Source organism: Clostridium pacaense (assembly GCF_020709765.2).
Lineage (GTDB): Bacteria > Bacillota > Clostridia > Lachnospirales > Lachnospiraceae > Enterocloster > Enterocloster hominis.
Genome location: NZ_JAJFEB020000003.1, coordinates 173,014 through 230,684, shown reverse-complemented (window position 1 = coordinate 230,684; position 57,671 = coordinate 173,014). Strand labels below are relative to the sequence as shown.

At 47.2% G+C, this 57,671-nt stretch carries 51 protein-coding genes and 2 pseudogenes (2 of these 53 only partly in view); 11 read left to right on the top strand and 42 right to left on the bottom strand.

The window, feature by feature from the left end; genetic code table 11:
- Nucleotides 1-464 carry the 5' portion of a hypothetical protein gene (locus LK536_RS37145; protein WP_331472109.1) on the bottom strand. The gene continues 211 nt to the left of window position 1, outside the view, so only the first 464 of its 675 coding nucleotides appear in the window; the start codon lies at nucleotides 462-464; the stop codon falls past the left edge of the window.
- A 199-nt stretch (nucleotides 465-663) separates the two neighbouring features.
- Between LK536_RS37145 and LK536_RS37140 the strand changes: the two genes are divergently transcribed.
- Nucleotides 664-2,514, top strand: coding sequence for an ABC-ATPase domain-containing protein (locus LK536_RS37140; protein WP_227795278.1), 1,851 nt, complete (start codon nucleotides 664-666; stop codon nucleotides 2,512-2,514).
- 197 nt (nucleotides 2,515-2,711) lie between these two features.
- Here LK536_RS37140 and LK536_RS37135 read toward each other — a convergent pair whose 3' ends face one another.
- A complete protein-coding gene (locus tag LK536_RS37135) occupies nucleotides 2,712-3,734 on the bottom strand; it encodes an aldo/keto reductase (protein ID WP_008721586.1) in 1,023 nt (340 codons plus the stop codon).
- Nucleotides 3,735-3,799: 65 nt separating this feature from the next.
- Nucleotides 3,800-4,045 carry a calponin homology domain-containing protein gene (locus LK536_RS37130; protein ID WP_008721585.1) on the bottom strand — a complete coding sequence of 82 codons (246 nt, stop codon included), beginning with the start codon at nucleotides 4,043-4,045 and terminating at the stop codon, nucleotides 3,800-3,802.
- A gap of 236 nt (nucleotides 4,046-4,281) precedes the next feature.
- Between LK536_RS37130 and LK536_RS37125 the strand changes: the two genes are divergently transcribed.
- The 5 genes from LK536_RS37125 to LK536_RS37105 all read left to right on the top strand — a co-directional run bounded on the left by LK536_RS37125 (nucleotide 4,282) and on the right by LK536_RS37105 (nucleotide 7,846).
- Nucleotides 4,282-4,704, top strand: coding sequence for an acyl-CoA thioesterase (locus LK536_RS37125; RefSeq protein WP_130789413.1), 423 nt, complete (start codon nucleotides 4,282-4,284; stop codon nucleotides 4,702-4,704).
- A gap of 64 nt (nucleotides 4,705-4,768) precedes the next feature.
- Nucleotides 4,769-5,806 carry a ComEC/Rec2 family competence protein gene (locus LK536_RS37120; protein WP_331472108.1) on the top strand — a complete coding sequence of 346 codons (1,038 nt, stop codon included), beginning with the start codon at nucleotides 4,769-4,771 and terminating at the stop codon, nucleotides 5,804-5,806.
- Nucleotides 5,807-5,834: 28 nt separating this feature from the next.
- On the top strand, nucleotides 5,835-6,047 hold the full coding sequence (locus LK536_RS37115; RefSeq protein WP_040381283.1) for a DUF3006 domain-containing protein: 213 nt from the start codon (nucleotides 5,835-5,837) through the stop codon (nucleotides 6,045-6,047).
- A gap of 85 nt (nucleotides 6,048-6,132) precedes the next feature.
- Nucleotides 6,133-7,140 carry an aspartate--ammonia ligase gene (gene asnA / locus LK536_RS37110; RefSeq protein ID WP_227795276.1) on the top strand — a complete coding sequence of 336 codons (1,008 nt, stop codon included), beginning with the start codon at nucleotides 6,133-6,135 and terminating at the stop codon, nucleotides 7,138-7,140.
- 49 nt (nucleotides 7,141-7,189) lie between these two features.
- Complete coding sequence (locus LK536_RS37105) at nucleotides 7,190-7,846, top strand: trimeric intracellular cation channel family protein (protein ID WP_008721576.1); 657 nt, start codon at nucleotides 7,190-7,192, stop codon at nucleotides 7,844-7,846.
- Nucleotides 7,847-7,961: 115 nt separating this feature from the next.
- On the opposite strand, the gene LK536_RS37100 is transcribed toward LK536_RS37105, so the two are convergent.
- The 8 genes from LK536_RS37100 to LK536_RS37065 form a co-directional block, all read right to left on the bottom strand.
- Nucleotides 7,962-9,629 (bottom strand): Na/Pi cotransporter family protein, encoded by a 1,668-nt coding sequence (locus tag LK536_RS37100; RefSeq protein ID WP_008721574.1) that lies wholly within the window; start codon nucleotides 9,627-9,629, stop codon nucleotides 7,962-7,964.
- A gap of 387 nt (nucleotides 9,630-10,016) precedes the next feature.
- Entirely contained in the window at nucleotides 10,017-11,216 is a 1,200-nt protein-coding gene (locus LK536_RS37095) for an MFS transporter (protein ID WP_227795275.1), read from the bottom strand.
- Nucleotides 11,217-11,518: 302 nt separating this feature from the next.
- On the bottom strand, nucleotides 11,519-12,493 hold the full coding sequence (locus LK536_RS37090) for an ABC transporter permease (protein ID WP_008721570.1): 975 nt from the start codon (nucleotides 12,491-12,493) through the stop codon (nucleotides 11,519-11,521).
- A gap of 16 nt (nucleotides 12,494-12,509) precedes the next feature.
- Nucleotides 12,510-14,018, bottom strand: a complete 1,509-nt coding sequence (locus LK536_RS37085) for a sugar ABC transporter ATP-binding protein (protein ID WP_008721568.1) — start codon at nucleotides 14,016-14,018, stop codon at nucleotides 12,510-12,512.
- Nucleotides 14,019-14,091: 73 nt separating this feature from the next.
- Nucleotides 14,092-15,228 carry a substrate-binding domain-containing protein gene (locus tag LK536_RS37080; protein ID WP_025483391.1) on the bottom strand — a complete coding sequence of 379 codons (1,137 nt, stop codon included), beginning with the start codon at nucleotides 15,226-15,228 and terminating at the stop codon, nucleotides 14,092-14,094.
- Nucleotides 15,229-15,283: 55 nt separating this feature from the next.
- Complete coding sequence (locus LK536_RS37075) at nucleotides 15,284-15,727, bottom strand: RbsD/FucU family protein (RefSeq protein ID WP_008721565.1); 444 nt, start codon at nucleotides 15,725-15,727, stop codon at nucleotides 15,284-15,286.
- Nucleotides 15,728-15,774: 47 nt separating this feature from the next.
- Complete coding sequence (gene rbsK / locus LK536_RS37070; protein WP_227795274.1) at nucleotides 15,775-16,695, bottom strand: ribokinase; 921 nt, start codon at nucleotides 16,693-16,695, stop codon at nucleotides 15,775-15,777.
- On the bottom strand, nucleotides 16,688-17,740 hold the full coding sequence (locus LK536_RS37065; protein ID WP_008721562.1) for a LacI family DNA-binding transcriptional regulator: 1,053 nt from the start codon (nucleotides 17,738-17,740) through the stop codon (nucleotides 16,688-16,690). Before LK536_RS37065 ends, rbsK begins: the two co-directional genes overlap by 8 nt.
- A 281-nt stretch (nucleotides 17,741-18,021) precedes the next feature.
- Here LK536_RS37065 and deoC point away from each other — a divergent pair, with 281 nt between their 5' ends.
- Together deoC and LK536_RS37055 are read left to right on the top strand one after the other, a co-directional pair.
- A complete protein-coding gene (gene deoC, locus LK536_RS37060) occupies nucleotides 18,022-18,657 on the top strand; it encodes a deoxyribose-phosphate aldolase (protein WP_008721559.1) in 636 nt (211 codons plus the stop codon).
- A gap of 202 nt (nucleotides 18,658-18,859) precedes the next feature.
- Nucleotides 18,860-19,963: a KamA family radical SAM protein gene (locus LK536_RS37055; RefSeq protein ID WP_227795273.1), complete on the top strand. Its 1,104-nt coding sequence runs from the start codon at nucleotides 18,860-18,862 to the stop codon at nucleotides 19,961-19,963.
- 661 nt (nucleotides 19,964-20,624) lie between these two features.
- Here the strand turns inward: LK536_RS37055 and LK536_RS37050 are convergent.
- From LK536_RS37050 to LK536_RS37025, 6 genes are all read right to left on the bottom strand, one after another.
- Nucleotides 20,625-21,419 carry a carbohydrate-binding protein gene (locus LK536_RS37050; RefSeq protein WP_227795272.1) on the bottom strand — a complete coding sequence of 265 codons (795 nt, stop codon included), beginning with the start codon at nucleotides 21,417-21,419 and terminating at the stop codon, nucleotides 20,625-20,627.
- 235 nt (nucleotides 21,420-21,654) lie between these two features.
- Nucleotides 21,655-22,803 (bottom strand): lactaldehyde reductase, encoded by a 1,149-nt coding sequence (gene fucO, locus LK536_RS37045; RefSeq protein ID WP_008721552.1) that lies wholly within the window; start codon nucleotides 22,801-22,803, stop codon nucleotides 21,655-21,657.
- A 229-nt stretch (nucleotides 22,804-23,032) separates the two neighbouring features.
- Nucleotides 23,033-23,590: a TetR/AcrR family transcriptional regulator C-terminal domain-containing protein gene (locus tag LK536_RS37040; RefSeq protein ID WP_235712099.1), complete on the bottom strand. Its 558-nt coding sequence runs from the start codon at nucleotides 23,588-23,590 to the stop codon at nucleotides 23,033-23,035.
- Between the two features lie 61 nt (nucleotides 23,591-23,651).
- Nucleotides 23,652-26,459, bottom strand: coding sequence for a methyl-accepting chemotaxis protein (locus tag LK536_RS37035; RefSeq protein WP_506092099.1), 2,808 nt, complete (start codon nucleotides 26,457-26,459; stop codon nucleotides 23,652-23,654).
- Nucleotides 26,449-28,719, bottom strand: coding sequence for an efflux RND transporter permease subunit (locus LK536_RS37030; RefSeq protein WP_227795270.1), 2,271 nt, complete (start codon nucleotides 28,717-28,719; stop codon nucleotides 26,449-26,451). Before LK536_RS37030 ends, LK536_RS37035 begins: the two co-directional genes overlap by 11 nt.
- Before the next feature lie 17 nt (nucleotides 28,720-28,736).
- Entirely contained in the window at nucleotides 28,737-29,639 is a 903-nt protein-coding gene (locus LK536_RS37025; protein WP_227795269.1) for a hypothetical protein, read from the bottom strand.
- 310 nt (nucleotides 29,640-29,949) lie between these two features.
- On the opposite strand from LK536_RS37025, the gene LK536_RS37020 reads away from it, so the two are divergent.
- Together LK536_RS37020 and LK536_RS37015 are read left to right on the top strand one after the other, a co-directional pair.
- A complete protein-coding gene (locus LK536_RS37020) occupies nucleotides 29,950-30,540 on the top strand; it encodes a TetR/AcrR family transcriptional regulator (protein ID WP_025483404.1) in 591 nt (196 codons plus the stop codon).
- A gap of 237 nt (nucleotides 30,541-30,777) precedes the next feature.
- Nucleotides 30,778-32,010 carry a class I SAM-dependent rRNA methyltransferase gene (locus LK536_RS37015; RefSeq protein ID WP_227795268.1) on the top strand — a complete coding sequence of 411 codons (1,233 nt, stop codon included), beginning with the start codon at nucleotides 30,778-30,780 and terminating at the stop codon, nucleotides 32,008-32,010.
- 906 nt (nucleotides 32,011-32,916) lie between these two features.
- On the opposite strand, the gene LK536_RS37010 is transcribed toward LK536_RS37015, so the two are convergent.
- The 3 genes from LK536_RS37010 to LK536_RS37000 all read right to left on the bottom strand — a co-directional run bounded on the left by LK536_RS37010 (nucleotide 32,917) and on the right by LK536_RS37000 (nucleotide 35,466).
- Nucleotides 32,917-34,281, bottom strand: a complete 1,365-nt coding sequence (locus tag LK536_RS37010; protein WP_227795267.1) for an MATE family efflux transporter — start codon at nucleotides 34,279-34,281, stop codon at nucleotides 32,917-32,919.
- Between the two features lie 254 nt (nucleotides 34,282-34,535).
- The gene (locus LK536_RS37005; protein ID WP_227795266.1) at nucleotides 34,536-34,955 is read right to left on the bottom strand and encodes a MarR family winged helix-turn-helix transcriptional regulator; all 420 of its coding nucleotides are present in this window, start codon (nucleotides 34,953-34,955) and stop codon (nucleotides 34,536-34,538) included.
- Nucleotides 34,956-35,064: 109 nt separating this feature from the next.
- The gene (locus LK536_RS37000) at nucleotides 35,065-35,466 is read right to left on the bottom strand and encodes a VanZ family protein (protein WP_227795265.1); all 402 of its coding nucleotides are present in this window, start codon (nucleotides 35,464-35,466) and stop codon (nucleotides 35,065-35,067) included.
- A 390-nt stretch (nucleotides 35,467-35,856) separates the two neighbouring features.
- Here LK536_RS37000 and LK536_RS36995 point away from each other — a divergent pair, with 390 nt between their 5' ends.
- Complete coding sequence (locus tag LK536_RS36995) at nucleotides 35,857-37,212, top strand: polysaccharide biosynthesis tyrosine autokinase (protein ID WP_227795264.1); 1,356 nt, start codon at nucleotides 35,857-35,859, stop codon at nucleotides 37,210-37,212.
- Nucleotides 37,213-37,809: 597 nt separating this feature from the next.
- Here LK536_RS36995 and LK536_RS36990 read toward each other — a convergent pair.
- The 22 genes and pseudogenes from LK536_RS36990 to LK536_RS36885 form a co-directional block, all read right to left on the bottom strand.
- Nucleotides 37,810-38,004 (bottom strand): transposase, encoded by a 195-nt coding sequence (locus LK536_RS36990; protein ID WP_506092107.1) that lies wholly within the window; start codon nucleotides 38,002-38,004, stop codon nucleotides 37,810-37,812.
- Nucleotides 38,005-38,553: 549 nt separating this feature from the next.
- Entirely contained in the window at nucleotides 38,554-38,847 is a 294-nt protein-coding gene (locus LK536_RS36985) for an IS110 family transposase (RefSeq protein WP_331472107.1), read from the bottom strand.
- A gap of 274 nt (nucleotides 38,848-39,121) precedes the next feature.
- Entirely contained in the window at nucleotides 39,122-39,391 is a 270-nt protein-coding gene (locus LK536_RS36980; protein ID WP_227795263.1) for a transposase domain-containing protein, read from the bottom strand.
- Nucleotides 39,336-40,382: an IS66 family transposase gene (gene tnpC / locus LK536_RS36975; RefSeq protein WP_506092098.1), complete on the bottom strand. Its 1,047-nt coding sequence runs from the start codon at nucleotides 40,380-40,382 to the stop codon at nucleotides 39,336-39,338. The genes LK536_RS36980 and tnpC overlap by 56 nt, the downstream gene beginning before the upstream one ends.
- Before the next feature lies 1 nt (nucleotide 40,383).
- Nucleotides 40,384-40,725 (bottom strand): IS66 family insertion sequence element accessory protein TnpA, encoded by a 342-nt coding sequence (tnpA, locus tag LK536_RS36970; protein WP_227795261.1) that lies wholly within the window; start codon nucleotides 40,723-40,725, stop codon nucleotides 40,384-40,386.
- A 1,368-nt stretch (nucleotides 40,726-42,093) separates the two neighbouring features.
- Nucleotides 42,094-43,299, bottom strand: a complete 1,206-nt coding sequence (locus LK536_RS36965) for an IS256 family transposase (protein WP_227795373.1) — start codon at nucleotides 43,297-43,299, stop codon at nucleotides 42,094-42,096.
- Nucleotides 43,300-43,457: 158 nt separating this feature from the next.
- Nucleotides 43,458-43,664 (bottom strand): annotated as a pseudogene (locus tag LK536_RS36960) (nucleotidyltransferase); the annotation flags it as partial.
- A gap of 207 nt (nucleotides 43,665-43,871) precedes the next feature.
- Nucleotides 43,872-45,095 (bottom strand): O-antigen ligase family protein, encoded by a 1,224-nt coding sequence (locus LK536_RS36955; protein WP_227795260.1) that lies wholly within the window; start codon nucleotides 45,093-45,095, stop codon nucleotides 43,872-43,874.
- Nucleotides 45,096-45,137: 42 nt separating this feature from the next.
- Nucleotides 45,138-46,242, bottom strand: a pseudogene (gene glf, locus LK536_RS36950) (UDP-galactopyranose mutase).
- Between the two features lie 29 nt (nucleotides 46,243-46,271).
- A complete protein-coding gene (locus LK536_RS36945; RefSeq protein ID WP_268886854.1) occupies nucleotides 46,272-46,985 on the bottom strand; it encodes an acyltransferase family protein in 714 nt (237 codons plus the stop codon).
- Nucleotides 46,982-47,329 (bottom strand): acyltransferase family protein, encoded by a 348-nt coding sequence (locus LK536_RS36940; RefSeq protein WP_329602199.1) that lies wholly within the window; start codon nucleotides 47,327-47,329, stop codon nucleotides 46,982-46,984. Before LK536_RS36940 ends, LK536_RS36945 begins: the two co-directional genes overlap by 4 nt.
- Complete coding sequence (locus LK536_RS36935; RefSeq protein ID WP_227795259.1) at nucleotides 47,326-48,783, bottom strand: flippase; 1,458 nt, start codon at nucleotides 48,781-48,783, stop codon at nucleotides 47,326-47,328. The genes LK536_RS36940 and LK536_RS36935 overlap by 4 nt, the downstream gene beginning before the upstream one ends.
- Nucleotides 48,784-49,959: 1,176 nt before the next feature.
- Nucleotides 49,960-50,955 carry a glycosyltransferase family 2 protein gene (locus tag LK536_RS36930; RefSeq protein ID WP_227795258.1) on the bottom strand — a complete coding sequence of 332 codons (996 nt, stop codon included), beginning with the start codon at nucleotides 50,953-50,955 and terminating at the stop codon, nucleotides 49,960-49,962.
- Nucleotides 50,956-51,176: 221 nt separating this feature from the next.
- Complete coding sequence (locus LK536_RS36925) at nucleotides 51,177-51,476, bottom strand: hypothetical protein (RefSeq protein WP_227795257.1); 300 nt, start codon at nucleotides 51,474-51,476, stop codon at nucleotides 51,177-51,179.
- Between the two features lie 3 nt (nucleotides 51,477-51,479).
- On the bottom strand, nucleotides 51,480-52,529 hold the full coding sequence (locus LK536_RS36920; RefSeq protein ID WP_227795256.1) for an NAD-dependent epimerase/dehydratase family protein: 1,050 nt from the start codon (nucleotides 52,527-52,529) through the stop codon (nucleotides 51,480-51,482).
- Nucleotides 52,530-52,547: 18 nt separating this feature from the next.
- On the bottom strand, nucleotides 52,548-53,003 hold the full coding sequence (locus LK536_RS36915; protein ID WP_227795255.1) for a LicD family protein: 456 nt from the start codon (nucleotides 53,001-53,003) through the stop codon (nucleotides 52,548-52,550).
- A gap of 206 nt (nucleotides 53,004-53,209) precedes the next feature.
- Nucleotides 53,210-53,386 carry a LicD family protein gene (locus tag LK536_RS36910; RefSeq protein ID WP_227795254.1) on the bottom strand — a complete coding sequence of 59 codons (177 nt, stop codon included), beginning with the start codon at nucleotides 53,384-53,386 and terminating at the stop codon, nucleotides 53,210-53,212.
- An 83-nt stretch (nucleotides 53,387-53,469) separates the two neighbouring features.
- Nucleotides 53,470-54,318 (bottom strand): LicD family protein, encoded by an 849-nt coding sequence (locus tag LK536_RS36905; protein ID WP_506092097.1) that lies wholly within the window; start codon nucleotides 54,316-54,318, stop codon nucleotides 53,470-53,472.
- A 12-nt stretch (nucleotides 54,319-54,330) separates the two neighbouring features.
- Entirely contained in the window at nucleotides 54,331-56,064 is a 1,734-nt protein-coding gene (locus LK536_RS36900) for a thiamine pyrophosphate-binding protein (RefSeq protein ID WP_227795252.1), read from the bottom strand.
- A 2-nt stretch (nucleotides 56,065-56,066) separates the two neighbouring features.
- Nucleotides 56,067-56,564, bottom strand: coding sequence for an RpiB/LacA/LacB family sugar-phosphate isomerase (locus LK536_RS36895; RefSeq protein WP_227795251.1), 498 nt, complete (start codon nucleotides 56,562-56,564; stop codon nucleotides 56,067-56,069).
- A gap of 5 nt (nucleotides 56,565-56,569) precedes the next feature.
- Entirely contained in the window at nucleotides 56,570-57,289 is a 720-nt protein-coding gene (locus LK536_RS36890; protein WP_227795250.1) for an IspD/TarI family cytidylyltransferase, read from the bottom strand.
- 38 nt (nucleotides 57,290-57,327) lie between these two features.
- Nucleotides 57,328-57,671, bottom strand: partial view of a LicD family protein gene (locus tag LK536_RS36885; protein WP_227795249.1) — the 3' portion only. 547 nt of this gene lie beyond the right edge of the window; the window shows 344 of its 891 coding nt (coding positions 548-891); its start codon lies beyond the right edge, outside the window; its stop codon occupies nucleotides 57,328-57,330.

Below are 57,671 nucleotides of genomic sequence, written 5' to 3'. Positions count from 1 at the left end.
TTCAATGTGCCTGTCTGCCATTTCTTGTAAGCTTCCCAGCTGGGCAGGTACCCCTCCTCTATATAATTGCCTGAATCCAGGGTATTGCCGGTAAGCGGCGCGCCGCAATGAGGACAGATATCATCCGGTATTTCCCCTTCCTCCCATATGTCCTTGGTACAGGCATTGGAGCACTGGCGCCAGTGGATGTTGCCGCAGGGCGCCACCACCCGGCCCGGATTGAAATCCGTTTCATAGATGGCTCCGTCCGTCAGGGTGGTAACCACATGGTAATCCTTGTCCTTTACAAGGGCGTATAAGGAATCATACGCTTCCTTCAGCCCGGCCTGGGCGCTGTCACCAAGGCTCCGCTCCCTTATGTCCCTGCCGTCCTCCCTGAGTTTCCACTCACCGCCGATTCCAATCAATACTTTTTCAGCGCCCGTAAGGGCATCTGTCAGCTGCTTTTTTATTTCTTCCATCATAAGTGCTTCACTTTCTTTCCTGCTTTTTATGCAAACCATCATACCATAAACGGAGGTATTGTTCAACGCCGGTGAAATCCATATATCCGGTTGCATTTTCCTGTTCCGTGCATTAAAATATAATGGATTAAAAACAGATTAAATTAAGAAAGCGGCCACAGGCACAGCCATGTCCCTGCGGACCAAGAGGTGATTATAAATGACGAAATCAGCGCCAGATTTAAGAAAGCTTTTAGAGTCCATTGACCGGAGAAGCTATCCGGCCTACAAGGACGCCAGGGGATCCTACGATTTCAGCGACTATGTCCTGACCATTGACCATGTGCAGGGGGACCCCTTTGCCTCCCCCTCCAAGCTCAGCGTCTTCATCCCCCACCAGAAGGCGGGATATCCGGCGGATTACTTTGATACGCCCTGGAAGCAGACAGCCCTTGAGGATTATCTGGTAAGGCAGTTCTACCAGGAGATTGCAAAATATAATTTTAAGGCAAAGGGTTCCGGTAAAAGCGGGCTCATCACCACCAGCCATCCCGGCCCCGAGGTGTTAAGCCGCACTGCTTGTGAGTGCAATGCCAAAGGAATAACCGTCCGCTTTGAATGCGGTTTCCCGGCCAATGGAAGGACCATTAATTCAGGGGAGCTTATTAAGATTCTCTTTGACTTCCTTCCCAGATGTGCTAAAAGCGTACTTTACTTTAAGAACCGCAGGCCCGGTGAGGTAAAATCCGTGATTGACCTGGCCGAGGACCAGCAGTTCATCCGTGAGGAACTCGGGCGGCTGGACCTGGTATCCTTTGTGGCCGATGAGGCCATCCTGCCCAGGGAAAGCGGGATTTCCAGCAGGCCCATGAAGGGAAGCGTCCCCTTTGTATCCCCCCAGTCCATGCGGGTGGAACTGAACCTTCCCCATCACGGCGCCATTACAGGTATGGGGCTGAAACGCGGCATCACCCTCATTGTGGGCGGCGGCTATCACGGCAAATCCACATTGCTCAAGGCCCTGGAATCCGGGGTTTACAACCACATTGCCGGGGATGGACGGGAATATGTGATTACGGACAGCACTGCCATGAAACTGCGGGCCGAGGATGGGCGCAGCATCCGCAACACGGATATTTCCCTGTTCATCAATGACCTGCCCAACAAAAAGGACACGCGGTGCTTCTCCACCGAGGATGCCAGCGGAAGCACGTCCCAGGCAGCTGCCGTAATTGAGGGCATGGAGGCAGGCAGCCGTGTCTTCCTGATTGATGAGGATACCTCCGCCACCAACTTCATGGTGCGGGATGACCTGATGCAGAAGATCATCAGCCGTTCCAAGGAGCCTATCACCCCGTTCATTGAGCGGGCCAGGGATCTGTACGAAAAGTCCGGCATATCCACGGTCATGGTTGCGGGCAGCTCCGGCGCCTATTTCTATATTGCGGACACCATCCTTCAGATGGACTGCTATGAACCATATGACATCACAGACAGGACAAAGGCATTCTGCGCGTCCTATGGAACAGAACCCATAACCCGCGCCCCCGGATTCTCCATTCCCCAGAAAGGCCGGAAGCTTTTTACAGGGAACAATGGAAATGCAGCCCGCAGCGAATCAACCGGACGGGACGGTTCTTCTTACAGCCGGGGTGATTCCTCCTATGACCAGGGCGGTTCTTCTTACGGCCGGGGCCGGGGCGGTTCCTCCTACGGCCGGGGCGGGCAGCGCGGACACGGTCCGTCTGACTCTGGCGGACGTGACGAACGCATCAAGGTAAAGGTCTACGGAAAGGACTCCCTTCAGGTAGGCAAGTCACCGGTGGACCTGCGTTTTGTGGAACAGCTCATCGACCCGGAGCAGACCAACACGCTTGCCCAGATACTCCGGTACTGCGTAGAGCACCAGCTTCTGGAACGCTATACGGTTGCTGACACGGTTGCGCTCGTGCAGAAGGAAGTGGCAAAGGGCGGCCTGAGTGCACTCAGCGATTCCTCCTATGCAGCCATGGGACTCTGTATGCCCAGGGTTCAGGAGATATTTGCATGCATCAACCGTTACAGAGGATAAATGAAGGAAAAAAAGCAGGGGCGCGCGGTATGATTAAAATACCGCGCAGCCCCTGCCCTTATTTTATCTTGGAAGCCGGACCCATGTACATCATTTTCTTCCATTTTCAATCCTCTTCCACGTTCCCGGCCCCATGGCCTGTCCGAAGGACATTTTCCCTACATGATCCGTAAGGTCCGTTCCCTCACGGACACATACTAATACTCCTTCCCGTCCAATATCTCCAGATAATCCTTCAGATTCTTCTCAAGCAAAGACGGCGTATCCAGCCCGTATGGACATTTCCCCTTACACTGTCCGCAGTGGAGGCACTGCTCAATCAGCTTCATCTGCGCCTGGGCCTCAGGGGTAAGCTGGGCCTGGGACGGGGCGCGTCGGATCATCAGGGACATCCTGGCGCTGTTACAGATGTCAATCCCTACCGGACACGGCATGCAGTATCCGCAGCCACGGCAGAATTCGCCCTGAAGCTGCTCCCTGTCGCGGGCAATCAGCTCCTCCAGTTCCTTTGTCATCACCGGAGGATTCTGGACATAGGATAAGAACTCGTCCAGTTCCTTCTCCCTCTGGACCCCCCAGATGGGAAGTACATTGTCAAACTGTGCCAGATATACATAGGCTGCCCGGGAATTATTAATCAGGCCGCCGGATAAGGCTTTCATTGCAATGAATCCCATATTGGCATCCTTACATCTGCTTACCAGCTCCAAATCCTTATCCGTTGCCAGATAACAGAACGGGAACTGCAGGGTCTCATAAAGCCCGGAATCAATGGCTTCATTGGCAACAGCCAGCCTGTGGTTCGTGATGCCGATATGCCTCACCTTCCCCTGGGCCTTGGCCTCCAGGATTGCCTCATAAAGCCCGGTCCCATCGCCTGGCTTTGGACAGAAGGACGGATTGTGGAACTGATATAAATCTATGTAGTCTGTCCTGAGATTTTCCAGGGAAGTTCCTAAATCCTTCCAGAAATCCTCCACGGTATCCGCCATGGTCTTGGTGGCTATAAATACCTTGTCCCGGATTCCTTCCAGCGCCATCCCCACTTTCTTCTCACTGTCCGTATAGCACCGGGCCGTATCAAAAAATGTGATTCCTCCCTCATATGCCTTTCTCACCAGATATACGGCGTCCTCATCCGATATACGCTGGATAGGAAGGGCGCCGAAACCATTCTTATTCACAGTAATGCCAGTGCTTCCCAGAGTCACTTCCACCATCTTTTGTACCTCCACTTGAGATTTTTTATTTATTTTATCACAAAAATCCCGGGCTGTATACCATGTCAGGCGCTCAGGCTGTCCTCTGTCCCGGATGACAGCATTTCCTTTAAGTCTTCCATGGTCATATCACGTTCACGCAGCATTTCGTTGACAACCTTAAACTCTTCCAATTGAATCTGTTCTTCCAGATAACCTTCCTTTTCCCTCATTGTCTCCAGACAGCTCTCATACTGTGCAATGGATGCCCGCACCTCAGCAAGCTCCCCCTGCAGTTTTTCAATCGGTGTTTTCCTTACTCCCCGTGCCATAGCAATATGCTCCTTTTCTCTGATTTTATTTTTAAGGCCATGGGTTCATTCTGTAGGCCCATTTATTACCAGTATATGTAGGCTTATCCAAAAATATACAGCGTATTTCAAATCCATTCCATGTTTTTTGCATCTGCGCTGTCATGATTTCCGGTATTTCAGGGACTTTACGAATTATGCTGCCTGCGATATACTAGGGTGTGTTGCGTAAGATACCACAAGACCAGGAGGTAAGAATGATAAAAGAATATGAGCATCATGCCCAATATTACGAAACAGACCAGATGGGATGCGTCCATCATTCCAACTTCATCCGCTGGATGGAGGAAGCCAGGATTGACATGATGGAACAGATGGGATGCGGATACCGTGCCATGGAACATGCCGGAATCATGAGCCCGGTCCTGGAAGTCCGCTGCCAGTACAGGAACATGGTGCATTTTGATGACCGCATCCGCATCCGGGTCAGCATCAAAGCTTACAATGCAATCCGCATGACCCTGGAATATGAAATGCGGGACGCCGCAAGCGGCCGGCTGATGGCATCAGGCGAAAGCAGCCACTGCTTCTTAAATAGCGAAGGTAAACCCATATCCTTAAAGAGAATCCATCCCCAGTGGGATGAGGCCTTCATCCAGGCCATGGAACAACTGAAATAAAACCGACAGAAAGGCTGACATTAAAATGACCCGACACAACCATATCCGATTATTGATAATTAGCATGCTTATGATGATTGCCGTGCTGGCAGGCGGCTGTTCCCCGTCCCCATCCGCGGTCCCTCCGGCCGCACAGGCAGGCCGGACGGGACAGGATCTGACGGTGCACTATATTGACGTGGGCCAGGGTGACAGTATACTGGCGGGATCTGACGGACATTACATGCTGATTGACGCAGGTGAAAATGACCAGGCGGACACCGTTGTTTCCTATCTGAAGCAGGCCGGGGTCACCACCCTTGATTATGTCATCGGCACCCATCCCCACTCTGACCACATAGGGGGGCTGGATAAGGTCATTGAGGAGTTCACCGTGGGCAAGGTCATCCTTCCTCCGGTGGAGCACACCACACGCACCTTCGAGGATGTGCTGAACGCAGTCTCCAACAAGGGGCTTAAAATCACCAAACCGGTTCCCGGTGACACCTATGGCCTTGGGAACGCATCCTTCACCATTGTCGCACCGGTAAAGGATTATGGAAATGATTTAAACAACTGGTCCGTGGGAATCCGGCTCACCTATGGCAGCAACAGCTTCCTCATGTGCGGGGACGCTGAATCCCAGGCCGAGTCCGACATGCTGGACAGCGGCATGCCCCTGAAGGCAGATGTGCTGAAGGCAGGCCATCACGGAAGCAGCACCTCCACCACCAGCACCTTCCTGAAGGCGGTATCGCCCTCCTACGTGGTGATCCAGTGCGGAAAGGATAATTCCTACGGACATCCCCATAAAGAGACCATGGAAAAACTGGAGAAGGCGGGATGCCGGATATTCCGCACGGATGAGGACGGCACCATCACCGCATCCAGCGACGGGACCCACATCACCTGGGATGTTCCCGGCACACAGAAGGACGCCGGCGCCCAGCCTTCCCCGGCCCAGCAGTCCACTTATATACTCAATACCAACACCATGAAATTCCACCTGCCCGGCTGCCCCTCTTCGGAACAGATCCAGGACAGGAACCGGAAGGAATATACCGGCACAAGGGACGGGCTTATCAGCCAGGGATACGCGCCCTGCAAACAATGCAACCCATAATCAGCCCAACATGCAACAGGAGGTTTACATGAAATACATCATCGACCGGCTGGAGGAAGGTCTGGCCATATGTGAAAACGAGCAGAAGGCAATGGTATCCATTCCGCTGGAACAGCTGCCGGAAGCCGTAAAGGAAGGGGATATGATCAATGAGACGGATGGCATCTTTTCCATTGATAAGGAAGGCACCGGGGAGCGGCGCAGGAAAATGCGCAAAAAACTCATGGATTTATTTGAATAGTTTTTTATTTTTAGCCCTTGCACCTTTTTCCCATTAATGATACCATAAGAAACATATGTAAATCGATAATTGGAGGATCATTTAGATGGAACTGATTTTACCTGAAAACTATGACCCCCGGCTTACCATCCGGGAGACACAGGACGCAATCAAATACATACGTGACACGTTCCAGAAAGAGATGGGACGGGAAATGCACCTGGAGAGGATTTCCGCTCCCCTGTTCGTGGAGCGCAGCAGCGGTCTTAACGATAACCTGAACGGCACGGAGCGGCCCGTGGACTTTGATATGCTGGGTCTTCCCGGCGAGACCCTGGAGGTTGTCCACTCCCTCGCCAAGTGGAAACGTATGGCCCTTAAGGAGTACGGCTTTAAACCCGGCGAAGGCCTTTACACCAACATGAACGCAATCCGCAGGGATGAGGAACTGGATAACCTGCACTCCTGCTATGTGGACCAGTGGGACTGGGAACGTGTAATCACAAAGGAACAGAGGAACCTGGATACCCTGATGGACACGGTCCGTGAGATATTCAAGATCATCAAGCACATGCAGCACGAGGTGTGGTACAAATATCCGGAAGCGGTAAAGCACCTTCCCAAGGACATTTTCTTCATCACCACCCAGGAGCTGGAGGATCTGTATCCTGACAGCACTCCCAAGGAACGGGAGAACCTGATTACAAAGGAGCATGGATGTGTGTTCCTGATGCAGATCGGCGACAGGCTTGCGGGCGGTATGCCCCATGACGGGCGGGCGCCTGACTATGATGACTGGAGCCTGAACGGTGATATCCTGTTCTGGTTTGAACACTTAAACTGCGCCCTGGAGATTTCCAGCATGGGAATCCGCGTGGATGAGAAAGCCCTGGAGGAACAGCTTGAAAAGGCCGGGTGCGAAGAGCGCAGAAGCCTTCCCTACCATAAGATGCTCTTAAACGGCGAACTGCCCTACACCATCGGCGGCGGAATCGGACAGTCACGCCTGTGCATGCTTTTACTGGACCGCGCCCATATCGGCGAGGTACAGGCCAGTATCTGGCCAAAGGATATGAGGGAAGTGTGCAGGCAGCACAACATTTTCCTGTTATAGGATTTTCCTGCTGTATTCAATAAACAGTACGAAGGATAGAATGAATCTTATGGAATTTCATGTATCAATCTTTTTCATTATCGAGGTAATAGGAACCGTTGCCTTTGCCTCCTCCGGCGCCATGGTGGCCATCAAGCAGCAGCTGGATTTGTTAGGCGTCGTGGTCCTTGGCGTCACCACCGCGGTGGGAGGCGGTATGCTCAGGGATATCATACTGGGCAATGTCCCGCCCGGCCTTTTCATGAACCCGGTCTATGTGATGGCTGCTTTCATAACCGTCCTTGCACTGTTCATCGTCGTAAGGCTAAACCAGAGGATACTGGAGAGCCGTTACATTGCCTCCTATGAGAAAATGATGAACATTTTTGACGCCGTGGGGCTGGCGGCATTTACGGTTACAGGAATCGATACAGCCGTGCTGGCAGGATATGGGGACTATCATTTCCTGTCCGTTTTCCTGGGCGTGCTTACCGGGGTCGGGGGCGGTGTACTCAGGGATATCATGGCGGGCCAGACCCCCTATATCCTGCGCAAGCATGTGTATGCCAGCGCATCCATTGCAGGGGCCTTGTGTTATGTGTTCCTGGCTGACTGGATCACAGGGGATGCGTCCATGATCATAAGCGCGCTGCTGGTCATCCTGATACGAATGCTGGCCACCAGGTACTGCTGGAACCTTCCTACCGCAACAAAGAAGCAGCCGTGAGTTTCCGGTTAGAAACGTGCGCCGCCGGGCGCACACCCATAAAAGAACGGCTTTCAGGAATCTATTTTCCTGAAAGCCGTTCTTTTTATTCCGGACATGCCATGCAGCCATGTCCTTAAGCAATCGCCGCCGCTGTCTGTCCCCTGTCCCCAGACCATTCAATGGCAGCATAGGCCTGGGCAATGTTCAGCATATGGTCCCCGATCCTTTCATAATCCGTCAGCATTTCCGAATACAGGATGGAGGATTCCACATTGCAGTTCCCGTCCCTCATACGGTCAATCTGGTTCTGGCGGAACTTCAGGGTGATATCGTCAATGCGCTGTTCAATCTCCTCAGCCGTCGACAGTTTAAATTCCGGATTCCCCTGTGCAGCCATGCGCAGAAGCTCCATGCCCTCCCGGCAGGTTTCTTCCATAACCTGGAACTCCTTTTTGGCATAACCGGAGAATGCCAGGCTCTTCTGCTCTATGGTTTCCGCGTACTCCGCCAGGTTCATGGCGTGGTCCCCAATCCGCTCGATATTTCCCAGAATGGAATACATACGGTTTAAGGTATCCACATCCTTTGGCGTCTGGTCCAGTACCAGGATTTTGGATATTTTCTTGGAAATCCTTACATTGCTAAGGTCAATCTCTTCTTCCCTCTCCTCAATCCCCTGGATTCCCTCCTTGCCAGTCCCGTTGGCAACCGCCATGAAGCTTTCCGATACATTCCTGGCAGCCACATCCATCATAAGGGTAATCTCATCATGAATCTGGTTAATTGCAATGGTAGACACGCCCAGATGATGTTTGGAAGCCATAAGGTCCTCGAACCACCGGTCCGCATCCTTCACAGGAACCTGCCTGTCAGGAAGGATTGCAATGGCAATCCGCTCCAGCAGGGTGCCGAAGGGCAGCAGGATCAGCGTGGTGCTTACATTGAATATCGTATGGACATTGGCAATCTGCGCCACCGGGTTGCCCGGGGTCAGGCCTGCCACGAAATCCGTAAACGGCGTAAGGATGCACAGAATCACAAACAGCGTGGTTCCAATCACATTAAACATCAGATGGATGACCGTTGTCCTCTTGGCATTCCTGCTCGTTCCCACGCTTGCCAAAAGAGCCGTGATACAGGTACCGATGTTCTGTCCGAAGAGCACGAACACCGCGCTGTGGATATCAATCACCCCTCCCATGGCCAGCGCCTGGAGGATGCCGACGGAGGCTGAGGAAGACTGGATTACCGCCGTGAACACAGCGCCTACCAGGATTCCCAGGATGGGATTGGAGAACTTGGTTACCATATGGATGAATGTCTGGGAATCCCGGAGCGGGACCATGGCATCGCTCATCATCCCCATTCCGATGAACAGCACGCCGATACCTGCAATGATGCCGCCCACATGCTGGACCTTTTTGTTCTTCATGAAAATCAGGAGCATGACGCCCACAAATGCAATCAGCGGCGCAAGGGCCCCGATGTCCAGGGCAATCAGCTGTCCGGTAATGGTGGTACCCACGTTGGCTCCCATGATAATCCAGACAGCCTGCTTAAGTGTCATCAGGCCGGAATTAACAAACCCCACCGTCATGACCGTGGTTGCCGATGAGGACTGGATTAAAGCCGTTATCCCCGCTCCCACCAGCACACCCAAAAAGCGGTTAGCTGTGAGACGTTCCAATATCTGTTTCATCCGGTTGCCGGCCACCGCCTCCAGATTACTGCTCATCATCTGCATGCCGTACATGAACAGCGCCAGACCTCCAAGCAGGCTTAATACCAATTCTACTCCCATGTGTTTTCTCCTTTTGTTTAAGAGGATAGGAAAGCTCCTACATTATCATTATATGGATAATACCGGAATGCCCAGGTAAAAATGGCGCAAAAATAAGGCAGGGCCCGCCATCTTCGGTTAAAAGATCGCAGGTCATGCCTTCTATATCGCACAGTTGCGGCGTCCATTCAGGTGGGCGGATTTCATGATAATCTGTAGCCTCTTTTCCTGTTGTTTATCAAATCTTTACTTATTCTTAACACATACTCATTATACGGGATATTTCATATATCGTCAATATGGCTTCCCGCTCCCAATGTAAAGTCTATGTAAAGTATGTGTAAAATTTTATGGAAGCATACAGTTATTTACAAATTACCTTGAAAATCCCCTCCCCATATTATCCAATTATTGATTATATTCCTTTTTTCGTCCCCCACGCATGACACGGAGCAGCCCCAATACCAGCACAGCCGGAATCCAGGCAGCCACAGCCAGTCCGGATTTCATGCCGCCCTCTGCCGCCCCTGACACCAGACCCACCAGCGTGGGACCGGCAGAGCATCCCAGGTCGCCTGCCAGGGCCAGAAGCGCGAACATGGCAGTGCCTCCCCTGGGACAGCTGGCCGATGCAAGGGAAAATGCGCCCGGCCACAGGATTCCCACGGAAAGCCCGCACAGGCCGCAGCCCAAAAGCGCCAGGGCCGGGTCAGGCCCATAGGCGGCCAGCAGATAGCTGAACACGCACAGCAGGGCGCTGATGGTCATGAAAACAGGCAGCTGGATCTTCTCGCTGTATTTGGCATACAACGCCCTGGATAATCCCATAAGCACGGAAAACATACAGGGGCCGGCCAGGTCCCCCATGGTTTTGGATACCTTAAGCCCTGACTCCGCAAAGGCGGAAGCCCACTGGCTCATGGCCTGTTCCGAAGCACCTGCGCAGACAAAGATAAATGCAAACAGCCAGAACACCCGGTTTCCCGCCAGTTCCCGGATCCCCATCCCATCACCGTCCTCCACCAATGAAAGAATCGGAACCCTGGCAAAAACCAGCGCATTGACAGCAGGGACCAGTGCCCACAAAAGCGCCAGGATCCGCCAGTTCCCCACTCCTGCCACGGTAAAGAACAGGGTGGAGCCAAGCACCACCGCAACCGCCCCCCAGCAGTAAAAGGAGTGCAGAAGGCTCATGGCCGCATCCTTCTTACCGGTAGGGCACGCCTCCACGATGGGGCTGATCAGCACCTCGATTATCCCTCCCCCGATTGCATACAGGCACACGCACACCACAAGGCCCGCAAAATGCCCGGGCACCAGGTCCGGGATAAAGGCCAGTCCCGCCAATCCCGCAGCCGCAAAGATATGGGCCGCAACAATACAGGTGCGGTAGCCGATACGGTCCACAAACCTGGCGGACAGAAGGTCTACCAGCAGCTGAATCCCAAAATTCACGGTCACTAACAGGGTAATCCTCCCCAGGGATATCCCGAACGCGCCCTGGAACGTAAGGAATAACAGGGGCGCAAAATTATTGACAATGGCCTGTACCACATAGCCTGTGCAGCTGGCTTTCAGGGTACAATTGTAATTGCTGCTTAAAGACATGCATGTCCTCCTCCGGCTTGCTGTAAATCCTATGGGGCGTCCTGCGCATGTCCTGCCTGTCCGCTCCATATCCAAATATCTCCTACTATACTTTGCCCGGAGCCGGACGTCAATCCTTTTCCATCTGCTTTTCCATAAAAAACAGGTGCGGCCATGTCTGGAAACTGCCCCAGTCCATAACCGCACCAACCATCTGCCGTCCTATACCGCCGTCCTATGCCGCTGTCCTATGCGGCCTCCCATGCTGCTGTCCTATGCAGCCGTCCATACCGCCGTCCTATGCAGCCTTCCATACCGCTGTCCTATGCCTTCTTCCTGTTCTTCACCATGTCCATGGTGACCGCGAACACAATCAGCACGCCGCTGGTAATCTCCAGCACATGGGTATTCAGCCCAAACTGCACGCCGGCGTTGTTAATGAGTACCATCAGGATGGTTCCAAGAAGGGTCCCGCTGACAGCCCCGCGTCCGCCTGAAAGGGATGCGCCGCCGATTACGGCTGCAGCAATGGCGTTCATGTCGTAGCCCTCGCCTCCGGTGGGAAGGGCGCTCTGTACACGGGCGGCCAGCATGATGCCTGCTATGCCGTAGAGCAGTCCTGCAAAGGCGTAGACGGAATAGAACATTTTCCTGACCTTGATACCGCTCAGCTTGGCAACCTCCACGCCGCTTCCGATGACATACAGGTTCCTTCCGAATACCGTGTAGCGGAGGATCAGGAACACCACCAGGGCCACTACCGCCCAGATGATGGCCAGGGCGGGCAGCAGTCCGAAGAAGCTGTTGTTGCCCATGTTGAGGATCCTCTCGTCCAGGCCGCTGACCGTCAGGGCCTTGCTGATAATCTTGATGATACCCCGGATGATGGTGGACATACCCAGGGTTGCAATCATGGGGGGAACCTTGAAATCATAGACAATGATGCCGTTGGCAAAACCAGCAGCAATGGCAAACATGACAGCTATCAGCAGCGTCAGGTAGAAGTTCATGCCCGTGTCGCGCTGGAGCAGCGCCAGGACCATACAGGAAAGGCCCGTGATGGCGCCGCCGCTGATATCAATCCCTCCGGTGGTGATGATCATGGTCTGGGCCACTGCCAGGACGCCGATGATGGCACACTGCTTCATCAGGTTTGTTATATTGTAAACACTAAAGAAATTATCCGTACAAACAGACGTTATTACAAATAAAGCCACAATGATGACTCCCAGCGTAAATTCCGTCTGCTGGAATACACTGGTAAGCGAACTGCCCTTTCCAACCTTTGACTTGCCCATACTATTCCTCCTATGACTAACCTTCCACAGACGCCCTGCGCAGGACATCCTCTTCTCTCAAGGTCAACAATTCTTCTTTATTAAACTCCCCGGTAATCCTTCCCTGGGCCATGACAATGAGGCGGTCCGCCAGTCCCATGACCTCCGGCAGGTAGGAAGAGATAAGAATGATGCTCCTGCCCTGTTCGGTCAGCTTTTCCATCAGCTTATAGATTTCTTCCTTGGCGCCCACGTCCACGCCCACGGTCGGCTCATCGAAGATCAGCACATCCGGGTCGCGGCAGAGCAACTTGGCGATTACCACTTTCTGCTGGTTGCCGCCGGAAAGGTTGCCCACCAGCTGCATGACATTGGGCGTCTTTACATTGACACGTTTGGAGAAATCCTCCGCCCTCTCCTGCTCCTTTTTAAGGGAAATGATTCCCCGGCTGCTGATCATATCGTAAGAGTTCATGTTGATGTTCGTCTTAATCGGCAGCTGGAGGGCCAGTCCGTCCGCGCGCCTGTCCTCGGTCAAAAAGCAGATCCCATGCTGCATGGCGTCGCTGGGATTCTTGATAATCACCTTCTGTCCCTTGACGTACACATTGCCGGTAAGCCTGCGTTCCACGCCGCAAAGCGCCCGCATGATCTCACTGCGCCCGGCTCCCACCAGGCCCACAAAGCCCAGTATCTCGCCTTTATGCACGGTAAAATTAATGTCCTTAAAATGGCTGCTGTCGCTGAAATCCTCCACCCTCAGGACTTCCTCCCCCGGCTCCTGGCGTTTGATATTATAGATATCGGACATTTCCCGTCCGACCATCATCCGTATGAGGGAATCCTTGGTGACCTGGCCGATTGGTTTTGTATCCACATAGGTGCCATCCTTGAGCACGGTCACGCTGTCGCAGATATCCATGATTTCCTCCAAACGGTGGGAAATATAAATGATACTGACGCCATTTTCCTTTAACTCCTTGATGAAGCGGAACAGCACCTCCACTTTTTCATTCTCAAGCAATGCCGTGGGCTCGTCAAAGATTACAATCCGTATGTCGTCATTGACAGAAATCTTGCTGATGGTCACCATGGCCTGCATGGCAATGGGCAGCTTCCTGATCTTGTCCCTGGGGTCCACGTTCATCTCAAATTTGTCAATAATCTTCTTGCTGTCATCCGCCATTTTCCTCCAGTCAACAGCCCCCAGCTTTGTGCGGGGCTGCCGGCCCAGGTAATAGTTCTCGGCAATGCTCAGGTCAGGCGCGATATTGACATGCTGGTAATTGGCGTAAACGCCATGGCTCTGGGCTTCCAGAGCATTTGTATTCACAATCCACTGGTCGTTGTAGTGCATGGAAATCTGGCCCTCGTCCGGCTTCTCCACCCCCATGATACATTTAATCAGGGTGGACTTTCCGGCTCCGTTCTCGCCTACCAGTGCACGGACCTCGCCTTTTTTTATCTCGAAGCTGACATCATTCAGTGCCGTCACGCCGGGATAAAACTTACTGATATGTTCAATCTTTAAAATCGTATCCTGCATTGACTTATCCCCTTTTATAAAAAGGAGGCAGTCCTAAAACAGCCTCCTTTTAACAGTAACTGAAACCCATGGATTACTTTTTGAGACGTGTCGGATCAAGGAGATCCTGCATATCCTTATCATTCATGTTGGCACTTGTGATGACAACAGGAGGACAGTTCACCTGTTTGGCGGACTCTGGATTTGACCCGTTAATTAACGTCTGAATGGCATTCTCCATGCACTTGTAGCCCTGTGCGTAGGCATCCTGGACAATGATTGCATCCAGGGAACCATTTCCAAGAGCAGCAATCTCAGTATCATCTGAGTCAACTGCAACGGAAACAATCTTGTCGCCGATTCCGGCTGCCTGTACTGCCAGGCACACGCCGTCGCCTGTAATGTTGTTGCCGGAATACATACCGATCAGTTCAGAACCAAAGGTGGAAATGATATTCTCAGCATTGGCCTGTGATGTCTCCACCACGTTGCCGTTGTAATATGTATCGGTCAGGGTAAGTTCGGGGGCATTGGCTGCCATGTAGTCGCGGAAGCTCTGGATACGGTGGTTCAACGCCTCGTTCTCAACGTTCATGTTGATGCCGATGGTTCCCTTGGTCTTGTCCATCCCCTTGGCATCCATTGCATCCAGGAAGGCCTGGGCAGCCATCTCGCCGATGGTGTCATTGGAGCAGTAATAGAACTGGTTGTAATCCTCCTCATGGGCGCCGTCGTCCCCAACCCCAAGGCCGCAGTTGACAAAGTTCAGCACGATCCCGTTCTGGGTTGCTTCCTTTGCCTTCGGGACCGTTGCGTCGATTGCAAGGGTGGCTGTGACGATTGCGTCCGGTTTCTTGGCAATACACTGTTCAAATGCAGTTACATAGTCCTCTGTCTGGCTTTCCTCAGCCGGTCCCACGGTGGAGAATTCAATCTTAACCCCTTCCTTCTCCTCCATGTCCTTCATGGCGTTCTCAATCCCAATGCCCACATAGGTCCAGAACTGGGACGCGGTGGACGGCGTCAGGTAGATGATGCTGTAGGTCTTGCCTTCTGCTGATTCCGGGGCCTTGGTATCTTCCGCCTTAGCCTCTGCCTTGGTGTCCTGGGCAGCCGGTGCAGCGGTGGATGCCGGTGCGTCCGCCTTCTTGCCTCCGCATGCAGCCAGCGATAATACCATGGCTGATGCCAGCAGGACTGATGTTGCTTTCTTTGCTAAACCTTTCTTCATAAGTTAATCCTCCTTCTCTAAATAAACGATTGTTCCCCAACAATCATTGGTTACATTACATGACACCCTTCTGTAAGATAAAGCATCCGTAAGGCTGGCGTTCGCTGGTGCACACGGTCACATAAGCCCGGCCGGCCTTCTCATAAAACTTACTGCGCTCAATCTCCCCCACAATCTTCGGCGCATACCCGTTCTTAACCACTGCATCAATTGCATCGTCCCACACCTTTGGCCTGTCCATGGAAATGCCGGAGTCCTTGTCAGGAATCATGTATTCCACCGGATATTCGCAGTAATCCACATCCAGAGGCATCAGCTTTAAGATGTCCTCAATCATATCCGCGGCGCTGTTGCCCTTGGCCTGTATGCTGACCCCGCCCGGGGTCTTGGTGATGGGCGGATAAAAATCATCCGCGATGATGAGTAAATCCCCATGGCCCATGTCGGCCAGGGCTTTTAACAGGTCTGAACTGATTCTTGTAGGTATACCTTTTAACATATTCATTTCCTCCTCATTCTGTCACTCAGCGTCTGTTCCCCAGGCGCTTAGTTTCTCTCTAAAAATGCATCTATGTCCTCACGCACCGGCATGGACGGGGTGGTCCCCAGCTTCTGGACCGACAACGCAGCAAGTCCATTGGCAAACCGCACTGCTTCCCATATACCCTTCCCCTCCGCAAGGGCTGCCAGGAGGCCTCCGTTAAAGGCGTCCCCTGCCCCGGTAGTATCAACGGCATCCACCTTAAATGCGGGCACAATCTCTTCCCTGCCGTCCGATGAAACAAATACCCCCCTTGATCCAAGGGTTATGATGACCTTCTTCACACCCTTGTCATAGAAGAACCCTGCCGCCTTCCTGGCGGACTCCAGGTCCGATACCGGGATACCGGTCAGTTCCTCTGCCTCCACCTCGTTGGGCGTCACCATGTAAACCTTGGACAGGAACTCATCCGTTATGGCGGAATACGGCGCCGTGTTCACAATCACCTTACATCCATAGCGGGCCGCCATGTCCACCACCATCTCATTGGCATCCTGGTTCACTTCCAATTGAAGGAGGACATACTCGGATTCCTTAATAATGGATTCAATACTGTCAATCTCCTCCCTGGTAATGGTATTGCAGGCGCCCGGTACAATGATGATCTCATTCTGGCTGGTGTTCTCGTCCACCAGGATCAGGGCAATTCCTGTCTCCTTGTCATCTGAGAAAAAGATGTGGTCCTTGTCCATCCCCAGTTCTGTCATGGTATCAAGTGCAACATTGGCAAAGCTGTCCCTTCCAAGCTTTGTCATCATGATCACATCTGCCCCTGCCTTGTGTGCGGCAACGCACTGGTTAAATCCCTTTCCCCCTGGCCCCATCTTGAACATGGAACCCTTCACCGTCTCCCCCGGTACCGGAAGGTGCGGGCTTCTCGCCATCAGGTCAACTACAAAACTGCCAAATACAGCAACCTTACTCATCCTGTTTCTCCTCCTGAAATTCTTTATGTTTTTCTGAGCCGCGCTTAATCAGGCCCGTCTTTACCAGATTCCTCTGTATGATCAGCTTTTCCCCCATCATCTCCTCTCCGTCCTGGAACCTTCTCTCCAGAATCCTCATGGCCTCGCATCCCATCTCATAGACGGGTCTTGTAACGGCAGTCAGATGTGTGTCCGTGTATTCCAGTTCCTTGATGTCGTCAAATCCCACCACCGATATGTCCCTGCCCAGCTTAAGGCGGCGTTCCTTCAGGCATCTTAAGCATCCCAGGGTTGTCATGTTATTCGATGAAAATACCGCCGTGGGCGGGTCATCCATGTCCAGAAGCTTCATCATGGCCTTGTAAGAATCCTCTTCCATGAAGTTGCCGCATATGATGTAATCCTTGTTGACAGGTATCCCGTGATTCTCCAGCGCTTTCTTATATCCCTTCAGGCGCTCATGGCCCGGCCTGGAGGTGCTTGGGCCTGTGATGATGGCTATCTTCCTGTGGCCTTCCTGTATCAGGCACTCCACTGCCCCGGCAGCGCCCTCCGCGTCCTCGGAAAACACCCCGTCAAACCTTCCATTCCTGATATCCCGGTCAATGAGCACCACCGGAACCCCCTGGGCCTCAAACTCTTCCAGCCTTAAAGCAGTCTCCTGGTCGCACTCCGACACAGGGATTATGATCAGGCCCTTAATCATCTCAATCTTCAGGGAATCCAGTATCTTGTGTTCCCGCTGCGTATTCTCCGCCGTACCGAACATGAACACGTTGTAATCATTATCCATGGCCTTGTCGGATATCCCATGAAGGATCTTGCTGAAAAACGGGTTCTCAATATCCGGGACCATAAACGCGATGTTCCTGGATATACCCACGCTCAGGTTGCGCGCCACCATGTTGGGGGAATAATTCTTACCCTTGATGACTTCCAATATCTTGTTCCTTGTCTCCTCCTTCACGTTCCTGTGGTTGTTCAGGACCCTGGAAACGGTGGCCGGGGAAACGCCTGCCTCTTTGGCAATATCATATATGTTCATACACTCTTCCCATACATCCAATCTTTCTTGAAACCGCTTTCATCATTACAATTTTAAAATAGCATATTTTTTCCCCCTTGTCAACATTAATTTATATTTTTATTGTGCAAATTACATCATTTTTCAAAATTATTTACACTATTTTGTGCAATTATCACATCATATTTTACTGCTTTTCATTTCATAATTCGTGTAACCGATTTCACTTGAAAATATTTATGGTTTGTGCTATGCTTTTAATATCAAAAATCGGCTCTGCTGTAAAAAAAGGAGAGAAAATAATGGAAATTGCAAAAATGATTGACCACACCATGCTGAAGGCTGACGCCACGACCGAAACCATCACACGCTACTGCGGGGAAGCCCGGGAACACGGCTTTGCCTCCGTATGCGTCAACAGCTGTCATGTTCCCTTGGTATCGTCCCTGTTAAAGGGTTCCGATGTCAAGACCTGCTGTGTGGTAGGTTTCCCCCTGGGAGCCATGCTCACCACGGCCAAGGCATACGAGGCCGCGCAATCCGTGAAGGCCGGCGCCCACGAAGTCGACATGGTCATCAATATCGGCGCTGTCAAAGATAAGAACTGGGATTTTGTAAGGGATGACATCAAGGCAGTGGTTGAGGCGTCCAAGCCCGCCATCGTAAAAGTAATCATAGAGACATGCCTTCTGACAGACGAGGAGAAGGTAAAGGCCTGCCAGCTGTCCGAAGAAGCAGGCGCTGCCTTTGTAAAGACCTCCACCGGATTTTCCACTGGAGGAGCCACCCTCGAGGACATAAGACTCATGCGCAGGACAGTAGGCGACAGACTCCAGGTAAAGGCCAGCGGCGGCATCCGCACACCGGAATTTGCAAAAGAACTGGTGGAAGCCGGAGCAGACCGGATTGGTGCCGGGAACGGTATTGTCCTGCTGTAAAGCTATATATCCCCTTTTTAAGCGCCACATGCAGCCATCCAGGCTGTGTGTGGCGCTTTCCATTTCCATGAATGGAAATGAAATCCAAATCACTTTATACTTTTTTATAAAAGTTTATACTTTCTTTATATTTTATTCATAGGACGATGTTTCTCCGTCTGTTATAATTTTATGTGAACTAAATAATGAAGGGGATGATTACATGAATTGGAAAGAAGAAGTGAGAACCAATATTACAAAAGCCAGTGAACTGAGGGAGTACATGGACCTGACGGATTCCCAGGTAGAACATCTTGACAGGATACTCAGCCAGTTCCCCATGACGGTCACGCGGTACTACCTGTCCCTAATCAACTGGGACAACCCATTTACAGACCCGGTGTTCCGGATGTGCATACCATCCATTGAGGAAACAGACTTAAGCGGGGACTTTGATACCAGCGGGGAAGCAGACAACACGGTCATATCCGGCTTACAGCACAAATACAGCCAGACAGCGCTCATACTTTCCACCCACCGCTGCGCCATGTACTGCAGGCATTGTTTCCGGAAACGTCTGGTAGGCATCTCCGATGATGAAACCGCTGACAACATAGAGGAAATGGCTTCCTATGTAAGCCAGCACAGCGAAATCAGCAACATCCTCATATCCGGCGGCGATGCATTCCTAAACAGCAATCAGGTCATCAGACGGTATCTGGAACAATTCAGTTCCATCCCCCACCTGGACCTGATACGGTTCGGCACCCGCACCCCTGTGGTCCTTCCCATGAGAATCTATGATGACCCTGAACTTCTGGCTCTTCTCAAAACCTATACACAGAAAAAGCAGATCTATGTGGTTACCCAGTTTAACCATCCAAATGAAATAACCCATGAAGCCAGAAAAGCCATAAAGGCCCTGCTGGACTCAGGAATCGTTGTCAAAAACCAGACCGTCCTGCTAAAGGGAGTAAACGACAACAGCCAGACCCTGGGGCTTCTGTTAAAAGACCTGACACGCTGCGGCGTGATTCCCTATTACATCTTCCAGTGCCGCCCCGTATCCGGAGTCAAAAACCAGTTCCAGCTCCCCCTGAAGCAAGGCTACGAAATCGTAGAAGCCGCCAAGCACCTGCAAAACGGCCAGGGCAAATGCATCCGCTACGCCATGTCCCATGTAACAGGAAAAATCGAAATACTGGGTCCAATGCCGGACGGCAAGATGCTCTTCAAATACCATCAGGCCAAATACGACCGCGACAAAGGAAGGATCTTCACAAAAGACCTAGCCCCAGGACAGGCCTGGTTGGATGACAGCATCTGAACCTTATCTGATAAAACCTTATCTGATTTAACCTGAACCAGCTTAAATCTGACCAGCTTAAACCTGACCAGCTTAACCTAGCCAGAACTCAAAGAACGCCAAAGCCAAAGTCCATACAAAAATCAGGCTTACCTATCTCTTGACCCATCACCGGCCAGGCCCGCCCCAAAAGCACACAGCACCTGCCGCCATCAAGAAACCATCAGCGCCGGAAATCCAATTTTTCTTTCCGGATGCGTGTTTGACACACATCGCGCCCGGAATCCCCAGTCTGCGGAGCGGGCCAGGGCGGGCCTTGTCCCAGGAGGGGTGGGCGGAGCCGGGTGGATTCCTCAGGGCGGTGGTGGCTGGAACGCATAGTGCAGGAGGGAGCAGCTTCTTAGGTTCTGGCAAGCTAAAAGACGGGGGTGGATTCTTGCCTCAAAGCAAGAATCCAAGGTGCTCTGAGCTGAGAAAATCCTTCAGGATTTCTCAGCGAATAGCACCGATTCCCCGTCTTTTAGCTTGTCAGGGCCTTAGAGTGTGTTTGAAGCTGCCCCTCCGGAACCCAGCGTCCCAGCCACCGCCGCCCTGAGGAATCCACCCGGCTGCGACCGCCCCGCCACTGGGACAAGGCCCGTCCTGGCCCGCTCCGCGGACGCAGCACTCACCGCCCCATCCGTCAACCACCCATCTCCACCCCATACACCTCCATCTGTGTCAACGCCGGAAACGGTGACGGGTCATCTGCCTTTATAAGCCGACCAAAGCTAAGCCAGGAAATCCCCTGCCGCTTCAAGGGAATGACATGCGGCTCCACGCTCTTCTCCAGGCTGACAGTCTCCTCCGTCCCATCAGAGAATGTGAAGGTCACGCTTTCCCACCAGTTATCATGGGGGAAATCCGCCCTTGTATAAAGTACAATCTTATCAAAATCCACCGGACGTCCGAAGTCCAGCGTCATCTGTGCATCATCCTGCTGGTTGATTCCCCATGACTCATAAGGCCATTTTCCATGGGACAGGTTAGCCGTCACGCCGTCAATGGCGTTGCGGGCAGCGAACACGGCTTCCCCCCTGGTCTCCACATTCGCATAGGCATGGGGATAATATCCATGTTCCCCGTGCTGGTCCATCACATTCTTTGCCAGGTTTTTGTAAGCTCTAATCTCATAGTCAGCAGCATACCGGATGGTCAGGTAATGACGTTCCCCTGTAAAGGATTTCGGATTATAGGATGTCTTTTTTTCTGCAAATGGTATGTCATAGGCCAATACATCCTCCGTTGCATAGATATAGGATTCATCCATTGTATCGTCTACACGCACAATATAAAAGCGGTTCTTCTCGGGCAGGCAAAACTCAATCCTGTCCCCTTCCTCATACTCCCCTTTCCAGGCCAGGACTGCCTGTGAGGCCCCCTCCATGGACGCCTTCATCTCATTATCTTTGTTTAAAACTGTAATTTTAAATGCCATATATGCCTCCAGATATTTAGAATGTTTTATAGATTGTATCACATGGCCGTGGAAGTTGCCATGTACATTTTTCATGGTTAAATACAATTTATCCTTCCCGGACCAGCATATCCAAATAAAGCGGATACAGCGCCCTGCCGGCGACATATCCGCTTTATCATCTAACTTGTCTTATCCGTTATCCTGATACTTATCCCCATATGGGACTTCCAAATCCCCGGTCCTTGTCCGGGTATTACATCAGTGACAGATACAGGTTCTTGATGTCCTCCAGGGTCGGATCCTTTGGATTGCCCGGACGGCATGCGTCATCCATGGCTGACTGGGACAGGAAGTCCACGTCCTCCGGCTTAAGGATTTCCTTTAAATCAGCAGGGATGCCCACATCTGCGGACAGCTTCTTCACTGCATCCACGGCTGCCTTGCGGTACTCGTCCTGGCTCATGTCCTCCACGCCTTCAACGCCCATTGCGATAGCAATATCCCTGAACTTGGTTCCTGTGCACGGCGCATTGTATTCCATGACAGTCGGAAGGATGATTGCATTGGCAACGCCATGAGGAGTATCATATAATGCCCCCAGTCCATGGGCCATGGAATGGACGATTCCCAGACCACAGTTGGAAAATCCCATGCCGGTAAGGTACTGTCCAAGGGCCATACCTTCCCTGCCCTCGGGCTTGTTCTCTACAGCATCGCGCAGGCTGCGGGCAATGACCTCAATTGCCTTTAAATTGAACATATCCGTCATTTCCCAGGCTCCCTTGGTGGTGTAGCCCTCGATTGCGTGGGTCAGCGCATCCATTCCGGTTGCCGCGGTCAGTCCCTTTGGCATGGAGGACATCATTTCCGGATCCACCACTGCAACAACAGGGATATCATGTGTATCCACACATACGAATTTACGCTTTTTCTCAACATCCGTGATTACGTAGTTGATGGTAACCTCTGCCGCGGTTCCGGCTGTGGTTGGAACTGCAATGATTGGAACACATGGGTTCTTGGTAGGTGCAACGCCCTCCAGGCTTCTCACATCCTCGAATTCAGGGTTGGTAATGATGACGCCGATGGCCTTGGATGTATCCATGGAGGAGCCTCCGCCGATGGCAATGATATAATCAGCCCCGGAAGCCTTAAATGCAGCAACGCCTGTCTGTACGTTCTCAATGGTGGGATTGGGTTTGATATTGGAATAAATCTCATAGGCAAGGCCTGCGTCCTCCAATACCTTTGTCACCTTGCTGGTTACGTTAAACTTAATCAGGTCCGGGTCAGAGCAGACAAATGCCTTCTTGAATCCTCTTGCCTTTGCCTCATTGGCAATCTCTGCGATTGCGCCTGCGCCGTGATAGGATGTCTCATTTAATACAATTCTGTTTGCCATGATTTACCTCTCCTTCTCTTATAAAATGCGTCCGGAATGTTCCGCCGCAATTGCCTGTTTCATTTGTTAATATTATAACAACGGCAGTGGAAAAATAAAAGTGACAAACATCTCTGTCTGTCACTTTTTCTCTGTTTTTGTGCAGCTTTACTATTTTCATTGTGTACTATTACCAGTTTGCTTCATTGACCGGTTTACGCTTTTTCCATGATTCCGACACGCGCCAAAATCACAGCAGTTTTAAACGGTCAAACACATTTGCCAGCTTGGGCGGCATGGCATCCACCAGTTTGGCGGACATGGCCCGGGGAGAATCCTTCATGCCTCCCAGGACCCATTTTACCGTCATGTAAACCGAACCCTGGCAGTACATTTCCAAAAGGAAATGCAGCTCCTGGTCCAGCGCCCTGCTGTCCTTCCTCGCCAGGAGGTCTGTATAGAACTGGAGAATCAGTTCAAAATCGTGCTCTTTTAATGAATTCCTGTCGTCTGAGCGGAACGCTTCCGTGAAAAACACCTTTTCATTGACTATGAATTCAAACTTCTGTGTCAGGCTTTCGCCCACCGTGTGCCCCATCCCTATCTGTTCAAAGGACTGAAGCACCAGCTTATCAAAATACCAGTTTATCAGGTCATATTTATCCAGGAAATTCCTGTAAAATGTCTGCCGGGTAACGCCGCAGCCCTCCACAATCTCCTTGACCGTAATCTTATCCACGGGAGCTGACTTCATGCATTCCTTCATGGAGGCTGCCAGCTTATATCTGGTTTTTTCCTGTTTGTTCATCTCAGCCACGGTATCCCCTACCCCCTTTGGATACCATTATACTAGAAATCCCCTGCACCTGCTACCTGTTTTTGAAAATGCTTACCATCGCCTTCCACATCTGTACCAGTACGTTCCACATCCTGCGCAGCGGGCTTTCTTTTGCCTTTGCCACCTCTGCGTCCGCGGTCTTGGCCTCGTCGTCATCCACACTGATTTCATCGGTCCGCAGGACTATCTGCAGCGTCTTTGGCGGCCGGTTCTTATCTGAAGTAAATGAAACCCGTTCCGCGGATGGATCCATGAACAGGAACCGGTTATCCGTGTCGAATTTGTCCAGTTCATTGTCAATGGTATCCTTCATGGTGCGTCCGGCCTGGCGCATGGCGGTCGTGCTGTCAAATATGCTCAGGCTCTTGTCTAAAAGCTCCATGCTGCCCCGCAGGCTCTCACGCGCAGCCGCGTCAAAGTCGTCGCTGCTGTCCTTTAAGGTGTTCTGGACAATGGTCATGGTGCTGATGCCATTGTTGAGCGCTTGTGTTGTCCGGCTCACCAGTTCCTTGGAATCGTCCAGGGTGTCCTGTAAATCCGGATAATAGGCATCCAGGGAATCGTGGAGCGCGGTCAGATCCTCGATGAGGATATCCAGGTTATCCACGATTTCCGCACTGTATTTGGCAGAGTCCGAAGTATCATCCATAAGGTTGGACATGAGGCCGGAAAGCTCACTGCTCTTTTTGGATATATCCGTCAGCATGGACTGCCTGCCAGCTAACAGTTCCATCAGCGTCTGCATATCCACCGGGACCTCGGGGGCGCTTACCAGGGGTACATTGTGTTTTTCAATGGCTGCGGTTTTTCCTGATTTGGAAGCGCTGGAAAGTGCTGTTACTGTGATGGTACCAGCATTGGCATTGGCGCTGCTATTGGTGTTGGCGCTGGCGATGCTATTGGCGTTAACGCTGGCGTTGGCACTGGAGATGCTATTGCTCCGGCTTCCACTTGCCTGACCAGACTTTCCTACCGTGGTTCCGCCAGCCTGATTGTCTTTAGCATCCGTGGTTCCACTTGCCTGGTTATCTTTTCCATCGGCAGAACTGCTGGCCTGGCCAGCGTTACCGCCTGTAGTTCCACTGCTTGGGTTATCCTTACCGTCCGTGGTTCCGCCGCTCTGGTTATTCTTTCCATCGGTAGTCCCGCTTCCCTGACCAGCGCTTCCGTCCGTGGTTCCGCTTCCCTGATCACCTTTCCCATCGGTAGTCCCGCTTCCCTGGCCAGCGTTACCGTCCGTGGTTCCGCTTCCCTGATTACCTTTTCCATCGGTAGTCCCGCTTCCCTGGCCAGCGGTTCCACCCGTGGTTCCACTTCCCTGACTGTCTTTCCCATCCGTAGTTCCGCTTCCCTGGCCAGCGCTCCCGTCCGTGGTTCCGCCACCCTGGCCAGCGCTCCCATCCGTGGTTCCTCCACTTCCCTGGCTGTTCCCATTACCAGTCTTATCATCCGGGTTCCCGGCTCCATCCGTACCCTGGCCGCCTTTATTGCCCTCATCTTTGGCGCCGTCCGTTCCGGCGGCATCCGTTCCGCCTGAGGCGGTCTGTCCGTTCCCGGTCCCACCGTTGTTCCTATGGGAGCGGCTTGCCTGTTCTTCCAGTTCTTCCTCATCCAGAAGGCTGATTCCCGAACCAGCAGTTGCAATTCCTGTTACATAAACCTGTTCACTTGCCTGCAGCTGGGCGTCCAGGGCAATAAGCTGCTGCATCAGTTCCATAAGCTCCGGGATATTTCCGGAAATCCCTTCCGCACTGCTCTTGATGTTATTGAGCCTGGTGTGCAGTTTCCTTAAGGGGTCCTGCATTTCCCCCATGGTATTCACAATATCGCCCATGCTTTTATGGATTACTTCTGCCGACTCCTTGGCGGTCTGAAGATGGGGTATCATGGTTTCCAGCTGCTGTGACACAGCGGTCAGGGAGGCCAGTGTCTGGTCATTCCCCGCCAGGATACTGTCCTTGGAACTGCTCCATTTCTGCCTTGCGCTCTCCGCTGAATCCAGGCTCCCGCGCACCTGGCCCACGCCCTGGCGCATGCCTTCCACGGATTTGGCCATCTGCTCCAGGCTGTCGTAAAGCTCATCCCCTGCATCCTGCCATGTATCCTTTGCTTCCTTTAAATCCTTGATATGTTCCAAATCCTCCACCGTGCCCGGCATCATGGCCATGATGACCCCGATGGTCTCAAAGCTGTCCGTACCGATGCGCACCGTGTAGTCCCCATCCTCACCGGGAAGGGCCGTGAACACAACGGCTGTTGTCTCTCCAAGATTCTGGGTCTGGGAACCTTCTGCTTCCACACTGTAGCATTTCCCCATGTCCACGGGCACAGCTACCATAAGCATCATGTTGTTGCGGTAATACTCCCTTGCATTGTCATTAGGCTCTGCCTTGATGTTAATCTCCACCAGGCCGGACGCCCCAGCCAGCTTATCACCGTCCGTGGGGACACCGTTAAGCTTATAGGACACATCAAAATCCCAGGGCAGGGTTATCTGGCTTTTATCAATGGCGCATTTGTAATAGAAACGCTCCTTCTGGGCCTGCGGAAAGTTCCAGGTAACGGTTCCCTCCCCCAAATCCGGGGTTGCCTGGTTGGACATATTGGTAACGTCCAGATAGGTACCGTAGTCCGTAAATTCCGTCCTGCCGTTAAGGCTCAAGCCCTTGACCACATTTATCTTGTCAGGCCTTCCGTAATAATCCAGGTTGATATACATGGTCTCATCCACATCCACAGCCGCCTCTGCGCCATATACCGGCACGGCTCCGCCTGCATTGGTGCAAAGCATGACCGCGGCCAGGCCGGCTGTCATGATTCTTTTATATTTATACCTCATCACTATCCACCTCCGCTGGTATGTTCTTATTTCTGTTTCCCATGGACACCTTATTGACAATGGTTCCCAATCCGGCCTTTAACAGGGCCTTGCGCTTCTCATGCCGTCTCTTCAGATATTTTTGCAGACGGTCCCATTCATTGCTGGTGATGATACGGTCAAAGAGCACCAGCAGGGCAGGCAGCACGGTCAGCACCAGGATCACGCTGAACAGACCGCCCCTTCCGATTAAATGCCCCAAATCCCCGATTGCAGCCGTGGTGGATATAAAATGAATGATATATCCGGCCAGGATGATGATGGTGCCCGATGTGAATATGGACGGGCAGGACAGCATCAGGGCTTCAATACACGCCTCCTTCTTAGGAAGGTTCTTACGGGCAGACACATAATTGTTGGTCAGCAGGATGGAATAATCCACCGTGGCTCCCAGCTGTATGCTGCTGACTATGATATATCCCATGAACACCATGGTGTCCCCCTGCAGATACGGCATCGCCATATTCAGGAAAATCGCCACCTCAATGGGCACCATGACGATTACAGGTATGATAAATGAACGGAAGCTGAACATCACAACCAGGAACACGCCTAACAGTGACAGCATATTTACCCTTGAATTATCCGAGGTAATGGTGGTCTTGATATCCTGGGTGGACGGTGTCTCACCCACCAGATAGGAATCCTCCGGATAATAACGCTTTATGATATCCTCAATTTCCTGGGTACACCTGAAAGCCTGGTCGCTTTCTGTTTTTGTCCTTATATACACCAGCATCCTGCACGAACTGCCGGTATGAAGTTCGCTTGTAATGGAATAGGGCAGGAATTCCTCCGGTATTCCCTGGGGAAGTGTGTTGGCCATGGACAACACACTCTTCACATAGGGCAGATCCTCGATTTCATCGGACATTTCCTTTTCCAGCACCGGTGATGTGTTGGGGTACAAAGCCAGGAGCATGTTGCTCCGGCCAAACATCCTGGATATCTCCTGGTCATCCGCATACACCTGGGTTCCTTCGCTGGCGCCAACCGCGCTGTTGCCATACAGGAAATCATTCATTCCCTGGGCCACGTACGCCGGGGGCGTAAGGAGGACCATGATGATAAGGGAAGCATACCGCACCCGGTACACCCATTCGCTGAACTTCCGGAAGCTTGGAAGGAAGAGGCGGTGCCTGGTCCTGTCATTCCACTTCGTGAACTTGAGGATCATGGCCGGCATGAAGAATACCACGGTAATCAGGCTGAAAATGATTCCCTTTGCCAGCACCAGGCCCATGTCGAACCCGATGGTAAACTTCATGGACACCAGGGCCAGGAAGCCCACCACGGTTGTCAGGCTGCTGGCAAAAATCGAATTGATGGCAGCCTCGATGGCATTGACCATGGCTGTTTCTTCCGGCAGCCCTTTCTGCCTTTCCCTGGAAAATGCATCCAGCAGGAATATGGAATAGTCCATGGACGTTGCCAGCTGCAGCACCATTGCCACGTTGTTGGTCAGGAACGAAACAGTGCCTATGAAAATATTGGTCCCCCTGTTGAGCAGGATAGCCACGCCCATGACCAAAAGGAACAGGAAAGGCTCTGACCAGGCCGTGGTGGTAAGGCACAGCACAGCAAAGATCATGATGACCGACACGGTAAGGATCAGGTTCATCTCGCTTTCCACATTTTCCGTCAGGGACTTGTTCTGGACCGCCATACCCACATAATAACCCTTATCCCCGGTGATGGCCTTCATCTCGTCGATGGCCTGGGAAGTCTTCTTGGCCGTATCCCCTTCGTCAAAGGTTATGTCCATGACAGCGCAGCCGTCCTTGTAGTAATCCTCAATATCCTTCTGGTTGATGAAATCCTCTCCCGCATAGATATTAACCGTGCTGTCGCACCACAGGATCTGGTCCACGCCGTCCACGGCCTCCAGCTTATCCTTATACTGCTTTGCCTCGTACAGGCTTACGTCCTTAATCATCAGCCTGGCCGTGCCGGGATATCCGAACTCCGCCTCCATTTGGTCCAGACCGATACAGGACTGGGCTGTTTCCGGAAGATACTCCGTCAAATCATAGTTCACATTCACAAAAAGCATGGCTATCAGGGAGAAAATACACCCCGCCACAAATACGCTTTCAATCCATCCCTTTTTATGTATGATGAAACCGGCCAGACGGGCGGCCGGCGATACTGTTCCGGCTGCCTCCTGTCCCTTAACCCTGTGTATTCTGTTCTTAATCCTGTCAAACAGTTTCTGTCCCATGTTCCATGCTCCTTATATCACCGCATCAGTATTATCATGAAATAATGCGCTCCGTCCTTTTCCGCGTGTGCCATGCCCAGGCTGCGGTAATACTCCAGGGCGTATTTCCTGTCACCCTTCCCGTCGTACCGGTCCCCTGTCTTTGCCATCACCTTGGAAAATGCCTCTGCCCCGTCCTTACAGTTCCTGATATAAAGTTCCAGGCACGTAGCGTTCTTACGGTAGGGAACCGTGGCCAGATAATCATTCACCGTCCCCTCACCAGGTATCTTATCATCCATATAACCGCCTGCCATGGCTGCGTGAAGCCGGTGGGCGGCTGCCTTGTTCAGGTTCATATCCATCTTAAAGCCTGCGTAGCGGTCATACACCCGGTGCATATCCCCGTCGTATTCCTCTTCCCGGTCAGGATGTTCATCAAAATAACGTTCCTTTTTCTCCTCATTCAGGTCATCAAAAAGCGACTGGGTTTCCTCGTCATAGCAGCCTGCATCATAAGCGCCTCCACCTGAATTCTCCACCCACTGGGCGGATTCCAGGGCCCCGCTCCTGGAGAATCCATAGACCCCGTTGTCCAGGACCAGCTCACCCAGGTTCATACCGCCGTCCTCATGGAAATAGTACCACTCCCCATCCACTTCCCGCCAGCCGCGGACCATGACGCCGTCTTCATCCAGGTAATAGGTACGGCCGTCTGTCTGCAGCCATCCTTTATGTAAGGTATTACCGGAATCCATCCAGTACCAGTCTTCCCCTGATTGGTTCCATCCGGGAACCATGGAATGGGGGAGGTTGGGTTGGGCTGCGGATATGTTCTCCTCTGCCCCCGCACAAACCACTCCCAATCCCGGATATATACCGAACACTGCGGCTGACAGCAGGAGCAAAAAGCATTTCCCATAACATTTTTTGTAGTACATCCTGTCATTTCCCCCCTCAAACCATAATCCAGACAAGCTGGAATCTGGAAAATCCTGTGTTAATCTATATAATTCTATTATACGTCTTTTGTTTCAATAAGCAACTTCCATTTTATTAATTGACATTTGTTTATTAATTGACTATAATGGATTATACTAAGTTATGGCAAAAATACAATGATTAATTTTCAGGTTTTTGCTCATTAATAAACACTATTTCATTTTTTGTTCAGGAAAAATTTGTTAAAAATATGTAAACTCCAGGGAGCCAAGTGCTCCCTATCCCTGTACACTAAAGGAGGATAAAATCATGAGTACAGAATCCATGGACCGGAGGGTCCGGAAAACCAGAAAACAGCTGCGGGAATGTCTCATTTCATTATTAAAGGAAAAAAAGGTCCAGGAAATTACGGTCCGGGAACTGACAGACATGGCTGATCTGAACCGGGGTACGTTCTATCTTCATTATAAGGATGTGTTCGACCTTCTGGAAAAGACTGAAACCGAGCTTCAGGATGAATTTAACCAGCTGGTATTAAAGCACGATGCCGTGGATTTAAAACAGAGGCCAGCCGTTATTTTCAATGAAATCTACACCCTGGTATATGAAAATGCAGACCTGATTGAAATCCTGCTGGGCGAAAACGGCGATTTGAACTTTGTGAACCGCCTGAAGCAGCTAATCCGAGAAAAATGCCTGAAGGACTGGATGGAGGTCTTCCGCTCCGGCAATGCGGCTGCATTTGACGCCTTCTTTTCCTTTATCGTGTCCGGCTGCGTGGGAATTGTCCAGTATTGGCTGCAGACAGGGCTTAAGGAAACGCCCATGCAGATGGCCAGGCTGACGGAACAGATCATCACGCAGGGGATTGGGGTCCTGGAGATTGACCCTTATGCCTGACGGATATCTATCAGACGGGTACCGGAGGATGACAGACAGTAATGCCGGAGCATTTTCAGCACCCGGTAACACCAGGCAGTAATACCAGGCAGTAATGTCAGGGCAAGTTCAGACGAAAAATTGTCAAAGCAAGTTCATTTTAGGAAAACAAGTTCAGCAGAAAAATCCGGATGAATTTTCTTCCATGTTATGATATGATGGTAAACGTGTAAAATTCATTTATGACAGGAGTATTTCATGGAATCTAAGAATCTATATACAATAACAGCCACGGTCCGCATAAAAAAAGGCCAGGGACGCACCTTAAAGGCTGGCGGGGCATGGATTTACGACAATGAAATTGATACCATTGCGGGGGATTTCCAGAATGGGGAACTTGTATCCGTGGAAGACTTTGACGGTTTCTTCCTTGGACAGGGTTTCATTAATACCAACTCCAAGCTGACGGTGCGCATGCTGTCCAGAAAAAAGGGCGCGGTCATAGACGACGCCTTTCTTGAAATGCGGGTGAGGAATGCGTGGGAATACAGGAAGGCCACCGTGGACACATCCAGCTGCCGGATCATATTTGGCGAAGCCGACTTCCTTCCCGGCATTGTCATTGACAAATTCTCGGATGTGCTGGTTGTGGAATCACTGGCACTGGGTATTGACAGGCTGAAACCCGTAATTGTGGAAATGCTCAAAAAAGTGCTGTCCGAGGACGGTATAACCATCCGCGGCGTGTACGAGAGAAGCGATGCCAAGGTACGCCTCCAGGAAGGCATGGAGCGGTACAAAGGATTTATCGGTGAACCATTTGACACCAAGGTGGAGATTGTGGAAAATGGCGTCCGATACATGGTGGATGTGGAGGACGGTCAGAAGACAGGTTTCTTCCTGGACCAGAAGTATAACCGCCTGGCTGTGCAGAACCTGTGCAGGCGCATCCTGCCGGATAAGGTACTGGACTGCTTCACCCACACGGGTTCCTTTGCACTGAACGCCGGACTGGCAGGTTCTAAGGAAGTGCTCGGAGTGGACGCTTCCCAGCTGGCCGTGGATCAGGCCAGTGAGAACGCACAGCTCAACAGGATTAGTGACAGGGTGCATTTTGAATGCGCGGATGTGTTCGACCTGCTGCCAAGACTGGAACAGGAGGGACAGAAATTTGATGTGGTAATCCTGGATCCCCCTGCATTTACAAAGTCCAGGAATTCCATCAAGAACGCAGTAAAGGGATACCGTGAAATCAACCTTCGCGGCATGAAGCTGGTAAAGGACGGCGGCTACCTGGCCACCTGCTCCTGTTCCCATTTCATGGACCCGGAGCTGTTCACAAAGACCATCCGGGAAGCCGCGGGAAATGTCCATAAACGGCTGCGTCAGGTGGAATACCGGACCCAGGCCAGCGACCACCCGATTCTTTGGGCGGCGGATGAGAGTTATTATCTGAAGTTCTATATTTTCCAGGTTTGTGATGAGAAGTGATGGGAAATGAATGGAAGGGCATGATTCAATCGGGATATGCATAGTTTTATGGAATGTGGATAGATTATAGTAAGGGTACCAGGGCAGCGGATTGCGGCCGGCCTGGCACCCTTTTTGATATTTGTAGCATTTTTGATGTTTGCACTCTTTTTAATATTTGTAGCATTTTTGATGTTTGCACCCTTTTTAATATTTGCACTTTTTTTATGTTTGCCCCCTTTTTAATATTTGCACTTTTTGATGTTTGCACCCTTTTTGATATTTTCACCCTTTTTTGATGTCTGTTATATTTTGTTTACCTATTTTTTTATCATTTATAGATTTTAATGTTCTTAGTTTTTTACTTACTGTACATAGCAGGCGCTTTTATTTTTCCCGGCACCATTTTTATGTTACTTTATATTGCATTTATATTGCTTTTTACTACATCCGTATTGCTTTTTACCGCATTTATATTGCCTTATATCGCTTTCACGGTAGTTACTTTCTAGCTATATTACGGAGATGGAGGTTATATGCCCTGGCTGATTATTATTATCCTGCTTCTTATTCTTATTGCGTTTGCCTTATACTGCTGCGCCTGTAATACAACTCCATATGACCGTGAAGCGGACGATGAACAGCAAGTGGAATATCTCCGCCAGTATAAAGAAAGCCATAAGAAGCTGGGACATAGTAAGGATAAATAGAGCCATGCGGGTGGTCGGGATACAGCCGGTCTTGGCGGCCTGCCAGGCTGAGTCGGACAGTCTGCTAAGATGGGACGGACGGCTTACCAGAATGAATAGGGCACTTTGCCAGGATGGACTGGTCTGTCTGACGGAACATACAAAACGCAGCTTGCCAGAACAGGCCAGATGACTGGCCAAGGCAGACTGGCCGGCTTGTTGGTGCACCAGCTGTCCATCAGCATTTCCCCTCTGTCTTCCGGTTATACCGTACATAACATATAGAAAAAAATACAATGCCATATACAGAGGCTGCCGGAACCGCCAACCCGATATCAAACAGGCTAGCCCCCTCCTTTATGCTGAACAGATAGGAAAGAGGTACACGGACCAGGAATGAAGCCGTAATCCCCTGAAGCATGACCGGAAACGACATGCCGTGTCCATTAAAATATCCAATATAGCTGAATACCAGGCAGGTAAGGATTGCCTCGAAGCTGAAGCCCTTCAGGTACTCTGCCGCCCTGACGATATACGCCTCATTTGATGTAAACACAGCGGCAGGTATATCACCTCTGAAAAATGCAACCACAAAAATAAACACCCCAACAGCAGCGCCAAGCCCCATCCCCGTAAGCATGGCCTTTCTTGCGCGCTCTTCCTTTCCCGCTCCCACATTCTGAGCCACAAATGCCGACATGGACTGCATAAGCGCAGAAGGTATCAGCATGATAAAGGAAATAACCTTCTGCGCAATCCCATAACCGGAAGAAGCCTCCAGACTGATTCCATTGACAATGGCACACAGAATCAGGAAGGAAATATTCGTAAGCATTTCCTGCAGCGCCAGCGGGATGCCCAGCTTCAGGAAAACAGGAATTTCGCTGTTAAAACCCATGTCCTTCCTTGAAAATGTAAAAGGAAGGTTCTGCCTTCTGATGATGAACAGGGAAAGGATAACGCTGATTGCCTGGGCTAATATGGTAGCCAGTGCAGCCCCTGCCACGTTCATACGGAAAACCGCTACAAACAATAAATCACCTGCAATATTCACAAGACATGCAATCAATACAAATATCAAAGGCAGCTTAGAATTCCCCAGGCCCCTGAAAATTCCGCTGATTACATTATACGCAATCACAAAGATAATGCCCGCGCCGCAGATTCTTACATACTGGACAGTCAAATCAAAAGCAGCCTCAGGTGCATTGAGCCACGATGCAAATGCCGGAGCCCCGGCCAACAGCAGAACCATGACCACTCCTGTAAACACAGCGAAAAAACAGATACTGCCGCCTATGACACTGCCAATACGGCTGGCGCGTCTTTCCCCCAGATACCGGCTGATCAGTACGGTAACCCCCATTGTAAGGGCTGTTATGACAAATGTCACAAGATTAATGATATTGCTTCCGGTCGCAACTGCTGAAATACCTGCATCCGTTCCAAACCGGCCTACTACCAGAAGGTCTACGGCTCCGTACATTGCCTGGAGAATCAGGGCGCCCAGGATTGGTATCATGAATCTGATTAATTTGGTGACGATATTGCCTTGGGTGAAATCATCAGACAGTTGATTTGAAGTGGGGTTTTGGGTGGACATGGTTAGGGACTCCTTTTATGTAGTATGTAGTGTGAATTCTATATATTTTTTTGGTATCCTTAATACAATGTTTATTACAAATCTTATTACAATTTTTATTACGTTCTTTATTTATTACACTCTTTTTTTATTACACTCTTTCTTTATTATACTCTTCATAATCTTTATGACAATCAGGGATAACCCAGACTGTTGCCAATCCTGAAACATAGCCGCATCCATTTACTCAGACAGGTGTTTGGATAGAACAATGATTAATCATCCAGGTTTTCCAGCATCCTTTCCCCAACCCGCATAAAAACATCCAATTCATCATGGGTTATCCCCTTCATAAGCAGCGCCTCTGTCTGCTGAATCTGGCGCTGAAGTTCCAGCCGTATGTGTTCAGCAGCCTCCGTAAACTGGATGACCTTATATCTGCCATCGCAGTCACTGCAGACCCTTTGAATCATCTTCTGCTCTTCCAGTGTCTTTAACAGCTCCGTGGCCGTAGACGGGCGCAGGCCAAATTCCTTTTCAATGTCTTTCTGAAACAATTGCCTGTCATTGCTCTCTACCAGGATAAACTCCAGAATGCGGCCCTGGGCCTCTGTAATGCCCAGGAGCCTGCCTGTTTTGTCCGAACGGCGCCTGAGGCGGATGGATATTTTATTGATTAGTTTGCCTGTCTCCATGGTGGTTCCTCTTTTTGCTGGTTAATATTATCTATATTGGCATAGGTTTAACGCCAATAGTTCGTTTCCTAAGTATATAATTATAACAAGATTCCAAATGTTGTCAACATTAATTGGGCTTTCGGAACCGGATTAAACCAATCACGGCCCCAATCCCCGCACCGATGGTATTCATCAGGATATCGTCCACCTGAAAATGCCCGCGTTGGGTCAGAAGCTGGGTTACCTCTATGGCAAGGCTGAAACAAAAACCCGCAAATACACAGACTGACAGACGTCTCAAACATTTCCACATCTTGGGGACAAAAAAACCAAAAGGGATGAACAGAAGGATATTCTCAATAACATAGGCATTGGCACGGGGTCCCCCCAGCGTCTCAAACAGGGTAAGGCTGATTCCCGTCCTGGATCCCGGTTCGCGCTCAAATATGGTTATGATGAATATCATGATAAAATAGATGATACAGAGAATGCTTAAAAAGGCCCTTTTCCTGTTCCGTGAAAAAACCATCAGGATACTGCCTATTAGAATACCTGCTGCAAGGGCAACCGGCAAATACTTTAGTTCTACTAAAATATCTATCAGAATGTACTTCCAAGTCTGTTGGGATAAAAAGTTCAATATTAACTCCTAACGAAAAATATATAATGAAAATGCATCCGTCCACACTGCGGTTCCCCGCCCATACCACGGCGGACCAATGCCTTTTACCTACTATAGTTCCTGGTCCCGGATATGTCAAGAATGTTCGGAATTAAAACCTACAGTTCGGAATTAATACCCGTGATTAAATGCCCGTGATTAAAACATACAATAAACTTGATGTTTCCGCAGTTTTTGGTAAAATGATGGGAGGGGGATTTATTATCCCATACAAATGACAGAGTGCGAGGTACCTCGATGCCGGATACTAATGATGAAATAGAAATCTATATTCCCGACCTTCTCCATTCAATCTGGGACCTTCGCTGGATTGTCTTATTCCTTATGGTTCTGGGCGCCCTGGCCGGCACTGCCCTGTCCCTGGATGGAGGGACTACTTACGAAACCAGGGCCTCCATGATTGTAAATGCCCGGAATACCAATGATGTCTACCAAAACGGAACCCCTATCCCCAAGAATGAGGATATACAGCTTGCCAGGAACCTTGTAAAAACCGTACAGCTTTTGGCAACCAGCAACCGCGTGCTGGGATTAGTCCTGGATACGGATGCATACAGGGACATTTCCCTGGAACAGTTAAAATCAGGCATTAACGTGACCATAGAGGAGGACACAGCCTTTATGTGGCTTACCCTGCACTGGGAAAATCCACATGAGGCAGTGGACTTACTGAACCGGCTGATGGGGGTTCTTCCGGATGTCATGCTGGAAGTAATGGATATCGGCTCTGTCAGCGTCATCGACACACCGGGACCGGCCACAGGTGTCTCATCCGCCTCTTTCCGTAATGTAGCAATCGGAATCGCAGCCGGACTGCTTCTTGGCTGTGTGCTGGGCACTGTCTACTACCTGTTCGTCCCTAAAATACGCAACAACAGTTCCCTGGAGGCCCTGGGCCTTGATATAATCGGAGAAATTCCTTACATAGACTCAAAAAAGGAAACAGCCGATGGATATCTTGACAACAAAGACCTGCCGCAGGAATATCAGGTAGCTTACGGGCGGCTGGCAGCAGTATTCTGCTATCTCGCTGAAAAGGAAAACCAGCAGGTAATTGCCGTTACCTCCAGTGTCTCGGGAGAAGGCAAATCAACCGTTGCCTATAATCTGGCCCTGCGTCTGACCGAACTTGGATGTAAGGTGCTGCTTCTGGATTTTGACTTCAAAAAAGGTGTGCTTTACAAGCTGGCCAGAAAGCATAAACCCAAAGACGGTGACAAACGCACCGAGCCACGGACAGGTGAAAACTTAAGGCAGCAGGTGGAACGGATGTACAATGGGATTTATACCATACAGGGGTTCGCAAAGGAGAACATTTTCCATGCGGATAACCAGGTCTTCCCGGCCATCCGTGCCATGAAGGATACATATGACTATATCATCATCGATACCCCTCCGGTCGGTACCCTCTCTGATGTACAGCATATGCGCGGTCTCATGGACGGCGTGCTTCTGGTCGTACGCCAGGATTGTGTGCTGCGCAGCGCTGTGGAGGAATCCCTGGATTTTTTGAAAAAATCCGGGATTGCTGTGGCGGGCGGGATATTGAATTGTAAAACGGGGATTATAGGGGTGAAGCACAGGAGGGGGTGATTTTCTTTAGGTCTATCGGTATTAGTGAGTATTCTGACGCTTTTGAGCCACCAAATCCGATACAGAGAACCATGTGTTTTACATTTCTCTCTATTTATTCAATATGCATGTCATCCTCCTGTTTAACCGTCATCTATCAGGCGATTATGCAACGAATCTGCGCGATTTTGAGTGAGAAAAGCAGGTCACTCTCAACCATCCTACGTTGCTGTGGTTTGCTGAGTAGACATTTCTGGACTAAACATACTGCGGCGAAGTTGCCCGACGGTGGCGTATAAAGCTCACTTATAGCGATATGTCGCTACATCCCCACTTTTTTGAGCAAAAAACCTGCTAATAAAAGTCAAGGGGTTTTAAAATTTATAATTTTTTATCTGTCGAGAATCGGCGCACACAAATACGGCTGGCTACTGTTTACCAGCCTGACTGTGCTTCGTTATCAAATTGGCTTAGTCCTGATATACCTCGTTCACTCTCGAGTAAGCTATTCTCAGGAACTTATTTAATACTGCGATTTTAGCGAGTTTTGTCTTTTCCTTTAGATTCTTTCTTTAAAATATAATGATAGATCGAACTATCCTCTGGTTCTTTATGGCTCTATAGCACCCTCATCACTTCATATCCCACTTTTCTGATTGTGGGCGAACCTCGCTTTGTTATCCAACGCTTACTTCTGGCAAACTGGCCGGATTCATACGGTGGCGGGTCAATGCCAGTGTAAGCTATTAATGCTTTTCCGTTATGAAATCGTCTTGCATCGCCAATATCTGAAATACCGCCCCCCCCCCCCATATACCGTATGGTTGAATATTCAAGCAGCATCTTTGCAAGTTCCTGCATTCAGGATAAGATATGGGATAAGGAGCTGTAGATAGTCCTTAGCACTGATATGGCTTCCTGTACGAATATTTTGGTCGATGGTATACAGGAAGACAAGGTGGGAATGCCACTGGATGCCAATTCATAGATTTCGATTGCTTTGGATTGACGCTAGTAATATTTTCTTTCCCTAGCTTATTCAGAATAGGAGGATATGAATTCCGCCTAGCTCATGGATGTAATCGTATCGAAATGCCAGAATTTCTCCACAAAATTGCTAAACTTGTCCCTGTTATTCGTTTCATTCCAAATTTTTAACATCCTTTTGATTCTAGGCATTGTGTAATCCTGAACATGCGTCAATTCCTGAAGCGCTTTTACATGCAACTCCATGTAATGCCGGTATCATCGGCCTAATAGTTTCAATTCAGCATAGCTCACCTCATAGCCTTCATATTTTTGAATCTTAAACCACTTGTCAGTTTCATAATTAGCGATGGTTATAGAATCAAGCCTATCCGTTTATGTTTCTCTAATACTATTATCTTTTGCATATTTTTTCATTGCATAAGGGATCACAACTGATACAAAATGGCCCTTATCCTGAAGGAAAGTAAGAATCGGAAGGTGATAGATTCCCATGGCTTCCATCACAATCCGGACTTCTCCATCCAATCGCTGAAACAGCCCTGCCAAAGCCTTCATTTCTTTCTCTACATGTAGCACCTCAAATGGACTGCATACAATCTTTCCATAGGGCTTAAGAATACAAACCATGCTTTTTCTTTTTGAGACATCAATTCCAACACTTATCATTTCATGATTCCCTTTCTACTAAATAGTAATTGTTCCAGATGCACTTATTACCATTCAGTTTAGTTGGTTACGCGGAAGCAATGTCCTTACCGGCTTAAGCGAATGCTTATAATAGGGGATTGGTTAACGGTTTTTTTACGGATGCAAAAATCCAAATAAGCCTACGTCAGATCAATTACTCCCCTTATTATACTAAAATAAGCGTAAGTGATTCATAGCCGGTACCCGGCAAAAAGAAAACCGCTCAAACGGACGGTGTTGTGGACAAATATAGTCAAGATTTCGATTTCAGTTTCTTCAGGCAGCAACCAGGCAGTTTTTCTGACCACGGGAGGAGTTGATCCAAATACGAAGAATCCTCGAGCTCTCCTTGCTTGGGCAGTTCCTCCAACAGATATTTGAAATACTCGTATGGCTTCAGGTTATTCGCTTTGGCAGTTTCAGCAATGCTGTAGGCAATTACACTGCTCTTTGCTCCGCCAATCGTATCAATCAGATACCAGTTCTTCCTGCCCAGAGCAAAGGGGCGGATGCTCTGCAGCATTGTTAGTCATCGGGACAGCACCATCTGTGAGAAATACCCCCAGAAACGATTCCTGATTGATGCAGTAGCTGATTGCCCTGCCAGTCTTCATTTTAGGCGCTACGTGACCCTGCTCATATTTCAGGTACGCAAAGAATGCGTCAACCAATGGGGCAACGTTTCTTTTTCGCTGTTCCAGACGCTCTTCGGGAGGCATATCCGCATAACCCTGCCCATACCGAAACATTGTCTGTATGATTTGGAGCGCCTTATAGCAGATGGACTCCTGAACGGACCGTTTTTCCTTACTGGCAGACTTCACGACATCGGCAAAATCTCTTCTGGCATGTGACCAGCATCCGGCAACCGTAAGGTCTTTCCGTTCCCTCGCGATTGAATGGTATACCTCATATCCGTCCATCACGCATATGCCACGGAAGTCCTTTAGAAACTGTATCGGATAATCCGCTTTGCGTCCTTTCTGGTATTCATAAAGGACAAAAGGATGTACTTCCAGTGAACCGGTCCGGTACACCCACATATAACTCTTGAATCCGGCAGGGCGCCCATCCTTGCGTACTTCAACCGGTGTTTCGTCTGCGTGGAGGACATGATAGTCATTGAGTTTTTCCCTGAGACGGTCATAAATCCTCTTCAGGTGACGGTCTGAACAGACATTTGCCCATCGGCATATGGTCGGTTCCGGAAGGAAAACGTCACAGCGCTCGAACTCTTTTACCAGTCGCTGGATTGGCTGTGCATTGACATACTTGGCGTTGTAGATGCCTGCGGCGAGGGAAGGCGTCACGATGCTGTTCCGCAGAAAATCAGCGGGACGCTCACCACGCACGAACGTCTTTCGTTCTAATCTGGTCCCGCAAAAAAGGAAGAGGACATTTTTCTGAAAAGGGTTAAGATTGAACTGCTCCTTTACAAGAGCGGCTAGGCCATCGATTCCCCTGCGCGAATGACTTTTACCCGCATAGAGATAAATTGCTTCGAACCCATTCATCTTAGACAACATCGGTCATCACCGCCTTAAGAAAAGCAAGGATATTGTCTGGCACATCACCGCTGACTTCAATGTTGGTATCCGCACGACGAATCCGGAGTATAACACTGAAAGAAGTGTCCGCAGGGCAGAAGAGAACCTGCATGAATCCACCTGTATTTTCCGTGGACGACTGGCCTGCTGCAGCCAGCGCTGTATTGCGGAGCTGCCTGAGGTGATAGTAATACTGTGGCTCACTAACATTGTTTGCTGCGTACCATTCTTTGATGGATAAGCCGCTGGCATTACGTTCTCGGGCCATAGCCTGCCAACTAGCCATACGTACTTCGACGACCTCGTTCATAGAGAGTAACCTCCTTTGAGTTACTTGAAAAACTTCTAAAAGTTTTCAAAGCTTTTCAAGCAGATTCTTCTAGGAGCCTATTATCTCACAGACTTGGGTTCTAATTAGCCTACTCATTATGAATCACTTACAAATAAGTGCAAGTGTCAGAGATAATTACTCTCTAACAACTACACTTTTATGGTACTAAAATATCCGGCTAATGTAAGTCTCCTCGAAGCCATCCGTTCTGACGAGGAAGAGATAAAGAATACTAATTCAAAAATCCTAGAATTAGAGGCAGAGTTGGCTGCTAGGAGAGGAGGTGACGGTGATGAAGCAAAAGAAAAGACCTGAGCGAATCTACGTCAAAGTAACTCCGACTTTGACTCCACCGGCTATATATAGCCAAAATCCATCACATGGAACGATGGAAGAACCTTCAAGATTGAGTCCGTAAAGGACTTCCGACCAACCTCATCCTTGGAAGCCTGCCTGCCGGGCGACTGCTACACAGTCATCATCCATGGAAAGCTGAAGCACCAGTTCTTCGAGCGGTCAGATGACCATTTCGCATCCACTTTGGACGCTGGTTTGTGGAATACACCCCCCCCCCCCATCCCATCCCCCAAAAAAACAACTAGCCACAGTCTGACTGGCCAATTTTCGCAGGGATAAACGATTACTGAAAAATTCCTGGGATTTACTGAAACTCAATAATGGCCCGGCGACAAGCATAAAATTGTGTGGAAGGAGTGAAACGCCGTGAGTGAGAATTCTTTGGTTGCTGGGAACCAGCGCACCTATATTGCTACCGACCTAAGATTGTTCTACAATTCCATGGAATACGCCAACCGCAAATACGACCGACCACGAACCTTGTCGTGGTGGATTATGCCGAGATTGAGCGACAGAAAGAGAAACGAAAAGCGGGTGAGAACAGAGAGCGCAGGATACAGAAAACCACGCTGAAGCTGCAGGATCGTTTTGGGAAGATGTGATTCTGAAAGGCATGAACCTTGAGAAAGGCGACACAACGATTGAGTGGGACCAGACCACCGGTGGGCATAAGGCCAGGGAGAGAGTTTCAAGTTTTGTATAAACAAGGAAAACTGATTGTAAGATATGTCATTAGTACTGAAGGGCAAAGCCATTTTTCAGGTGTTGCCCTTTGCTTGTATTAAAATACAGATTCCGGGCATGTCAAGACAAGCGAGACCGTTTCAATGTTTGTGTAAACTCAAAAAACTGAAATAAGATAAGTTGATAGTTACGAAAGGCAAAGCCATCTTTCTGGGCCTTGCCCTTTGTTTGTATTATAATACGGATTCTGGGTATGTCAAGCGGGGCTGCCCAGGCATCCTGCCCGCTGCCCTACACTGCTTATAATCAGGACAATCGTTCTTCAAAAAATATTTCCAGCTGGGAATGGATCTGCCACCAATCCTGACGGTGCCCCGTCCATTTCTTCGTGATATCCATCATTGCAAGATACAGCATTTTTAATAGGCTGTCATCGGATGGGAATACCGTCTTCGATTTGGTCACTTTTCTCAGCTGACGGTTAAATCCTTCAATGGTATTTGTCGTATATATCAGGCGTCTGACGGCCTCTGGATATTTAAAATAGATGGATAGGTTTACCCAGTTATCACGCCAGGACTTGGCGGTTTTAGGATATTTCCCACTCCATTTTCCATCAAAACTGTCCAATTCCGATAGGGCGGTTTCCTCAGTCGGTGCCGCATACACTTTCTTTAAATCAGCCATCAGTGGTTTGATCTCTTTGTAGGAGACAAAACGGGTGGTGTTGCGGATCTGATGGATGATGCACTGCTGGATTTCTGTCCGGGGATAAACAGCTTCTATCGCTTGTGGGAACCCGGAAAGCCCATCGACACACGCAATCAGGATATCCTCCACACCCCGGTTCTTTAATCCGTTCAGAATGGAAAGCCAGAACTTGGCGCTTTCATTCTGCCCTACATACATACCCGGGACATCCTTCCTCCCGGATATATCAATCCCTATGGCGATATACACGGCCTGCTTTACGATACGTCCCTCGCTGCGTACATGGAAGTGGACGGCATCCAGGAACACCACTGCGTAAATCTCTTCCAATGGCCGTTCCTGCCATTCCTTTACGATAGGCAGGATCTTGTCCGTGATACGGCTGATGGTACTGTCTGAGATACCGATGTCGTATAGTTCACGCATATGGCTCTCGATATCATTGGTGGTCATGCCCTTGGCGTACATGGAGAGGATCTTTTCCTCCATGTCCTGAGTGACGGTATTCTGATATTTTTTGACCACCTGAGGTTCGTATTCCCCTTTTCTGTCCCGTGGGATATCAATCTCCATGTCTCCGTAGCTGGTGTGCATTCTCTTCTGGGAATGGCCGTTCCTGCTGTTGTCTGTTTCTTTGTTACGGTAATCATACTTGGAGTATCCAAGCTCCTCTTTCATTTCCTCATCGAGGGCACCTTCCAATATGACACTCATCATGTCACGCATAACCGCATTGACATCTGTGCCATCTTTGATCTTGACGTTGTTCTGTTTGAGGTAACCGCTCATGAGTTCCCGCATTGCCGCTTTCTGTGGTGTGTCATTTTTCCTTGCCATAAAACCTCCAAACTGAGTAATTCTATCTTACATCAGTTTAGAGGTTCACACAATCTTTGGGATACTCCTAGGCCGAGGAAAGCAAGACTTCAATCAAACAGCAAGCATAGTTGTGAACTGCATATCTTTTCAACACAGTTACCTATGCGCTCTTGAAAAACCCTCTCAATATCTTTCCGTATCACAAAGATATTCTTATTAAAACCAGCCTAAATTGCATCGTAGATGGAATAATCCATAATGATTTCATCATGCAGACCAACTGATTCCAACTGCTTGATTCCGGAGCCGATGCCGGCGGCCATGATTAGTAGTTTTGTTTGTTTCATAAATGCGTTCCTCATGAGGTTTGCATAAAAGTCAATAGATTCAAAATGGTGGATTCAAATGAGTTTTTTTAAGACATTACGGTGATGGGGGTACAACAGCTACACCCATTCTGGAGGTAAGCCACACTCTGAATGTTCCTATATAATGATACCTGAACACGACATCGTGTAACAAAGATGTCGGCAGACTGTGACAGATACAATTCTCTATGAAATCAATCGTATGAATTTAATTCTCTTACTGTAATGAATCTCATCTTTAGGGGCTTTTTTTAATCTAATGTAACCAAAAATTACCGGTCCAAATAAAATCCAGAACGTATTCATTTGCAAATACATTATAAGATCATCTATTAAACCATGCACTGCAATAATAGCAAGTAATATCACAAGGATATTTTCGTTTTTTCTATAGCATTGAATCATCAAAGCGGTTGTAAGGGTTAAAAAGATTATCATAAAGATTATGCCATACCTTTGCAACACCTGAATGTAAAGATTATCAACATAAAAATATGTTTCTGTACTTTGATTCCCGTATGCATCCAATCCTGCTCCTACCCATTCGATATTTCCCGAACCGAATAAGCTGACACCGTACATCAAAAAAGAGTTTTGTCCATGCTTCAATCGATTGCCCAAAAAAGTGTTCAATCCTTTCATCCATGGAATATTTGGAGAATATAAAATTGCAAACCATATTGACACAGCAAAGCAAAGCAAAAAAGAAGGAATGAGCAAGCACACTAATTTTCTTGCATTACTAAAATTATCTTTACGGATTTTACAAATAACAGCTAGCATCAATGTTACAATTGAGAGGCCAAATGTAAGTCTTGAATTAGTAAATCTAAAAAGAATGTATGCAAATCCAAAAAGAAGAGCAATTTCAACGTACTTGCATTTTTCTTGCTTATCGTAAACATACAGTAATATCACATTTAAAAGAAATGTAGGTGCATATAGAGCGTATCTAAATCCAAGAAAGTATCTTGATCTACCATAGCTAGTTAGCAAATGATAGTTTTGTATTATACCGAGTAATGAACTCATAATAACAAATATAAGTAGCGTTAGTGTTAAGGCAACTGATATTCTACATATCTTTTTTAAGTCTATATTTCTCGCTCCAAACGCGAATACAAATACACAAGCGAAGGAGGTTTGAAGATTGCCTGTTCCTTGGACTACTAGAAACAATGCAGCCAAATATAAAATAAAAGCGCCAATCATTGCTCGATAAGATAAAAATTTATTAACAATTTCTTGGATTAAAAGCAGTACTACGCAGAATCCTACGGTATATTTATATACTCCAATATAATACTGATAATAAAAAGAGAGCATCAGTATTGAAAAAAACATAAAAATTATATATGCGAGAAAGAACAACTGTTCATTTCTTTTGATTTTGGGAATTGACAATTTCATTGTGGGACTATCCTTTCAGCTTCATATATTATATTTATCGTATTATCTCAAATTATGCATTATGCCTAATGCTGTATCTATAACCTGATTCATATCATAGTATTTGTATTCACCCAGCCGACCGCCAAAAATTACATTTTACTCCATATCAGCCAGCTTCCTATACTCCGCATACAACTTACGTTTTTTTCGTCATTGGCCGGATAATACGGCTCATCGCCTGGTTTCCATTCAGAACTATATTCTCTGGAAATTACAGTTTTCAGCAGATTATTTCCGTTTTCTTCCTTTCCGAATTCAAACCATTTATATTCGATAATCCGTGTCCATAGTATATCCCTGTCTGTGTAATTCACAGCGGCGTTGCCTTGGAAGTTAGGTTTATCCAGGACTTCCGTCTCGAAACGAACGCTACGATATTCTAGGTGCCAAGGCTGTAGTTGAAGTAGACATCAATATGTCCTGTATAAATCACCCGCCCTGCGAGAGCATCAAGTTCTCTCTTGTGAACAAGATAGTCGGTGGACAGCCTAACTTCAATACCATTTAGCATTTTGGGGACCATCTTTGTGTATCCACCAACCGGAATGCCCTGGTAGAGAGCGTTGAAATAGTTATTATCGAAAGTAAGTCTGACCGGCAAACGCTTGATGATAAATGCAGGAAGTTGATTACATGGGCGTTCACACTGCTTCTGTGTAGCCTTTGACGAGCTTCTCATACACATCACATCCTACTAACGAAATAGCCTGTTCCTCCAGATTCTTAGGCTCACCCTTGATTTCTTTCTTCTGCTCTTCAATCTTCACAATTGCCTCTTCTGGCGTAACCACGCCCCACATCTTGTTGAATGTGTACATATTGAATGAAGAGAAACGAGTTCGCCTTTGTAATTTGCCACAGGTGAATTCGAGAAACGGTTGAAGTTTTCAAACTGTTGCACATAATTCTAGACGGTAGGATTGTTCGTGTGAAAAATATGTGCTCTGTAGATGTGGACATTGATACATTCTATCTTTTCCGTGTAAACATTACCCGCAATATGTAGGCACCTGTCAATAACAAGGACTGATTTGTCAGCATCTTTTAATTGTCGAGCGCATACAGCACCCTAAAGACCTGAACCTACAATTAAATAGTTATACATAATATTTCCTCTTCGCTTCTCATCACATTTTATTTCGAATCATTCAAAAGTATTTTCAATATCCATTTTTTTAGAATCGTACTAACGTTATGCAAAAACCATGCAAATATCATTACTAACAGAATACAGATAATCATATTCACCGGAAACAGAATCTCGAAATCAGCAATCCACTCAATAACTAAGAACTGCACCAAATACGATTCCAGGCTTAACTCAGACAAAGTATTTATCCAAGTTCCTACTCTCTTCTTTTCAAGCCTCGGATTCAAATTGCCCAGAGCAAATGTCAAAAAAATAGACAACGCACTCATTATTGTTAATGGATGACTGATTATCTGCAACCACATCGGAATGTTTCCCCTGTTTAACAGAAATTTGAATCCATAGAATCCTATGAACATTACTATTGCGGCACAAGCCACGACTTTCTGTTTTAATCTTCGAACAACCCATTCCCAATTTCTTTTAATGTAGTATCCAAATACATATGCAAAGATACTATAGATACTGCGGAAGGGAACAATTCCGAGATAAGCATCTTCAACAATCCATATTGTCTTATCATGAATACAGCATATGTAGGAAATAATGTCTACCACTGCAACAACAATTCCGAAAACTATGAAAGAGGTCCTTTCCTCTATGTTTGCCTTTTCAACTAACAGATGCAAAACTGCCGAATAGAGAAAGATGGCACCGACAAACCAGAAATGGGTTGGCCAAATATACTCTCGAATCAACCCCCCCCCCCCATCCACCATCTCACCACATTTACATATATCTTTCCAAATGCAAACGTGATAAGTATCATGATATATGTCGGCACATACAGCTTAATGAAACGCTTCAATAAATTCTTTTTGATATCTGCTTTCAGACTAAATAAAAAGCCTGAAATCAGAAAGAATAATTCATTTCCTATGCCTCCCCCACTTGCAAAAAAACTGATTTTTGAGGGATAAAGAACATCTGAATGTGAATTGATTATTAAAAGCATTGTAAATAATTTCAAAAGGTCTATTGCAATATTCCTATCATATTTTTCATTCAAATTACACAGCGATGTCATCCTTATCTCCCTCACATTTTTTGTCTCTTACCCTTCATAAAATCAAGTCCCATCTTGACCATCGAATCCTTAGTAATAAGAAGTTCAGCTACATAAACAAACACCCCCGTAGCGACCATAACTGCAATCAACATTACACCTGATATCGGCAACAGATATCCCACTGCTCTCACAATACCAAACATGATTACTCCAAAAATCAAATAACGTATGCCGGATGATAAGCATTCTTGCAAAGGCAATTCTCTTCTTACATACCAGCACTGAACCATTGTAACTGCCAGTTCCGCCAGCACTGTCGCTATAGAAGCCCCTATCGCATTAAAGTAATGTATGAGGATTAGATTCAGAAAAAAATTGACTCCAGCCCCAGCAACTATGGAAAATGTGAACACCTTTTGTTGATTTGTCGGTAGCAGATACTGTTTTCCTATAACATTACTTGTAGCGATAATAACCAAAATTGGACTAATCGTAATCATCAGTGGGCTTACGAGGTCATACCCTTCCCCAAAGAAAATCGGAACAAACCAAGGGGAAATAGCACATAAACCAAAAAAAAGTGCATAGCTTAACATATAGATAAATCGAAACGCTACCTTTATACTCTTTTTGATTCCTTCATAATCTCCTTTTGCAAAAGAAGCTGACATTGCCGGAAGCATGACCGTTCCCAGTGAAGTCACAATCATTAGTGCAATCTTTACTATTTTTTGTGCCTGAGAATAGTATCCGACTTGGTCGATATCTGTTGCCAGCAAGCCTATCATCGTCTTATCCAAAACCAAGTAAACGTCGGCAGCGATTTGAGGAATAAATAGTGCAACAATCGGTCTAATCCTATTTTTAATTCCTATCAGAAGCTCAGTAAAACGCTCATTGGTTTTTACAAGATATTTGCCGAGTCCAAACCACAAACTGATATTTCCAATTAGTATCGGAAGCGTCATACACAATGTATATATAGCAAGATCATTCGATGATTTGACAAACAGAAATACGCAAAGAACCCCAAGAATCTTGATTATTGTATTCCGTATTACTGTGAGTCTAAAATTCTCCATCCCCATGAAAAGCCATGAGATATCGAATGCTGTTGCAAAAACCTCGCCAGAAAGAATCAGGTAAATATCCGGATATGCGCCAAATGAATAAAAGACTACCGAGAAAATCAATGTGCAGATAACAACTGCAGAAATCCTAAAGATTTCAATTTCCCAAAAGGCCTTTGTTCGTTCCTCAGGTTTATCCTGCAAATAGGCCATTTCTCGCTGTCCGTAAAGTGAAGTTCCTACTGCGCCAACCAGGACAAAATAAGATGCTATAGATTGTGCATAATTGAAGATTCCAATATTTGTAACACCTAAAATCCTGGATACATAGGGAGTCGTAATAAGTGGCACAATCAAGACCAAAATCTGATACATAGTATTATATATATAATTTTTGATAAGCTTTCCTTTTCTCATAATCTCTCTTCCTTAGAACGAACATACATGTGCCGTTATATACATACAAACTTTTTAAGGCCAGGAATCTTCCCCATTACGTATGTCATGCCAAAAGAAGCTATCAGAAGGATACCAAACACAACCGTAGACTTCAGAAACATATCGGGGAACATCACCTTTTTTAGTATCTAATCAAAATGGGATGAATAATGTAAATGTCCATTGTACATAGTGCGAAAGCATTTACAAGCCTAGAGAGTTTATCCCCAAGATTCAGATTCATAATGAACACAAAATCGCTGTTACCCAAACTACCGTCACGAGGCTATCATAATAAGACTCTCCATACAATACATGAACTTGACTGCACATCAATGCTTGCCACACCTGAACAACAATAGTTACAATTACAACTGTAATTTTTGATTCATTTTTTTACCACGCCACTTCTCTTCATAGACTCGTAATACACCCCCACAAGAAATACTGAAGCCATGTCCAAATTCGAAACGGCTGTACAACAAAACGCTGTAGCGACTGTTTATAAACAAACTCTGACATGAACTGCAATACCAATCCAACAATGAAGAACAAACTCCATAGAATCCAAATTCTCCGCTTAAGATTTTCTTGCAACAAACACCCAATTAATGGGAGTAAAGCATACACTATTATCAGTGCCGCAAGAAACTAAAAATACCAGAAAATACCTTGTTGAGTAAATCCTTTTAGTATCGAAATTGGTAGTCTTATTATATCAATCCTCTGCGATACTACTATACCCTTTATGGAATACAACAACCAATAAATGACATTCCATATTAGAACCACCGCCAGCACTTTAATTATCCTGGAAACGTTTTTCTTTATGCTTTCCTCTCTTGCTATCAAAAAATATCCACTTGTGACAAAAAAACATAGGTATTGCAAATCCATAAAGCCTATAGATGAATATATTAACGGACTCAAGATTCTCTTGAAATGAGTGGAAACCGAGTACCCCCATACAGGATAACACTCGGACTAAGTCGATATTTATATCTCGCTTATTGACCATAGTTTCAATTCCTTTTCTGCTTTACTATCACTTAAATACTTTTTCAGAGAAGTCTGAATGAATTAGTTTCACTTATCAGATATCTAGGTATCAGTTTTATATAAAAAATTATGCTTGAAAAAATTAATTCAACTTCATTATCTGTTCTTATACTTCGCTCTTGTTTTCCTCGCAACTAAATGATAGGCCAAAAACTTTGTGTCAAAAAGAATCCGCACCATTCTTCTACGTTTTCTTGTTGCCTCATAAACATCAGGATAATCTTTCTTTAGTCTATTTCCAAATTCCACCAGTTCTTTTTTATGAGTACTGCTTATCGGAAGGCAACATAGAAATTCAATATGAAAAACAGCTTCTTTTGCCAATCGCATCAATATTATATTCCTTTTATTCGTGTTCTCTTCTGGAATCATATTGTAGACTTCAACCAATTCCCAGTACACTTTTTCATGATCTGGATAGTGCTTTTCGATACCGCCTAGGCTCATACTTTGTCCTTCAGCACCTATAAAATACACATAGACAGCTTTCTTGAACATATAGAACGTTTCCAAATATGGCATCGGAAGTACGACAAGTTCCGTATCACTATAGAAACATTTCTCAATAATACGAATGTTATGATCCTGTAGGATTTTAGTTTTTATTGCAGTCCCATGCATGGTCAGAACCGATTCAAAGTTTATTTTAGCAAATGAATGAATACCTTCGGATATTTTTTTATGTACTTCATTTTCTTTTTGTTCACCTGTTCCTGCATGATATTCAGCAACTTCTGAAATAACGCAATCTGCTTCTGTCTTTTTAAGTACCTCTACGAATTCCACAAAGTTTTCCGTGAGGAACCAGTCATCACCATCCAACTGCTTAAAATATTTCCCTGTTGATTTTTCTAAGGACGCATTAATGGTGGATCCATATCCCCCATTTTCTTTGTGGATAGGAATTACTATGCCAGGATACTCTTCAGCATATCTTTTCGCAATGCTGAGGCTCTCGTCTTGTCCACCATCGTCCACAACAATAATTTCAATATCGTCATTGATACGCCAATCCAATAACGAGTCCAGTGCTCTCTCAATGGTATCCTGAACGTTATATGCTGCTATAGATATAGTTAATGTCTTTTCCATCTATGGTGGTCTCCTCATTAGAATTTGGTTTCTGTGTCCAGATAATCATTAATTCTTGAATGCTTTGTATTTTTTGATATTATCAATTATGTAATAAACAAGCATGCCACATATAATTGTGGTCAGCAATTCAGCCACATACATCACCGGTATTGATTTTCCTTTCATGAGATGCATAACTACCATTCTTGTCATGTTCTGTTTCATATAAATCGGCAAGCTCATGTTTCATAGCCAGTATACAATCTTGTGGTCAAAAAGGCCTGTACGCGATAACAATCCCTCATTGAAAAAACAATCGAAAGAGTAAATGCAAATAAAAGCACAAGTATGGGATGAATACTTGCATTCAAATCCGAATTCATATATGTCAGAAACGCACAAATCATTGCCAAGGGATATATTCTGATTATCCATTTAATTGGGTTTATATACATTCTTCCTATCCAGGAAGCCTTTTCCCTGCTTACCGCATTTGTTGAAATTCCAAGGAGCAGTCCCGCAAATGTTTGTATCAGCATTTGTTATCGCTCCTTCTCCTTTTTCCCAGAAAACCGTTTAATATCTATTTCATAAATATCATCCATGGACGCAATTGGTTTCCATCCAAGCTCACTTATTTTGGAAATATCTTCTTGTAATGCTCTCTGTGGAAGGTACCCAGATGCCACAGAATCATCCTCTTCTGCAAAATCAACGGCAACATTCGGATTGAATTTTTCAAATGATTTATATGCTCTAGCCTTTACAGTCTCGTAAGTATCTGGATTTGTTGCGTTATATGCCTCTCCAGCTTGTCCTTTGAACAATACTGTCAGTACGGCACTCAGGGCATCCATTGTATAGATGACGCATTTTTTCGTCATACCATTGGATTTCATATAAAGGTTCTTACTCTCTAAAATACAACGAATGATTTCCGCTTCTACTTTTACAGAGTCGTATGGCTGGTAAAGCCCGAGAATAACCGTGGGCCGGATAATCTTTACATTCAGACAGTATTCTTCATAGTAAGCCTTACAGAGAAGCTCAGACGCTTTCTTTCCAAGAGGGTAACAGTTCCGAACATTCAGACTATCAACCGCGCCAACGAAAGTTTCTTTCACTGGTTCGGTTGCGTTGGGAGTTCCATATGCTTCCTCGGACGAAAGATAAATCATAGAGCACTTTTCCTGCCGTTTAGCCAAATCCAACACCGTCTCTGCTCCATCAATAATCGTTCGAAGCGTCTCCACAGGCTGTTCCCTAAATACCTTATTGCTCGTTGGTGCGGCGGTATGAATCACATAGTCTATCCGCTCCGTAATCTGTCCTTCCTCGCCGAATTTACAGAAAGAAATATTGTCTCCCTCTTCAATATAATCCGGTTTTTTACCTGGATTCCGGGAAGAAGCGATGATATGAGTATTATTCCCATGCGCATGATTTTCATGAAGTATCCATCGAATTAATCCAGATCCAATAATGCCTTTTGACCCAGTTATGAGTATTGTTTTGCCTTTCAGGAATTGTGAAAAATTATATATTGCCGTATATTTTTCATATTCTTTTCGTTCAAGATTAGAAAGCTTCATTGTCTTGCTCCTTAGCTGTTATTCTTTATATCTATAAACTACTTCTATATGATTTTCCACCCGCTTGTTCTCCGGAGGAAGTTCAGTCGTACAATTCTTTCCATACAAAGGTTTCAAATACTCTAAATAGTTTCCCGGAACGGAATACATCCGCCCTTCAAACTCTAACTGATTTGGCCTTGTATAGTCTTCGCGCCTTACTTTACCACGCCATTCTGCCACGGAGGAACACATATTTCCCACATATTCTTTTTCACCGAAATCATATACATTCTTAATTGATTCTATTTTTTCATAAATCCAATCGTACCTTATCAACAATCCAGCAGGACGCATAAACAGGTGTAATACTTTTGCAATGAAAAATGAGCCATACCATAGATTTTCAGCGAAGCACTGCTGTAGGCTCCTCCATATTCTTAATTTTCTAAATATTCTATCCACATCTTCCTGCTTATCCGGAAATCCCACCATTGGGAGAATATCAATCTATAGAAGTCTATATATTCCAGAATTATTCAATCTTACCACATATCTACCAACATAAAGCCGCCAATGCCCGAGAAAAGATTCTTCTTTTCATCCGGATTTATTAGCAGATATCTTCCAATTTTACCACCTGTTATCGTTCTCAGTTTCTTTACATCGGTTCTTCGCATCATAACACCTATGTCATCTTCTCAAGGAATAAAACCTATATGTCGTGCTGCGCCAATCAAAGTTCCGCCATCCAGCCAGTAGCGAATACCGTTTTGTTCGCAACAATCAGCGAAAGCACTGAGCATATCAACCATTACAGCTTTCTTTTCTTCTAGAGTAATCCTTTCACAGTTTTCTGGTCCTAAGTTAAAATTCATTGTACAGTCTCCTTCACATTATCAGTTTGATAACGCTATACAGGACAATACAGAATTATATAACCTTCTGGGGAAATACTCCTTTATACCTTCATATATCGGTAGATAATATTTGTGTGGTTTGTGACCCGCTTTTCTGGCGATGGTAGTTCTGTTGTGCAGTTCCTACCATACAAAGGCTCGAGGTATTCAATGTAGTTACCGGGGACAGAATACATCCTGCCCTCGAATTCTAATTGATTTGGCCTTGTATAATCTTCACGACGCACCTTACCATGCCAGAGGCCAACGGGCGAACACATATTGCCAACATATTCTTTTTCCTCAAAATCGTATTTGTCTTTTGTATTCTCAATCCAGCCGAGGATTCTCCCATATCCTATTAGTTTTATAAAAGGGCGAAGGGCAAGATGTATTATTTTGCGAAATAGCGTGGTTCCATGCCAGATATTTCCTGCACCACTTTGCAAGAGCACTCTGTAGAACTTTAGCCTTCCGAAAGTCTTCTCTATCTCCTTTTGTGTATCAGGAAAACCAACCATCGGCTCAATATCTACCCAAAGAGGTTTCAGTGTCCCATTGAACGTATTCTTTACAACATAGCTTTCGTCATACAGGCGCCAGCATTCCGCAAACTCGTACTCCTTGTCCATCGGATCCGATAATTTGTAATTTCCAATGCGCCCCCGCCCCCCAGCACAAATTTTCTTAAGCTTTACGCAGTCAGGCTTCGGCATCATGATATCAATATCGTCATCCCAGGGTATAAATCCTTTATGACGGGCAGCTCCAATTAAAGTACCTCCATCTAGGTAATAACGCAGACCATTTTCTTCACAGGTATTTGCTAACGCCTCCAGCATTCGCACCATAGCCTGTTTCGCTTCTGCAAGTTCTATTTTCTCGCCACAATTTACTTCCGTGAGTTTCATCATATTCCCCACTCAATCTTCTATAATCTCTCTTACCTTATCCGCTAATCCTTCGGGCAATTTAGGCCCGTTTGTGAGCGGATCTAGCCCACCGTGGATGTTCGGCAACATGGAACAGTCCTCAAACTCAGCTTCAATTAGAAGAGGTTTGCTGTCATTCAGTTCATCTTTGTACTGATTCAGTTCTTGTATGCTTCTTACCTTAAAACTTCTGATTCCATAGGCCTTTGCCAATGCCGCAAAGTCACAGGAGAAATAATCCTTCCCCTCCTCGGTTGTTGCTGTTCTTCTGCAATCAAGGTAATGATTCTGGAAGAGAATAATATGACCAAGAACATGATTGTTGAGAACAAGAATTTTTACCGGAAGATGCTCTTTCGATATGGTATTCAATTCCTGAATATTCATCTGTGCGCCGCCATCGCCTGTAACCACATAGGTCGGCACTCCTGTGCCTGCGGCAATTCCAAGAGCAGCAGGAATAGAATACCCCATAGAGCCAAGGCCGGCAGATTCATATACTCTTGTTTTGCACTTAATAACTGCCGACTGTTCACCGTAAATGAGGTTGTTGCCTACATCCAATGTGACGAAGGACTCTTCCGGCATCAGTTCTGTGAAATGTTTTACAAGGTCATTGCCGAAAGTCATATCCACTCGTTCCATGAGTTTCTGCATCTCACCGACAGCATTGACCCATGAGCTATGGTCGTGTTTGCCTACAATCTTCTTGGCGTGTTCAACAGCACTGCTCATGAAAGACCTGAGATCAGAAACAATATCCTCTTCACAATCCTTAAGCTGACGCTCAAATTCCTTCGTATCGATATCCACACGAATCAGCCTAGTAGCCTTCGGAATGAAGTCATCATGATTGTATCCGATTGCTTTGTTGCACATACGAGTTCCAAGGGACAGAACAAAATCAGTATTCTTTAGTACGATACCTGCTTCACGTCTTGCTGTACCGCCAAGGAAACCTATTCGATAAGGGGAATCCGAAGGAAGAAGATCTACGCCTGGCATTGTTGGTACAACTGGAATCTGAAGCAGATTGATTAGTTCTCGGAAATCTTCACGGAGAGCTAACTGCTTAATACCACCGCCAGCAATGATAATCGGCTTCTTTGCTTCCATCAGCTGATTAATATATGGAGCCGCATCAAAAGAATCAGGAGTCTCCAACTCTACAGGAGCAATTACATCATCAACTTCAATAACTTCTCGTCCAACATTGATGGGAAAGTCCAGGTAGACCGGTCCTCTGCGACCCGTGAAAGCAATTTTATACGCCTCATCTAGTAGCCCTACATAATTCATTCCGAGATCAACGTCATAGGCTTTCTTTACAATTGGCTCTGCCATCGGAACTGCCTGAATTTCCTGGAATCCAAACTGACGGAATAAATAATCTCTCTTCTTATCTTTCGTATTCACCTGGCCAGAAATCAACATTACCGGCACAGAATCAAACCAGGCATTCGCAAGCCCGGTTAATGCATTCGTAAAACCTGGACCGCTTGTGGTTATGCACACACCAAGTTTTCCCGTAGCCTGCGCATACCCGCATGCCGCAAACGCTGCTCCCTGCTCATTTCCACAGCTATGGTAGTTTATCTTATCCTTGTGAATTCCCAAAAAATCAAAGATATGGCATACCATGCCTCCCTGATATCCAAACACATCGGTAACGCCGTTGGCTATAAAAAATTCAACTAAATAATCCGCTACGGATATTATTCTCATAATCACTGTCCTCTCGTGTGCTTATTGTTCTTACTCATAATAGGTGTTTGAAAAATCGGCTTCCCTTCTTCAATATCAGCAATCTGCTGTATGCGAGTATCGTGATACCCACCCGCATATTCGGTAGTCAGGAAAAGGTCGAGCCGTCTTTCAACCTCTTCATAAGTCATGAAGTCCTGACCGAAGCCAATAACGTTAGCATTGTTATGAACTCTCATAAGTCTTGCAACATCATCAGCATACGCCATACCAGCGCGGATACCTTTTACTTTTCCCGCTGCAAGACAGATACCAATACCTGTTGCACAGATAACCACGCCCCTGTCACACTCACCGGACTCAACCAATCGGCCAACACGTTCTCCATGTACAGGATAATCCGCAGGAAAATCTTCATCCGTGCCGCAGTTAACAACTTCATGCCCTAGTGAATGTAAATGCTCAGTAAGCCTATTTTTATACTCAATTCCATTTCTATCATTCCCGATTGCTATCTTCATTTACACTACCTCTTCAACCAATCAGGACGCCTTGCCTCAAGAAGAGACTGGAAAATCTCTATATCCTCAGAGGTCGTAATCTTGATATTCTTCTCAGAACCCATTGACAAATATACCTTCTTTCCCATTTCAATATAAAGAGCACAGGAAGCAATTGAAGGTATTAAATCCATAGTCATCGCCTTTTTGTGCACTTCTAAAAGTTCATTTAAAAAGAATGCTTGCGGAGTTTGAGTAATCTTCAGGTTGTCTCTCGGAATCTGACCTTTTGACACAACAGAATCTTCCGTAGTCAGCATAACTGATGTGCATGGAATAACTGTTGTGGCATTACCATACTGACGGCATACACGGATATTATCGGAAATAACGTCAGCACTAACCACCGGACGGATAGAGTCATGGATTAGAACAATATCACTATCATCCGTATATCTCTTAGCGATATCCCACAATCCATTTCGAATCGAATCCTGACCTGTTTCCCCGCCGTTCACTATATTTTCAAGTTTGCTGATACCAAATTGTTTTGAATATGCCCATAACACATCATGCCATCCTTCAAGGCAGACAACCTCAATAGCATCAATCTGTGGGTGATTTTGGAATGCCTGTAATGTGTACACAATTACAGGAACGTCTTTGACGTGGATGAACTGTTTGGGGATATCTTGATGCGTTCTTGCGCCAACACCCCCAGCAATGATTAGTGCTATGTTTTTCATCTAAATTTCCTCCTCAAATCCAAACTTTCTTAGCATTTTTATTTGTTCAAATCAAGGTGAACATACATATGTTTTTCTCTCTTGTTTTCAGGAGGAACCTGCATATAATCATCACCATATCTCATTCGGCAAAAATAATCTGTATCAATCATAAAAGGATAAACCCTATTCTCAAATTGGAGGTTCTTATACTTGAGCATTTTATCTCTTTCGTATAGTTCATGGAAATAATGGCCCATTCCAGTTGTAGAAACTACATACTTTGAATTATTGTTGTTCACTTTTGAAAAGCACTTGATTGCTTTTTCAATCCACTTTTCTACTGGCCTATAAGAAAAAATTTTTCCAAAAAAGCTCCTGAACTTTACCTTTTTCACCAAGT

Bases quoted from the DNA above. Each gene is read 5' to 3' on its own strand.
- LK536_RS37140 (WP_227795278.1), top strand. From the start codon at position 664: ATGACGAAATCAGCGCCAGATTTAAGAAAGCTTTTAGAGTCCATTGAC.
- LK536_RS37135 (WP_008721586.1), bottom strand. From the start codon at position 3,734: ATGGTGGAAGTGACTCTGGGAAGCACTGGCATTACTGTGAATAAGAAT.
- LK536_RS37130 (WP_008721585.1), bottom strand. From the start codon at position 4,045: ATGGCACGGGGAGTAAGGAAAACACCGATTGAAAAACTGCAGGGGGAG.
- LK536_RS37125 (WP_130789413.1), top strand. From the start codon at position 4,282: ATGATAAAAGAATATGAGCATCATGCCCAATATTACGAAACAGACCAG.
- LK536_RS37120 (WP_331472108.1), top strand. From the start codon at position 4,769: ATGCTTATGATGATTGCCGTGCTGGCAGGCGGCTGTTCCCCGTCCCCA.
- LK536_RS37115 (WP_040381283.1), top strand. From the start codon at position 5,835: ATGAAATACATCATCGACCGGCTGGAGGAAGGTCTGGCCATATGTGAA.
- asnA (WP_227795276.1), top strand. From the start codon at position 6,133: ATGGAACTGATTTTACCTGAAAACTATGACCCCCGGCTTACCATCCGG.
- LK536_RS37105 (WP_008721576.1), top strand. From the start codon at position 7,190: ATGGAATTTCATGTATCAATCTTTTTCATTATCGAGGTAATAGGAACC.
- LK536_RS37100 (WP_008721574.1), bottom strand. From the start codon at position 9,629: ATGGGAGTAGAATTGGTATTAAGCCTGCTTGGAGGTCTGGCGCTGTTC.
- LK536_RS37095 (WP_227795275.1), bottom strand. From the start codon at position 11,216: ATGTCTTTAAGCAGCAATTACAATTGTACCCTGAAAGCCAGCTGCACA.
- LK536_RS37090 (WP_008721570.1), bottom strand. From the start codon at position 12,493: ATGGGCAAGTCAAAGGTTGGAAAGGGCAGTTCGCTTACCAGTGTATTC.
- LK536_RS37085 (WP_008721568.1), bottom strand. From the start codon at position 14,018: ATGCAGGATACGATTTTAAAGATTGAACATATCAGTAAGTTTTATCCC.
- LK536_RS37080 (WP_025483391.1), bottom strand. From the start codon at position 15,228: ATGAAGAAAGGTTTAGCAAAGAAAGCAACATCAGTCCTGCTGGCATCA.
- LK536_RS37075 (WP_008721565.1), bottom strand. From the start codon at position 15,727: ATGTTAAAAGGTATACCTACAAGAATCAGTTCAGACCTGTTAAAAGCC.
- rbsK (WP_227795274.1), bottom strand. From the start codon at position 16,695: ATGAGTAAGGTTGCTGTATTTGGCAGTTTTGTAGTTGACCTGATGGCG.
- LK536_RS37065 (WP_008721562.1), bottom strand. From the start codon at position 17,740: ATGAACATATATGATATTGCCAAAGAGGCAGGCGTTTCCCCGGCCACC.
- deoC (WP_008721559.1), top strand. From the start codon at position 18,022: ATGGAAATTGCAAAAATGATTGACCACACCATGCTGAAGGCTGACGCC.
- LK536_RS37055 (WP_227795273.1), top strand. From the start codon at position 18,860: ATGAATTGGAAAGAAGAAGTGAGAACCAATATTACAAAAGCCAGTGAA.
- LK536_RS37050 (WP_227795272.1), bottom strand. From the start codon at position 21,419: ATGGCATTTAAAATTACAGTTTTAAACAAAGATAATGAGATGAAGGCG.
- fucO (WP_008721552.1), bottom strand. From the start codon at position 22,803: ATGGCAAACAGAATTGTATTAAATGAGACATCCTATCACGGCGCAGGC.
- LK536_RS37040 (WP_235712099.1), bottom strand. From the start codon at position 23,590: ATGAACAAACAGGAAAAAACCAGATATAAGCTGGCAGCCTCCATGAAG.
- LK536_RS37035 (WP_506092099.1), bottom strand. From the start codon at position 26,459: ATGAGGTATAAATATAAAAGAATCATGACAGCCGGCCTGGCCGCGGTC.
- LK536_RS37030 (WP_227795270.1), bottom strand. From the start codon at position 28,719: ATGGGACAGAAACTGTTTGACAGGATTAAGAACAGAATACACAGGGTT.
- LK536_RS37025 (WP_227795269.1), bottom strand. From the start codon at position 29,639: ATGTACTACAAAAAATGTTATGGGAAATGCTTTTTGCTCCTGCTGTCA.
- LK536_RS37020 (WP_025483404.1), top strand. From the start codon at position 29,950: ATGAGTACAGAATCCATGGACCGGAGGGTCCGGAAAACCAGAAAACAG.
- LK536_RS37015 (WP_227795268.1), top strand. From the start codon at position 30,778: ATGGAATCTAAGAATCTATATACAATAACAGCCACGGTCCGCATAAAA.
- LK536_RS37010 (WP_227795267.1), bottom strand. From the start codon at position 34,281: ATGTCCACCCAAAACCCCACTTCAAATCAACTGTCTGATGATTTCACC.
- LK536_RS37005 (WP_227795266.1), bottom strand. From the start codon at position 34,955: ATGGAGACAGGCAAACTAATCAATAAAATATCCATCCGCCTCAGGCGC.
- LK536_RS37000 (WP_227795265.1), bottom strand. From the start codon at position 35,466: ATGGTTTTTTCACGGAACAGGAAAAGGGCCTTTTTAAGCATTCTCTGT.
- LK536_RS36995 (WP_227795264.1), top strand. From the start codon at position 35,857: ATGCCGGATACTAATGATGAAATAGAAATCTATATTCCCGACCTTCTC.
- LK536_RS36990 (WP_506092107.1), bottom strand. From the start codon at position 38,004: ATGGGGGGGGGGGGCGGTATTTCAGATATTGGCGATGCAAGACGATTT.
- LK536_RS36985 (WP_331472107.1), bottom strand. From the start codon at position 38,847: ATGATAAGTGTTGGAATTGATGTCTCAAAAAGAAAAAGCATGGTTTGT.
- LK536_RS36980 (WP_227795263.1), bottom strand. From the start codon at position 39,391: ATGCTGCAGAGCATCCGCCCCTTTGCTCTGGGCAGGAAGAACTGGTAT.
- tnpC (WP_506092098.1), bottom strand. From the start codon at position 40,382: ATGAATGGGTTCGAAGCAATTTATCTCTATGCGGGTAAAAGTCATTCG.
- tnpA (WP_227795261.1), bottom strand. From the start codon at position 40,725: ATGAACGAGGTCGTCGAAGTACGTATGGCTAGTTGGCAGGCTATGGCC.
- LK536_RS36965 (WP_227795373.1), bottom strand. From the start codon at position 43,299: ATGCGGGAACTCATGAGCGGTTACCTCAAACAGAACAACGTCAAGATC.
- LK536_RS36955 (WP_227795260.1), bottom strand. From the start codon at position 45,095: ATGAAATTGTCAATTCCCAAAATCAAAAGAAATGAACAGTTGTTCTTT.
- LK536_RS36935 (WP_227795259.1), bottom strand. From the start codon at position 48,783: ATGAGAAAAGGAAAGCTTATCAAAAATTATATATATAATACTATGTAT.
- LK536_RS36930 (WP_227795258.1), bottom strand. From the start codon at position 50,955: ATGGAAAAGACATTAACTATATCTATAGCAGCATATAACGTTCAGGAT.
- LK536_RS36925 (WP_227795257.1), bottom strand. From the start codon at position 51,476: ATGCTGATACAAACATTTGCGGGACTGCTCCTTGGAATTTCAACAAAT.
- LK536_RS36920 (WP_227795256.1), bottom strand. From the start codon at position 52,529: ATGAAGCTTTCTAATCTTGAACGAAAAGAATATGAAAAATATACGGCA.
- LK536_RS36915 (WP_227795255.1), bottom strand. From the start codon at position 53,003: ATGGTGGGATTTCCGGATAAGCAGGAAGATGTGGATAGAATATTTAGA.
- LK536_RS36910 (WP_227795254.1), bottom strand. From the start codon at position 53,386: ATGAATTTTAACTTAGGACCAGAAAACTGTGAAAGGATTACTCTAGAA.
- LK536_RS36905 (WP_506092097.1), bottom strand. From the start codon at position 54,318: ATGAAACTCACGGAAGTAAATTGTGGCGAGAAAATAGAACTTGCAGAA.
- LK536_RS36900 (WP_227795252.1), bottom strand. From the start codon at position 56,064: ATGAGAATAATATCCGTAGCGGATTATTTAGTTGAATTTTTTATAGCC.
- LK536_RS36895 (WP_227795251.1), bottom strand. From the start codon at position 56,564: ATGAAGATAGCAATCGGGAATGATAGAAATGGAATTGAGTATAAAAAT.
- LK536_RS36890 (WP_227795250.1), bottom strand. From the start codon at position 57,289: ATGAAAAACATAGCACTAATCATTGCTGGGGGTGTTGGCGCAAGAACG.